This is a genomic window from Pedobacter nanyangensis (assembly GCF_003313505.1).
Classification (GTDB): Bacteria; Bacteroidota; Bacteroidia; order Sphingobacteriales; family Sphingobacteriaceae; genus Pedobacter; species Pedobacter nanyangensis.
This window is the reverse complement of record NZ_QMHO01000006.1, coordinates 115,343-173,013: the sequence shown is the minus strand read 5'-3', so window position 1 is coordinate 173,013 and position 57,671 is coordinate 115,343. Positions and strand designations below refer to the sequence as shown.

The 57,671-nt window shown below is 41.1% G+C and carries 45 protein-coding genes (2 of these 45 running past the window's edge); 16 read left to right on the top strand and 29 right to left on the bottom strand.

Annotated features, from left to right (window positions below):
- Positions 1-209, bottom strand: partial view of an SGNH/GDSL hydrolase family protein gene (locus tag DUT71_RS12350; RefSeq protein ID WP_113662841.1) — the 5' portion only. Its footprint begins 886 nt before the window's first position; the window shows 209 of its 1,095 coding nt (coding positions 1-209); it begins with the start codon at positions 207-209; its stop codon lies off the left edge, out of view.
- 259 nt (positions 210-468) lie between these two features.
- On the bottom strand, positions 469-2,589 hold the full coding sequence (locus DUT71_RS12345; RefSeq protein ID WP_113662840.1) for a prolyl oligopeptidase family serine peptidase: 2,121 nt from the start codon (positions 2,587-2,589) through the stop codon (positions 469-471).
- Between the two features lie 144 nt (positions 2,590-2,733).
- Between DUT71_RS12345 and DUT71_RS12340 the strand changes: the two genes are divergently transcribed.
- Both DUT71_RS12340 and DUT71_RS12335 read left to right on the top strand, forming a co-directional pair.
- The gene (locus DUT71_RS12340) at positions 2,734-3,678 is read left to right on the top strand and encodes an NAD-dependent epimerase/dehydratase family protein (RefSeq protein WP_113662839.1); all 945 of its coding nucleotides are present in this window, start codon (positions 2,734-2,736) and stop codon (positions 3,676-3,678) included.
- Positions 3,679-3,791: 113 nt separating this feature from the next.
- The gene (locus DUT71_RS12335; RefSeq protein WP_113662838.1) at positions 3,792-4,520 is read left to right on the top strand and encodes a YebC/PmpR family DNA-binding transcriptional regulator; all 729 of its coding nucleotides are present in this window, start codon (positions 3,792-3,794) and stop codon (positions 4,518-4,520) included.
- 120 nt (positions 4,521-4,640) lie between these two features.
- Here the strand turns inward: DUT71_RS12335 and DUT71_RS12330 are convergent, their stop codons facing one another.
- From DUT71_RS12330 to DUT71_RS12275, 12 genes are all read right to left on the bottom strand, one after another.
- Positions 4,641-5,099, bottom strand: a complete 459-nt coding sequence (locus DUT71_RS12330) for a DUF1569 domain-containing protein (RefSeq protein WP_113662837.1) — start codon at positions 5,097-5,099, stop codon at positions 4,641-4,643.
- A gap of 25 nt (positions 5,100-5,124) precedes the next feature.
- Positions 5,125-5,901 (bottom strand): carboxylesterase family protein, encoded by a 777-nt coding sequence (locus tag DUT71_RS12325; RefSeq protein ID WP_113662836.1) that lies wholly within the window; start codon positions 5,899-5,901, stop codon positions 5,125-5,127.
- A 189-nt stretch (positions 5,902-6,090) separates the two neighbouring features.
- A complete protein-coding gene (gene bglX / locus DUT71_RS12320; RefSeq protein WP_113662835.1) occupies positions 6,091-8,382 on the bottom strand; it encodes a beta-glucosidase BglX in 2,292 nt (763 codons plus the stop codon).
- Between the two features lie 10 nt (positions 8,383-8,392).
- Complete coding sequence (locus DUT71_RS12315; RefSeq protein ID WP_113662834.1) at positions 8,393-9,718, bottom strand: glucoamylase family protein; 1,326 nt, start codon at positions 9,716-9,718, stop codon at positions 8,393-8,395.
- Positions 9,719-9,730: 12 nt separating this feature from the next.
- On the bottom strand, positions 9,731-11,404 hold the full coding sequence (locus DUT71_RS12310) for a glucoamylase family protein (protein WP_240186919.1): 1,674 nt from the start codon (positions 11,402-11,404) through the stop codon (positions 9,731-9,733).
- Between the two features lie 71 nt (positions 11,405-11,475).
- Positions 11,476-12,363: a LamG-like jellyroll fold domain-containing protein gene (locus tag DUT71_RS12305; RefSeq protein WP_113662833.1), complete on the bottom strand. Its 888-nt coding sequence runs from the start codon at positions 12,361-12,363 to the stop codon at positions 11,476-11,478.
- 11 nt (positions 12,364-12,374) lie between these two features.
- Positions 12,375-13,925, bottom strand: coding sequence for a RagB/SusD family nutrient uptake outer membrane protein (locus DUT71_RS12300; protein WP_113662832.1), 1,551 nt, complete (start codon positions 13,923-13,925; stop codon positions 12,375-12,377).
- 23 nt (positions 13,926-13,948) lie between these two features.
- The gene (locus DUT71_RS12295) at positions 13,949-16,972 is read right to left on the bottom strand and encodes a SusC/RagA family TonB-linked outer membrane protein (RefSeq protein WP_113662831.1); all 3,024 of its coding nucleotides are present in this window, start codon (positions 16,970-16,972) and stop codon (positions 13,949-13,951) included.
- A gap of 304 nt (positions 16,973-17,276) precedes the next feature.
- The gene (locus tag DUT71_RS12290) at positions 17,277-20,171 is read right to left on the bottom strand and encodes a two-component regulator propeller domain-containing protein (protein WP_113662830.1); all 2,895 of its coding nucleotides are present in this window, start codon (positions 20,169-20,171) and stop codon (positions 17,277-17,279) included.
- A 184-nt stretch (positions 20,172-20,355) separates the two neighbouring features.
- On the bottom strand, positions 20,356-21,288 hold the full coding sequence (trhO, locus tag DUT71_RS12285) for an oxygen-dependent tRNA uridine(34) hydroxylase TrhO (RefSeq protein ID WP_113662829.1): 933 nt from the start codon (positions 21,286-21,288) through the stop codon (positions 20,356-20,358).
- 261 nt (positions 21,289-21,549) lie between these two features.
- Positions 21,550-24,009 carry a DUF5686 and carboxypeptidase regulatory-like domain-containing protein gene (locus DUT71_RS12280; protein WP_113662828.1) on the bottom strand — a complete coding sequence of 820 codons (2,460 nt, stop codon included), beginning with the start codon at positions 24,007-24,009 and terminating at the stop codon, positions 21,550-21,552.
- 96 nt (positions 24,010-24,105) lie between these two features.
- On the bottom strand, positions 24,106-26,559 hold the full coding sequence (locus tag DUT71_RS12275) for a DUF5686 and carboxypeptidase regulatory-like domain-containing protein (protein ID WP_113662907.1): 2,454 nt from the start codon (positions 26,557-26,559) through the stop codon (positions 24,106-24,108).
- 97 nt (positions 26,560-26,656) lie between these two features.
- Between DUT71_RS12275 and kbl the strand changes: the two genes are divergently transcribed.
- The 5 genes from kbl (at position 26,657) to DUT71_RS12250 (ending at position 30,899) form a co-directional block, all read left to right on the top strand.
- Positions 26,657-27,850, top strand: a complete 1,194-nt coding sequence (kbl, locus tag DUT71_RS12270) for a glycine C-acetyltransferase (RefSeq protein ID WP_113662827.1) — start codon at positions 26,657-26,659, stop codon at positions 27,848-27,850.
- 8 nt (positions 27,851-27,858) lie between these two features.
- On the top strand, positions 27,859-28,773 hold the full coding sequence (locus tag DUT71_RS12265; protein WP_113662826.1) for an alpha/beta hydrolase: 915 nt from the start codon (positions 27,859-27,861) through the stop codon (positions 28,771-28,773).
- Between the two features lie 104 nt (positions 28,774-28,877).
- The gene (gene pheS, locus DUT71_RS12260; RefSeq protein WP_113662825.1) at positions 28,878-29,918 is read left to right on the top strand and encodes a phenylalanine--tRNA ligase subunit alpha; all 1,041 of its coding nucleotides are present in this window, start codon (positions 28,878-28,880) and stop codon (positions 29,916-29,918) included.
- Position 29,919: 1 nt separating this feature from the next.
- Entirely contained in the window at positions 29,920-30,324 is a 405-nt protein-coding gene (locus DUT71_RS12255; RefSeq protein ID WP_113662824.1) for a Rieske (2Fe-2S) protein, read from the top strand.
- The gene (locus tag DUT71_RS12250) at positions 30,324-30,899 is read left to right on the top strand and encodes a TetR/AcrR family transcriptional regulator (RefSeq protein ID WP_113646812.1); all 576 of its coding nucleotides are present in this window, start codon (positions 30,324-30,326) and stop codon (positions 30,897-30,899) included. Before DUT71_RS12255 ends, DUT71_RS12250 begins: the two co-directional genes overlap by 1 nt.
- Positions 30,900-31,158: 259 nt before the next feature.
- Here DUT71_RS12250 and DUT71_RS12245 read toward each other — a convergent pair whose 3' ends face one another.
- The 6 genes from DUT71_RS12245 to DUT71_RS12220 all read right to left on the bottom strand — a co-directional run bounded on the left by DUT71_RS12245 (position 31,159) and on the right by DUT71_RS12220 (position 36,863).
- Complete coding sequence (locus DUT71_RS12245) at positions 31,159-31,536, bottom strand: DUF423 domain-containing protein (protein ID WP_113662823.1); 378 nt, start codon at positions 31,534-31,536, stop codon at positions 31,159-31,161.
- Between the two features lie 222 nt (positions 31,537-31,758).
- Complete coding sequence (locus DUT71_RS12240) at positions 31,759-32,790, bottom strand: LLM class flavin-dependent oxidoreductase (RefSeq protein WP_113662822.1); 1,032 nt, start codon at positions 32,788-32,790, stop codon at positions 31,759-31,761.
- 211 nt (positions 32,791-33,001) lie between these two features.
- Positions 33,002-33,904, bottom strand: coding sequence for a tRNA (adenosine(37)-N6)-dimethylallyltransferase MiaA (gene miaA / locus DUT71_RS12235; RefSeq protein ID WP_113662821.1), 903 nt, complete (start codon positions 33,902-33,904; stop codon positions 33,002-33,004).
- A 79-nt stretch (positions 33,905-33,983) separates the two neighbouring features.
- Positions 33,984-34,637 carry an IS1096 element passenger TnpR family protein gene (locus DUT71_RS12230; RefSeq protein WP_113662820.1) on the bottom strand — a complete coding sequence of 218 codons (654 nt, stop codon included), beginning with the start codon at positions 34,635-34,637 and terminating at the stop codon, positions 33,984-33,986.
- 128 nt (positions 34,638-34,765) lie between these two features.
- On the bottom strand, positions 34,766-36,154 hold the full coding sequence (locus DUT71_RS12225; protein ID WP_205313929.1) for a CCA tRNA nucleotidyltransferase: 1,389 nt from the start codon (positions 36,152-36,154) through the stop codon (positions 34,766-34,768).
- Between the two features lie 145 nt (positions 36,155-36,299).
- Positions 36,300-36,863 (bottom strand): L-threonylcarbamoyladenylate synthase, encoded by a 564-nt coding sequence (locus DUT71_RS12220; RefSeq protein ID WP_113662906.1) that lies wholly within the window; start codon positions 36,861-36,863, stop codon positions 36,300-36,302.
- Positions 36,864-37,031: 168 nt separating this feature from the next.
- Between DUT71_RS12220 and DUT71_RS12215 the strand changes: the two genes are divergently transcribed.
- Positions 37,032-37,586, top strand: coding sequence for a DUF4136 domain-containing protein (locus DUT71_RS12215; RefSeq protein WP_113662818.1), 555 nt, complete (start codon positions 37,032-37,034; stop codon positions 37,584-37,586).
- Positions 37,587-37,656: 70 nt separating this feature from the next.
- Here the strand turns inward: DUT71_RS12215 and DUT71_RS12210 are convergent, their stop codons facing one another.
- Complete coding sequence (locus DUT71_RS12210) at positions 37,657-38,475, bottom strand: 2,3,4,5-tetrahydropyridine-2,6-dicarboxylate N-succinyltransferase (RefSeq protein WP_113662817.1); 819 nt, start codon at positions 38,473-38,475, stop codon at positions 37,657-37,659.
- A gap of 148 nt (positions 38,476-38,623) precedes the next feature.
- Between DUT71_RS12210 and DUT71_RS12205 the strand changes: the two genes are divergently transcribed.
- On the top strand, positions 38,624-39,022 hold the full coding sequence (locus DUT71_RS12205; protein ID WP_113662816.1) for an RNA-binding S4 domain-containing protein: 399 nt from the start codon (positions 38,624-38,626) through the stop codon (positions 39,020-39,022).
- Positions 39,023-39,109: 87 nt separating this feature from the next.
- Here DUT71_RS12205 and DUT71_RS12200 read toward each other — a convergent pair whose 3' ends face one another.
- Both DUT71_RS12200 and mazG read right to left on the bottom strand, forming a co-directional pair.
- Entirely contained in the window at positions 39,110-39,472 is a 363-nt protein-coding gene (locus DUT71_RS12200) for an iron chaperone (RefSeq protein WP_113662815.1), read from the bottom strand.
- Between the two features lie 280 nt (positions 39,473-39,752).
- Complete coding sequence (mazG, locus tag DUT71_RS12195) at positions 39,753-40,559, bottom strand: nucleoside triphosphate pyrophosphohydrolase (protein ID WP_113662814.1); 807 nt, start codon at positions 40,557-40,559, stop codon at positions 39,753-39,755.
- A 28-nt stretch (positions 40,560-40,587) separates the two neighbouring features.
- On the opposite strand from mazG, the gene DUT71_RS20215 reads away from it, so the two are divergent.
- Positions 40,588-40,857, top strand: a complete 270-nt coding sequence (locus tag DUT71_RS20215) for a hypothetical protein (RefSeq protein ID WP_162796035.1) — start codon at positions 40,588-40,590, stop codon at positions 40,855-40,857.
- A 9-nt stretch (positions 40,858-40,866) separates the two neighbouring features.
- Here the strand turns inward: DUT71_RS20215 and DUT71_RS12185 are convergent, their stop codons facing one another.
- On the bottom strand, positions 40,867-41,979 hold the full coding sequence (locus tag DUT71_RS12185) for an AI-2E family transporter (protein ID WP_113662812.1): 1,113 nt from the start codon (positions 41,977-41,979) through the stop codon (positions 40,867-40,869).
- A 58-nt stretch (positions 41,980-42,037) separates the two neighbouring features.
- Positions 42,038-42,709, bottom strand: coding sequence for a tRNA (5-methylaminomethyl-2-thiouridine)(34)-methyltransferase MnmD (gene mnmD / locus DUT71_RS12180; protein ID WP_113662811.1), 672 nt, complete (start codon positions 42,707-42,709; stop codon positions 42,038-42,040).
- A gap of 360 nt (positions 42,710-43,069) precedes the next feature.
- Between mnmD and DUT71_RS12170 the strand changes: the two genes are divergently transcribed.
- Complete coding sequence (locus DUT71_RS12170; protein WP_113662809.1) at positions 43,070-43,405, top strand: MmcQ/YjbR family DNA-binding protein; 336 nt, start codon at positions 43,070-43,072, stop codon at positions 43,403-43,405.
- A 90-nt stretch (positions 43,406-43,495) separates the two neighbouring features.
- On the opposite strand, the gene DUT71_RS12165 is transcribed toward DUT71_RS12170, so the two are convergent.
- On the bottom strand, positions 43,496-45,532 hold the full coding sequence (locus DUT71_RS12165) for a M13 family metallopeptidase (protein WP_113662905.1): 2,037 nt from the start codon (positions 45,530-45,532) through the stop codon (positions 43,496-43,498).
- Between the two features lie 362 nt (positions 45,533-45,894).
- Here DUT71_RS12165 and DUT71_RS12160 point away from each other — a divergent pair, with 362 nt between their 5' ends.
- The 3 genes from DUT71_RS12160 (at position 45,895) to DUT71_RS12150 (ending at position 51,559) form a co-directional block, all read left to right on the top strand.
- On the top strand, positions 45,895-47,850 hold the full coding sequence (locus tag DUT71_RS12160; protein WP_113662808.1) for a heavy metal translocating P-type ATPase: 1,956 nt from the start codon (positions 45,895-45,897) through the stop codon (positions 47,848-47,850).
- A gap of 29 nt (positions 47,851-47,879) precedes the next feature.
- The gene (locus DUT71_RS12155; RefSeq protein WP_113662807.1) at positions 47,880-48,116 is read left to right on the top strand and encodes a hypothetical protein; all 237 of its coding nucleotides are present in this window, start codon (positions 47,880-47,882) and stop codon (positions 48,114-48,116) included.
- 902 nt (positions 48,117-49,018) lie between these two features.
- Complete coding sequence (locus DUT71_RS12150) at positions 49,019-51,559, top strand: ATP-dependent Clp protease ATP-binding subunit (protein ID WP_113662806.1); 2,541 nt, start codon at positions 49,019-49,021, stop codon at positions 51,557-51,559.
- Positions 51,560-51,667: 108 nt separating this feature from the next.
- Here the strand turns inward: DUT71_RS12150 and DUT71_RS12145 are convergent, their stop codons facing one another.
- From DUT71_RS12145 to recN, 3 genes are all read right to left on the bottom strand, one after another.
- The gene (locus tag DUT71_RS12145) at positions 51,668-52,741 is read right to left on the bottom strand and encodes a PA0069 family radical SAM protein (RefSeq protein ID WP_113662805.1); all 1,074 of its coding nucleotides are present in this window, start codon (positions 52,739-52,741) and stop codon (positions 51,668-51,670) included.
- Positions 52,742-52,796: 55 nt separating this feature from the next.
- Positions 52,797-54,023, bottom strand: a complete 1,227-nt coding sequence (locus DUT71_RS12140; protein WP_113662804.1) for a carboxypeptidase-like regulatory domain-containing protein — start codon at positions 54,021-54,023, stop codon at positions 52,797-52,799.
- Positions 54,024-54,111: 88 nt separating this feature from the next.
- Positions 54,112-55,764 carry a DNA repair protein RecN gene (recN, locus tag DUT71_RS12135; RefSeq protein ID WP_113662803.1) on the bottom strand — a complete coding sequence of 551 codons (1,653 nt, stop codon included), beginning with the start codon at positions 55,762-55,764 and terminating at the stop codon, positions 54,112-54,114.
- Between the two features lie 180 nt (positions 55,765-55,944).
- Between recN and DUT71_RS12130 the strand changes: the two genes are divergently transcribed.
- Together DUT71_RS12130 and DUT71_RS12125 are read left to right on the top strand one after the other, a co-directional pair.
- The gene (locus DUT71_RS12130) at positions 55,945-56,742 is read left to right on the top strand and encodes a carboxypeptidase-like regulatory domain-containing protein (RefSeq protein WP_113662802.1); all 798 of its coding nucleotides are present in this window, start codon (positions 55,945-55,947) and stop codon (positions 56,740-56,742) included.
- 239 nt (positions 56,743-56,981) lie between these two features.
- Positions 56,982-57,671, top strand: the 5' end (the start) of a protein-coding gene (locus DUT71_RS12125) for an outer membrane beta-barrel family protein (RefSeq protein ID WP_162796034.1). The gene runs 705 nt beyond the window's last position; only the first 690 of its 1,395 coding nucleotides appear in the window; the start codon lies at positions 56,982-56,984; its stop codon lies beyond the right edge, outside the window.

The window sequence follows — 57,671 nt, the reverse complement described above, 5'->3', positions numbered from 1 at the left end:
GTGAGCAACTGTTTTACTACTGGCGGAAGATCACTGTATTTAGCGGTGTCAATGCGGTGGTAGGCGTTGGGCGTATTTTCGGCTTTGCCATAAAGGTAAAAATGGCTTGCATCTTGGAAAACCAGTTTTTGAGCTGCAACGGGCTTAAATAGGACTAGGAACAGTAGGAAGAGAAGATAGAATCCGGCTTTTGATTTGCTTTTGTTCATTGTTGGGTTTAGATAATTTTATTTATAGTGGCTTTTAAGTGAAACGAAATAAATCTTACAATATTTAAGAATAAAGATAACTAAAATTAATATTAGGAAAATATATCGAAATGATATGATGGAAAAGGGAATAGACTAATAAAAAATGATTTCGATGTTGATGCTGTGCAAAATGATTTGTAGGCTGCTTGGTGATTATCTTTAAATAAAAAAGGCATAGGAATGAACCTATGCCCTTTGAAGAATTTTGAAAATAAAACTACTTAAGCTCTCTAACTCCCATGTTAAACAATGTAAACGAAAGGATATCCGCAGCTTCCTCTATGGTTTTTGATACTGGTTTTCCGGCACCGTGACCGGCGTTGGTTTCAATGCGGATTAATACCGGATGGTTGCCTTTTTGTTTGGCCTGTAGTTCGGCCGCAAACTTAAAGCTGTGCGCCGGAACTACGCGGTCATCGTGGTCGCCGGTGGTAATCAGGGTAGCGGGATAGCTTGTGCCAGCCTTTACATTATGTACAGGCGAATATTTCATGAGATATTCGAACATTTCCTTCGAATCTTGGGCGGTTCCATAATCGTAGGCCCATCCTGCGCCAGCGGTAAAGGTATGGTAGCGCAGCATGTCCAGCACGCCTACCGCCGGAAGGGCTACCTTCATCAGCGCTGGTCTTTGGGTCATGGCAGCACCAACCAAAAGTCCACCGTTGGAGCCTCCACGAATGGCCAAGTAATCGGATGAAGTATATTTTTGGGCAATCAGATATTCTGCCGCTGCAATAAAATCATCAAATACATTTTGTTTTTTCATTTGGGTGCCATCGTCATGCCACTTTTTGCCGTACTCGCCACCACCACGTAAATTTGGCACGGCATAAACACCACCCTGTTCCAGCCACACCGCATTTGAAATGCTGAACGCTGGCGTAAGGCTTACGTTAAAACCTCCATATCCGTAAAGAATGGTAGGGTTATTCCCATCTAACTTTAAGCCTTTTTTGTAGGTAATGATCATGGGTACTTTGGTGCCATCTTTTGACGTATAGAAAACCTGCTTGCTTTCATAACTGGTGCCATCAAAATCAACTTTAGGTTTCTGGTACTCGACAGATTTTCCGTCCTTTGGCTCAAAAGCGTAAATAGTGCCCGGGGTGATGTAGTTAGTGAAGGAATAATACAGGGTCTTGTCATTTCTTTTGCCACCAAAACCTCCTGCGGTACCCAAGCCGGGCAGTTTAATTTCGCGGAGCATTTTCCCTTCGTAATCGTATTGTTTAACCTGCGAAACGGCATCCTTCATGTAGTTGGCAAAAATATAGCCAGCGCCAGTAGATACCGAAAGTACGTTTTCGGTTTCGGGAATAAAGTCTTTCCAATTGGCCGCTTTTGGACTGGCCGCATCAACGGTAACCAGTTTTTGGTTGGGCGCTTTTAAGTTGGTCACGATATATAGTTTGGTGCCCACATTATCTAGGATATAACTATCGCTGTCAAAATTATCCACGATGTTCACAATTTTGCTATCCGGAATGCTGAGGTCTTTAAAATACAGCTCGTTTCCGGAAGTAGAGTTAGCGGCAGAAATCACCAGGTATCTATCGTCTTCGGTAACGCTTGCACCTACATATCTTCGCTTTTCATTCTGTCCAAAAACCACTTTGTCGTCTTTTTGGTGGGTACCCAATTGGTGGAAATACAATTTATGCTGATCGGTTTTAGCCGAAAGTTGGCTGCCTTTTGGTTTGTCGTAGCTCGAATAATAAAAGCCCTGGTTGCCAATCCAGGCAATGCCGCTAAACTTTACGTCTACCAATTCTGCTTCCAGTTTTTTCTTGCTAAGGGCATCCATAATGATGATTTTGTTCCAATCGCTGCCAGCTTCCGAAATGGAATAGGCTACCAAAGATCCGTCTTTGGAAAACTCGACGGTCGCTAGGGAAGTCGTACCATCTTTCGAGAACGTATTGGGATCAAGAAATACTTCTTCTTTGCCATCTTTGTCTTTTCGGTACATCACCGATTGGTTCTGCAAGCCGTTGTTCTTAAAGTAATAGGTATAGTTTCCCTCTTGTGAAGGGGCCGAAATCTTTTCATAATTCCAGAGTTTTTCCAAGCGGTCCTTCATTTCTTTTCGGAAAGGAATTTTTTCCAGATAGCCAAAAGTCACTTTATTTTCGGCTTTTACCCAAGCGGCTGTTTCGGCAGATTTATCATCTTCCAACCAGCGATAAGGATCATTTACTTCAGTTCCAAAGTAGGTGTCAACAGTGTCTACTTTTTTTGTTTCGGGATATTTTAACACGATGGGTTCTTCTTTTGCTTTTTCTTTACAGGACAACAATACTGATGCCGTAATAATGGTTAATAGTAATTTATTCATAAGGATTATATTTTGGTTATGGCTAAATTAACAAATCGATGGTAATTTATATAGCAGAGACGTGATTGGCAAGGCACAACTCCACTCATTTTTTTGATTTGCTTTTGAGCCATTTTTTTACCTTTGTCAAACTTCAGTTTATTCATGAAAGATAAGATATTAGTTTTAGGCTCAAATGGGCAGATAGGTACCGAGTTGGTTACGGCTTTACGGGCTGGATATGGCAGCAACAATGTCATTGCTTGTGATATCCGACGTCCGGATTATGAAATTAAAAATGCAGGACCGTTCGAGTTTGTGAACGTGTTGGATAAGGATATTTTAAAGGCCATTTTTGAAAAGTACCAACCTACACAGGTTTATTTGTTGGCGGCCCTGCTTTCGGCAACGGGCGAACAAAACCCTAAATTAGCTTGGGACTTGAACATGAACGGTTTGCTAAACGTGTTGGATTTTGCTTTGGCATACAAAACGGCAAAGGTTTATTGGCCAAGCTCCATTGCCGTTTTTGGCCCTAATTCTCCAAAACAGCAAACACCCCAATATTGTACCATGGACCCTAACACCATTTACGGTATCAGTAAACTGGCTGGTGAACGTTGGTGCGAATATTATCACCAAAAGTACGGTTTGGATGTAAGAAGTATCCGTTATCCGGGATTGATCAGCTGGAAGGCTGCACCAGGCGGCGGCACTACCGATTATGCTGTGCACATATTCCACGAGGCCTTAAAAAAGGGAAGCTACGCGTCGTTTTTATCGGCAGAAACCGAATTGCCCATGATGTACATGGACGATGCCATTAGGGGAACCATTGAATTGATGGATGCACCAGCAGATCAATTGAGCATTCGCTCTAGCTATAACTTTGCCGGGGTAAGTTTTACACCCGCAGTATTGGCCACCGAAATTAAAAAGCATATTCCTGGCTTTAACCTAAACTATGCCGAAAATGATCCGAGGCAACAAATAGCGGATAGCTGGCCAAAATCAATTGACGACAGTTATGCGCAAAAAGAATGGGGCTGGAAGCCAGAATTTGATTTGGCAAAAATGACTGCCGATATGTTAACGAACTTGAAAAAATAAACTAAGGTATAGGTTGTAAGGTATAAGATTTAGGGTGTAAGGCATAAGGCTTTTGTCTAACTACTAGTCCCTAAAAACTAACTACTAACCACTAACCACTAAGTACTAAAATAATGGGAAGAGCATTCGAATTTAGAAAAGAAAGAAAATTTAAACGTTGGGCCAAAATGGCGGTTCAGTTTACCCGTATTGGTAAGGATATTGTAATTGCGGTTAAAGAAGGTGGCCCACATCCAGAAACCAACTCCCGTTTACGTACCGCTATCCAAAACGCCAAGGCCGTAAACATGCCCAAAGATAGGGTAGATGCCGCAATTAAGCGTGCTTCTGATAAGTCGATGGCTAATTATGAGGAGATTGTTTACGAAGGTTATGCGCCACATGGTGTTGCCGTATTGATTGAAACGGCAACGGATAACACCAACCGTACGGTAGCCAATGTTCGCAGTTATTTTAATAAAACCAATGGTTCTTTGGGTAAAACCGGTTCTTTAGATTTCGTATTCAACCGAAAATCTATTTTCAGGTTTGTGCCTACTGACGATTTGGATTTGGAAGAGCTAGAGTTTGAATTGATTGATGCTGGTTTGGAAGAACTTTATGTAGAGGCCGACGAAGAAGGAAATGATGTGGTAGTAGCTCAGGGTGCCTTTGAGAACTTTGGCCCGCTGCAAAAAGCATTGGAAGAAAAGGGCATTGAGCTAAAGAGCTCTAAATTGGAGCGAATTGCTTTGTCGCACCACGAAGTAACCGAAGAACAAGCGGCAGATGTATTGAAGCTGATTGATAAACTGGAAGAGGACGATGACGTTCAGGCGGTTTACCATAACATGGCCGAGTAAGCTAAGTTGAAAATTTTTGAGCCTCGCAGGTGTTTAGTTCCTGCGAGGCTTTTTTATTTATAATTTTTACGATCAGCGCTTATAGGTTTTCAACCCATGAGCGTGTGCTTTTCTAGATTTTTACACTCCAAATTGTTTCAGGTGGTGATCTAGATGTTTGTAGAACATATTATTCCATTCATTATCGCTTAAAGGCCCAAATGAATGGGAAACTTTGCCATCAAAAATATAGGCACCCAATATTTGCGTTTCACTAATGTAGTCGATTAAACGTTTTTTTTCCGTTTCAAAATCCTTCTCGCTACTCATGATAAATGCTGGTGCTGTTTTAGAATTTTTAGGATATGGTTTATCCGTAACTACCATTTTCTTTACAAAGGATTTCAAGATGAAACGCATCAAGAAACCTGGTTTTGGATGTTTATCGGTATAAACCATTTCGTAGGCAACGCAGCAATGCGCCAACATTTGGGCCACACTCATTTTGCCCCATAACGGTTGTGAGCTTGGTGTTAACTGGTTAATCCTGTCAATCACGCCTGTGGCTACTTCCTTGGTAAAGATATTAGGTAAATCCATCAGTTAATTTTTTTACGAAACTAGCTTATTTTTTGTGTGAAAGCAACCACGGCAATAATTCGGGTTCGGCAAAGGCATTATCCCAACTATTGTGGTTGGCTTTGAGGTAAACTGTAAATTTTGGGGTGTTTCCCAATTTTTTAAGTTCGCGATAAACGCCAAAGGAAAATTGCGGGGTAACCACATCATCTAAGCCTCCGTGGAAAATCCATAGCGGTACATGCTTATATTTTTTGGCGTTAAGCACATTGTCGCCCCCACAAATGGCAAATGCTGCGGCAAAGGTTTTTGGTTTTCTTCTTAATATTTCAAAAGTGCCCATGCCCCCCATGGATAGGCCGCCTACATAAATTTTACCGGGGTCAACAAAGCTGTTTTTAAAATAGCTATTGGTTAACTGAAGTAATAAGTTCATGGCTTTGGTAGGCTTACCGCCTTTTACAAAGGTGAAGAAACGCTTAGTGTTTACCGTATCAATTGCTACATTGGCCCAATAGCTGTTGGAGGCACATTGTGGAAAAATGGTAATTACTTCGTAGTTATTCCTGAAGTTTTCGTTTAAAAAGAGCTTGCCACCATTGGCCAATTGTTTTTCATTGTCGCTGCCACTTTCTCCTCGGCCGTGCAGGAAAAGGATCACGGGATATTTTTTCTGGCTATCAAAGTTTTTGGGGTAAAGGATTCGATATTTCAGGGTATCACCGTTGGTTACAAATACTTCCTTTTTGTATAAGGAAAGATCTTGCGCAAAGGCGGCGATACTCAGGGAAAATAATAGGAGGACTGTACTTATTCTTTTCATATTATGTTCAATTTACGTCATTATTCCTTTAACGTCATTTCGATAACCTACTCCGTCATTTCGACGAAGAATGAGGAGAAATCTAGCAACTTTATAGCATTTCGTTAGATTCTCTCCGTGTTTGAAATGACAGGATTTGCTTAGACTTACGAAGTTTCAAAAACTTCGTAAGTCTTTAAAACGTTCAAACTACTTCACTAATTTAAAATCAACTTCTTTAACATCCCTGGAATTGGTGCCAATAAAGGCTTTAAAATCTCCTGCTTCTGAAACAAATTTAAGCTCGTTGTTGTAAAATCTCAACATTTCTTCCGAGATGGTGAAGCTCACGTTTTTGGTTTCGCCAGGCTGAAGGCTGATTTTTTGGAATCCTTTCAGTTCTTTTACGGGTCTAGTGCTTGTGCCTACTAAATCGCGAATATACAGCTGAACCACTTCTTCGCCTGCTCGGTTGCCGCTATTGGTTACGGTAGTGCTTACTGTTATTTTTTGTCCAGGTTTAAAGCTGTTGTTGCTGATCTTGATATCGCCATAGGTAAAAGTTGTATAGCTCAAACCATAGCCAAATGGATATAAAGGCTCGTTGCTCACATCTAAATAGTTAGAAAGAAAACGAGTGAACCATTTATTGCTGCCCAGCGGGCGGCCAGTCATTTTATGTGCATAGTACAACGGAATTTGACCAACGTTTTGAGGGAAAGTCATGGTGATTTTTCCCGAAGGATTAGCGTCACCAAACAATACATCGCCAATGGCATGGGCTGCTTCTACACCACCAAACCAAACGTTCAGAATGGCGGGGACATTTTGTTGCTCCCAAGTTAGGGTCATTGGCCGGCCTGCAAACAGCACCAAAACTACTGGCTTGCCAGTTTGTAATAAAGCCGCTAACAATCTTCTTTGGGTATCCGGAATGCCAATATCGGTACGGCTTGAGCTTTCGCCGCTCATTTCAGAAGCTTCGCCTAAAGCAGCAACCACTACATCGGCCTTTTCGGCAACTTTTACGGCTTCAGCGATGATTTCGCTTTCAGGTCGGTTATCTCTTGGGATATCACGTCCGTGGGCAGTGCCCCAAATTTGTTGGTTAGGATCGCCGATAAGGTTAGAACCTAAAGCATGCAATATTTTCACGTCTTTACCCGCTACGGTGGTTAAGCCTTCCAATAGGGTGGGAATACGGGAAAAATCAGCGTTTACGCTCCAGGTACCAGGCATGTTTGATCTGGTATTGGCCAAAGGGCCTATTAGTGCAATGGTGCCTTTTTTCTGTAATGGAAGGGTTTGGTTTTCATTTTTTAACAATACAAATGTTTTGGTAGCTGTTTCACGGGCAAACTTTAAGTTGTCGGCAGTCAAAATTTCTTTGGCAGCCCTTTCTTCACTACAATATTTGAACGGATCGTCAAACAAGCCTAATTTGTATTTTGCTTCCAGAATCAAACGGCAAGCGTTGTTGATTTGGGTAATCGATACTTTACCTTCTTTTAATGATTGGCTAAGTGTGGTTAAAAAACCTTCGCTTACCATATCCATGTCAGTACCGGCTTTTAGGGCCAAGCCCGATACTTGTTTTAAATCGCCTAAACCGTGTGGCACTAGCTCGCTCACGCCAGTATAATCTGAAGCTACAAAGCCTGTAAAGCCCCACTGTTTTCTAAGCAAATCTGTCAATAACCATTTGTTGGCTGTGGCTGGTACACCGTTAATGTCGTTAAAAGAAACCATTACACTTCCGGCACCAGCGTCTATAGCCGCCTTGTATGGCGGGAGGTACTCGTTGTACATCCGGTCTAAGCTCATGTCGGTGGTATTGTAATCTCTACCGCCTTCAGCAGCACCGTATAAGGCCAAGTGTTTTACACAGGCCATCATGGTGTTTACCGCTTTAAGGTCGTTGCCTTGGTAACCTTTCACCATGGCTTTGGCAATGGCCGAACTCAAGAAGGGATCTTCGCCATTTCCTTCGGCTACACGGCCCCAACGTGGGTCACGAGATAAATCTACCATTGGCGAAAAAGTCCAGTTTAAACCATCGGCAGTAGCTTCTGTAGCGGCCACTCTTGCCGTTTTTTCAATTAAGGCCATGTCCCAGCTGGCTGCTAAAGCCAATGGGATAGGGAAGGTTGTTTTATAACCATGGATCACATCTTGTCCAAAAATCAAAGGGATTTTCAGTCGGCTGCGCATGGCAATTTCCTGTGCTTTGCGGATTTTTTGAGGGGTGGTTAAACTAAAAATGCCCCCAACATTTCCTTTGGCAATTTTAGATTCTACGCCAGTACTTACTGCGGCTCCAGTGGTAGCTTCGCCCCCCGTAACCAGGTTCAGTTGTCCAATTTTTTCATCTACCGTCATTTTAGCCATGAGGTTTTTGACAAAAGCATCCATTTTCTGTTTCTCGGTAACAACTGTTTTGGCTTTTTGTGCAAAAGCAGGTAACGTTAAGGCTGCGGCAAATGCTATAATGATTTTCTTCATGCTATAATCTCTATTTTGAATAGGTAAAACCTAGTTTTGTTAATCCGGTTTGTATTTCTGGTGCGCTCATGAAAAGTTTCCATAACAGGCCAGTCCGGCCGTTTTCTATCATCACTACAATAGGCCCCTGGTCAATGCCGATGTATCTTTTTGGGTACCAGTTGGCGGTTTCGCTGTAGGCGTCGTAAAATCCAAATTCGCCCCAAACTTTGTCTTTCATATCTTCATACAAATGTCTGATGACCTGCATACTTTCTTTTGGTGCATAAGGATATGACGATAGCGCTGCCGTTGGGCTGATTACGCCAAAATCTTCATTGGGCATGTGTGCCGCATAACCTTTTACAGAATAGCTGGCCGTTAAGCCCCAGGAGTTTTTACCGTAGCCTTTGAAACCTTTCGGGTTGGCTATAGCGTAATCGTAGTTGATAAGGGTATGACTTCTGTTTTCTTCCCAATAATCAGCGTATTTGTCTTTCAAACCTTTTGGATTTAAGCCCAAATAAGAATAATGTGCCCAAAAAAGAGGTCCAACACTTTCGCCTACTACGTTGTGTTTTAACTTCACGGGATGTCCGTATAGGGAAATATTGGTGTTAATGGCACCGTTTTTTGCCCAACCTTGATGATAAACTTCTGGAGGTACGCCGTGCGTAGGAGAGCAAGCCGCCATAATGTAGGTGATCAAGCACTCGTTATAACCGGTAATGGCAAAGTTCATTTTCCAGCCAGCGTTTGGCGACCAATGCCAGTACAGTACGTTTTCATTATCTTTTCGGTAGAAATTCCAGTCGATGCCTTTCCACAGTTCATCCGCTTTTTGGGCCAAGGCTTTCTCTTGTTCGTTTCCGTTGGCATAGTACTGACGTACACAAACCAGTGCCTGTGCTAAAAATGAGGTTTCTACCAAATCGCCAGCATCATCGTTTTTTCCAAATGCCTTTGGTTTGCCGCTTGGTAACATCCAGTGTGGCCAAACGCCATGAAATCTATCGGCCTTTGCCAAAAAATCAATTCCTTTTTTAAGGTGGGCATAACCTTGTTGGCGGGTAATGAACTTGCGCTCAATGGCCACAATGGTACCCATAATGCCGAAACCACTGGCACCCGTGGCAATTACATCTTTATCGTTTTGTGGGTAGATGTTATCAGTGTGATAACGTTCCCTGGAAAGGCCCGAAACAGGTTCGGCCCCTTCGTAAAAATACTTGTATGTTTGTTTTTGTACCAAGGTGAGTAATTCGTCGTCGGTAAGTTTCTTGGTTTGATTGCTGGTTTTACTGACCGAGCAGCTACCTAAAAGGGCAATGATGGGAATAAAGTACTTTAATTTCATTTGTGTGTGTATTTATAGGTTTGGGCTCGAAAAACCGAGCGATTTCATTCCTGTTTTAATTTCTGGAGCGCTCATGAAAAGGTTCCATAATAATTTGCTTCGATGGTTTTCAATCATGATGATGATTGGGCCTTGATCGATGGCCAAAAATGAGCTGGCAAACCAAGGATCGTTGAGGCTAAAGGCATCGATAAAGCCGTATTCTTTCCAGAGCTTATCGCCCAATTTATAATAAAAGAACTTAAGGGCAGCCATAGACTGCGTTGGCGTATATGGAAACGAAGCTAATGCAGCGGTAGGTGCAATAACACCACGGTCATTGGTGGGCGAACTAGCCGTGTATCCTCCGGGAATATCGCTGGCGGTTAGTCCCCAACAATTTGCGCCATAGCCGTTGTGGTTTGCTGGGTTGGCTACGCAGTAATTGTAATTGATCATGGCGTGCGCCTTATTCTGGGTTTCGTAATTGGCATAAACATCACTTAATCCGTTGGGGTTAATGCCTAAGAAGGAATATTGTGAAAGGAACAAAGGCCCACCGTTTGCACTGCCCAGTGGGAGTTGTACACCGTAATAGGTGTTGCCATTTTTCATGGCACCATTTCTGGCCCAGCCTTCATCGTAAACATTTTTGGGAATGCTGTGGGTAGGGGAAGAAGCCGCAAGCACATAGGTGATTAAACATTCATTCCAGCCCTGTATTTTAAGGTTCATGTCCCAGCCGTAATTAGGGCTCCAATGCCAAAATAACGAGTTGGTACCATTACGGTACCAATCCCATTCTACCTGGTTGTATATGTTGGTAATGTCATTTCTTAGGTTGGTTTCGGCAGCGGAACTGCCGTCGAAATATTGGCGAGCGGTTAAAAGGCCTGCCATCAGCAGGGAAGTTTCTACTAAATCGCCCCCGTTGTCTTTGGTACTAAAGGCGATGGCTTTTCCGGTGTTGCCATCTATCCAATGTGAGTAAACACCATGGAAACGATCGGCTGTTTTGAGGAAGTTTACGATTTGTTGGGTTCTGGCCAGTCCATCGGCTCTGCTGATAAAATTACGGTGAATGCCCGTAATTAAGGCCATTACGCCAAAACCGGATCCTCCGGAGGTAACGGTGTTGCCGGAAGTGTTTCTTTCTCTGGCCATGCCACTAGCGGGGTGGGCAAAATCCCAGAAGTATTTAAAGGTTTGTTTTTGAACAAGGGTAAGGAGCTCGTCGTCACTTACTCTTGGAAATTTATCGGTATCATCTAAGCCAGAGACGAGGGTGATGTTCACAGGGTTGATCAGTCGGCCACCGCCAGCTGATTTGAGCTGATCGTTTACGGCAAGTTCGTAACTGCTAAACGAAGAGAGGTTGTTTTGAGGGGTAATGCTGACAATTTTATTGCCGTTTTCATAGGTAACGGCTAGGGGCAAATTTGCTCCAGAGGCATCTTTTAATAAAATGCCACCGTTTACCGTAGTGGTATTGATGGCTTCGGTAAAGGTAAATTTAATTACCGGTTTGAGAGGAAGATTGGTGTATTTAAGGCTGCCGTTGTTTGCTCCATTTACCGTAAAATGTAAAGAAGTATCGGTATTGGTAGGTTTATTGGTATTGCTTTTTTTGCAGGAAAATAGAACGATGATGCCTAAACAAAAACATAAAAATTGATGGATAAAGGGTAACGTTCTAAGGTGGTTCACAACAAAAAGGTTTATAAAGGGTTTCAAGAAAAAGGCACAGCGTAGCACTGTGCCTTGATGTGTTTTAATGGTTATTTACCTGCTTTGCCTAAGTTGTAAAGTGCTTTTGCAATGGCATCTGGCATAAATCTGTTGTAGATTCTTACCTCGTCAATTACACCAGTCATTGGGGCATAAGCTACATCGGCATTCACCGTTTTTCCTGGGATAAGGTTATAGTTAGCGCCAAAAATTAGCTCGTTAGGCTCGTAAGACTTGAAAAGATTGTTTCCTACGCCTCTATCAGAGAAACTACCCACATTCACACCGTTTGCTACAATGTTAAATCTTCCTGTTAAACCATTGTAGGCAATCACCAGGTGAACCCAATTATCATTACCAATTTTAGGAGAAGTGGTATTGTTCAAGTTGTCTTGAGTACCTCCACCTACAGTTGCAAAAATAGGTTGAATACCAATAAAATCTAAATTGCTCGCTGGCCTTGCTTGCGTATTTAGGTTAATGTTCAAGTTCCCTTGAAGCAGGCCTGGTCTGGCAATAGTCAATAACATGGTACGTTTGGTACCATTGTTTAATATTTTGATCCATTGACTGATGGTGAAGCTTTTGAAGGCATCTGTTTTAAAGGCATTAAATTGTGTGCCGTAGTAAACATATCCCGAATTTAAATTCAAGGCTTTCCCTTTGAAACCAGCCACAAAGGTATCACCACTTTTTAAGGTTGGTGCTGTATTAGAAAGCTTTTCATTATAGGTGTCGTCAAAAGTAAAATAGGCAACCATATTTTCTTTGAAAACATCTTCGGTAGTTCTAAAACCGTCGATGGTGCCTTCGTAATCTGCTGGACTAACTTCAGGCAGATTGTTTGGGTTTCCATCTTTTTTACAAGCAGAAAAAACTGTGCTTGCTAGCGCTAAAGCTATAAAGCAACCCTTTGTATATATATTTGAAAATTTCATATGCGTAATGATTAATAGCCCGCGTTTTGGGTTAACTTATTAGGTTCTTTACTTAGATCTATCTGCACAATAGGAATTGGCATTAACACGTCGCGGAATTCAGCAAAATTAGGTCTGTTTGCGGCAGCCATTGCTGTTCCAGAAATTCCCCATCTTACCAAGTCAAAGAAACGCTCGTGTTCCATTGCCAGCTCTACTCTTCTTTCTTGACGGATGGCTTGTCTCAATTGTGCTTGATCTACAAAAACAATGTCGGCTAATGTTCCCGCTGGGGCGCCTTGTCTTGCTCTTGCCCTCACACTATTTAAGGCGTTTGTTGCTGCGGTAAAATTTGCTGTGCCACCTACTTCATTAGCTGCTTCTGCGTACATTAATACCACATCGGCATAGCGTAAAATCCTAATGTTCATCCACCATCCAAATCTGTTGCCTATTGAGGCTCTTCTGGCTGGATTAGTATATACTTTATGGTTGTAAATAGGGTTTTGCCAAGTGGTGGCTGTAGCATCGCCATATACTGTTCTGTAAGTGGTAGTGGCTGTACTTCTGTATAGGAAAGTTCTGGCTTTACGAGGATCGTTAGGCTCGTAGGCGAGGTCTAATGTAGTGTTTGGTACGTTGAAGCCATCTCCAAGGTTCCAATCGCCAGTAGCTCTAACTCCTTGATTTGCGGTGTACTGCACACCGTTAGCCGTTGGAATAGCAGCGGTTGCTGTTGCTTGTACTTCAAAAACGCTTTCTTTGCTGTTTTCCCCTTCTTCCTTAAAAATTTCACTGTAAGGAGTATTTAGGTTGTATTGGCCGCTGGTCATTACTAAGTTAGCTGCAGCCATTGCTGCGCCCCATTTTTGTTGGGTTAAATAAACTTTAGCCAATAAACCATTAGCTGCACCGCTGGTCGCACGTCCAACAAAGCGAGGGTCCCAAGTAGGAGGGAGATTAGCTGCTGCAAATTGCAAGTCACTTTCAATTAAAGCATACACTTGGGCCGGAGTACTCTGCGGTACGCCTGCTTGCCCAGGAGATTGTGGTTTGGTAATGAGAGGGATTCTACCAAAAAACCTTACCATGTTAAAGTAAGCATATGCCCTTAAAAATCTTGCTTCTGCCTGAGATTGGAGTTTGTTTGCATCAGTTGCAATAATCTCTTTATTATTCTCTACTTGATTTAGTACAATATTACATTTGTCTATCATGCCATAATATTCCACCCACATTCCATTGATGATGCCATTAGCAGGTGAAAGCGGAAAAGTCTCAAAGGTTTGTACGTTTGCACCGCCATCGCCAGGAGAACTACCAATATCAGCGTCATCACTTCTTACTGAAGTAGAAAGAATGAAGCCAAACGAATGCACTCCGTATGCTCTTAAGCTTTTATAGGCCGCAAAAATATATTGGTCATAGGGACCAGAACCTCCCGGGTAAGGATAGTCTTCATCGGTATACTGTCCTTGTCTTTGTGTATCTAGAAATTTTTTACAGCTAGAGATTGATGCCATAAGCGCTATCGCTAGACAGGCTACACCAATATTCTTTGTTGTTTTATATAATGTTTTCATTTTTCAAAAATTAATTACGGTGGTTAAAAAGTTACATTTAATCCAAAAGAGTAAACGGCTGGCACTGGATAAATCCCATTATCGGCACCGCTTTGAAGAATGTCATTTATTTGAGCTTCAGGCGTATATCCTGTTGCTTTTGTCCATGTTTTAATATTTTGTCCACTGATGAAAAGGCGTAATTTCTGTACGCCAATGCTCTTCATGGCCGCATTGGCAAACGCATAACCTAATTGTACGTTACGGATACGGAAATAATCACCAGGTTCTAAAAAGTAGCTACTAAATAAATAGTTGTTTGCACGGTTTCTGTTGATAATTGGTTCAACATTGCTAGTGCCTGGAGCAGTCCAAGCGTTTAATCTGTTGGTTTCATAATTTAACACGGCGAAACTTCCTGTGCGGCGCTGGGTATAAATGTGGTTTCCTGCCACACCTTGGCCTTCAATCGCTAGATCGAAGCCTTTGTAGCTCATGGAAAGGTTAAGGCCGTAGCTATACGGTGGAAAAGGCGTGCCTAAGTAGGTTCTGTCTGCTGCGGTAATAACCCCATCACCATTGGTGTCCTGAAAAGCAATATCACCAGGGGCAGAGTCGGGGAAGCCGGCCATTCTTGCCACATCGGCAGAACTTTGGTAAATACCGATTTGCTTATAGCCATAAAAGTAACCAACAGATTTTCCTGATTCCGTAACGTTGGTCCCACCCCTAACAATTTGGAAGTTCGACGTGTTACCGATGGAGTTAACCACATTTTTATTGTAGCTGAAATTACCAGTAACATTGTATCTGAAGTCGGACCCAATTACATCATTCCATCCTAAACTGATCTCTACACCTTTATTGGTAAGCTTACCTAAATTGGTAAAATAGTTATCAGCTACGCTTGGTAAGATTATTTGACTAAGAATTCCGTCAGTAGTTTTGTTATAGTAAGTTAGTTCTGCACTTAGTCTGTTGCTAAGCGCTCTTAATTCCAAACCTACATCAATGCCCTGTACAATTTCAAAGCGTAAATTTGGATCTGGAAGGTAAGCGTTTACGATAGAAGGATATACGTTATTTCCGAAAATCGCCGACTCGCCTGTACTTAATGCTAGTTGGTAAAGATTTGGATCTATCCCATTAGAGTTGCCTAATCTGCCCCAAGCGGCACGGAATTTTAAGAAATCAATGCCTTTGATATTGTCTTTGAAGAAACTTTCTTCACTAGCAACCCATCCCAAACCAACGCTACCAAAGGTTCCCCACCTGTTTTTTGGCGCAAACCTAGAGCTTCCGTCTCTTCTAATCGTTGCATTTAATAAATATTTGTTGTTATAGGCATAGCTTATTCTGGCAAAACCACCAGCGTTGGATTCTTCATTTCCTCCACCACCATTGAAAGTTGGATTATTTTCATTGATGATGTTGTTGGATAGATACCAAAATTTAGGATCAAATGGTACATTTAAAGTAGTATCTCTGCGAGACCCATTTAATGAAGTGCTTGACATAAAGACCGTGGTGAAACCAACTACTGCATCAATTCTATGCCCACCTTTAAGTTCTTTGCTGTAGCTTAAAGTATGGTCTTGTTGGTACTTTCTGCTTTCGAAAGTGTTTTGAGCGATTTCAGTTCTTGCAAATTTATCATATTGTGTTTCTGTCGCATTGGTACCTTCTCCAAGGCGAATGAAACTGAAAGGTAGTGGCTTATAGCTACGAGCATTGTTGAAGCCCAAATCGGTATATACCGTAGATTTCCAAGTGAAATCTTTTAGAAATTTAACCTCTGCATATAAACTTCCGTTAAATCTGTAGCCTCTGTTTATTGACGTATTTCTGTTACGGTTCATTTCTGCCACAGGATTAAGTACTTGTGTTTGAAATGAAGGCATTAGGTAATAGGTATTGTCGTCGGCCTGTATAGGAGCTATTGGTGCTGCCCAAATTGCACGGTTTAATGTAACTGAGGTAGGCTGGTTTCTCCAATGGAAACCTGTAATGTTTCCGCCAACTTTAATGTTATTGTTTATTCTGATTTCTTCGTTTAAGCGGGCAACAAACTTTTTATAGTTGTTGTATCTAACTACTCCATCTTGATTGTTGTAGCCAATATTCAATAGGGTAGTCGATTTTTCTCCACTGTTTGAAATCGTTAACGAATTGGTATTAATGGTTGCATTGCGAAGTATTTGATCTTGCCAATCTGTATTTGCGGTGAAATTGGTATAGTCAAAAGGAGGTAGGCTCGCGTTTGCCAGTTGCGCAGAATATAGTTTCTTAAATCCGTCTGCATCTACAACGTCTATACGGTTAGCCACATGCTGTACACCCACTGTGCTTTGAAAGTTTACTGTAGTTTTTCCTTTGGCTGCTCTTTTGGTAGTAATGGCAATTACCCCATTTGCTCCCCTTAATCCGTAAATAGCTGTTGACGATGCATCCCTTAATAGGTCAATACTTTCAATGTCATTTGGATTTAAAAAGTCGATGTTGTCTTGTAGCAAACCATCTACTACATATAAAGGATCGGCATATTTGGTACTTGAAACACCTCTTAAGCGCACTATTGGACTGGCGCCTGGTGCACCAGAATTGGCTACGGTCATTCCCGGAACCTTACCTTGCAAAGCAGCAATTGGATTGGTTACCGTAAATTTCTCAATATCCTCTCCCTTAACACTCGAAATAGAGCCTGTTACATCTGCTTTTTTCTGAGTTCCGTAACCTACCACTACCACTTGCTGCAAATCGTTAGCTGCAGGTAATAAAGTTACGTTAATGTTGGGCCTGTTGTTCACAGGGATTTCTTGATTGGCAAAGCCAATAAATGAAAACACCAAGGTAGCGTTTGCTGGTGCGCTAATGGTGTAACTTCCGTCTGCATTAGTTTGTACGCCGTTTGTAGTGCCTTTGATCATGATGCTTACCGAGGGGATCGGGAGGTTTTGGTCATCTTTTACCACACCCTTAACTGTAACGTTTTGGGCAAAGGCAACGTCTGATAATAAAAGCAAACAAAAACAAGCTAAAACAGAGAGTTCTGTAAAGATTTTTTTCATACCGTTGATTTAATATTTGATTATTTGAACACACAGTCAGTGGGAGACATTTTGCGGTGCTACTCCCAGAATTGACTACACGAATGTTGAACTTTTGTTTGGTATGAACAACAAAAAGTACTTGCACATTACTACATCAAGTGTGGTGTTGTGGTTATCTCAGGCTTGGCTTTTACCGCTGTTTTTATTGCTTAAACAGCGGTTTTTGTTTGCTTATTTGGGAAAATGGCACTACTACATGGACAAGGTTTTTGGCATTTTTTAGGCCAAACAAAAAAGTGGTGTGAGAGGTAATGATGTAGTGCTAAATCTCGATGAGAAACTCGGTGAGGTTCTTATCGTGAGGTACCGCCAATTTTTTACGCAAACGATACCGGCGTATTTCTACGCCCCTTACGGAGATATTTAACAGCGAAGCCATCTCCTTACTGCTCATGTTCATGCGTAGGTAAGCGCAAAGTTTGAGATCATTTGGAACCAGGTCAGGATGATTGGCTTTTAACTTTTTAAAGAAACTTTCATGCGCCTCGTTAAAACTATTTTCGAACAGGTTCCAATCTCGTTCGTCGTTCATGCCGTCATCAATAATTTTTTGGATTTTGCGCAATTGGTCGTCCTGTGGTTTTTGATCTTTATTGTCTTTAAGTTTATATAGCTCTTGGCTTATTTTTTGCAGTAGCTCGTTTTTGTAAACCAGGCTCATGGCTGAGTTGGCCAGTTCTCGGCTTTTTCCGGCCAGTTCGGCATGCAGCTGGTCTGTTTGCAATTTGGCAATTTGCTTTTCGGTAGCTTCGGCTTCTTTTTTTAGATATTCCTCTTTTTCCTTTTGCAGTTTGTCGGCTATTTTTTGCCGGTCTTTTTTAAGTTTTGCCTCGTATATTTTTTTACCTACAATAAGCCCGATAATGACACAGATAAAATAGAAAGCCCAGGCCCAATTACTGGCGTACCAAGGTGCCAGGATAACAATTTTTACCAAACTGATTTCGCTAATGGCACGGTCGTCAATTTTAGCACGTACTTTGAAAACATAAGTGCCGTTGCTTAAATTGGTAAAATCTTTTTGCGTAGCCGGGCTCCATTCCGACCATTGTTTGGAAAATCCTTCTAAATAGTATTGAAATTTGATTTTAGACAGGCGGTAATAAGGCAGCGCAAATGAAATCCTGATACTGTTTCTTGAAAATGGGATTTCTATTTCCTCCTGGCTATCTACGTTTTCTGTGATAAGACTGTACCTATCGGTAATATCTTCAATTTTACCAATCAATACGTTGGGCAATTTTGCCGAAGATTTCATGGATGTAGCTAATGCATCGTTATAAATGGCGAAACCATCATCAACACTTATCAGGTAAAGGTTATTGCTGATTTGGCTGATGTTCTCATAGTATTGAACCATACGGCCATCTAAAATGTTAAAACGGTTTGAGTCGATCGATATTTTTCCAGGTTCGCTAAAGCTGGCCAAGCTCATGCGGCCGTGGTTAATGAACCAATATTTGGCGTTTCCCGCTTTGATAATCTTATTGGAGGTGCTAAAATTTCCCAGTTTATTGTTTAATGCGTAGTATTTGCTAAAGCGGTCGTTGATATCGTCATATACGTAAAAGCCAGAATCGGAAGAAAAAACTACGTTGTTTTCAAGATTAAAGGCATTGATGTTAAAACTACTGGGCAGCCCATTTTTTTCATCGTAGTATTTTATTTTTACTGCTTTTTTGAGGTCGTTGCTTACATTAATACGATAAAGCCCTTGGTAGGCGTGGCTTACCCAGATATTTCCTTTATGGTCCTGCTCTACATAACGAGAGGGTTCGCCAAAACCTTCAATGCGGTGGCTAAAGCCCCAATGGTTGTTAGCATCTTTAAGGTAAATGCTTAGCCCTGTATAGGTTCCCTGAATCAAACCGTTGGGATTGCTTTTCAGTTTTTTGAGGGTCCAACCTCCATTGATATTTGATATTTTTTCAATTCTGTCGCCAACTATCGAAAAGGTTCCGTTATTGTGTCCGCAAATGAGCTGGTTATCTATCCTGCTTAAATCCCATACCTGCCCCTGTGAATTGGGAATTAACTTAAAATCAAAGTTTCCTGCGGCGTTATTGCTCCAGTTACCGTAAAATAAACCCTGGTTGGTACCCAGGTAGATTTTGTTTCCAAATATCAGGCTTGAATAAACCGTGCCAAATTTTCCGGTCTTATCAAAATAAAACGATAGGGGCGAGTTGAGCTCAATGCGGTCGATGCCATTGTCGAGGCCAGCCCAAAGATTGTCCTCGTTATCGTTATAAATGCTAAGTACGGTATTGTTTTGTAGGCCACTCGTTTTGTTAATGGTTTGGATAACGTTTCCGTTTTCGTCAATAATGACAATGCCATTTAAAATGGTACCAAAAGCATAATAGTTTTTTAGTAGCCTGGCACCATTGTTCAATTGGTATGTTTTCAGATAGGAGTTGGCTCCATTGGCAAATGGGCTGAACGTTTTTCCGTCATATAGAAACAAACCGTTTTTACTGGTGCCAATTAAAAATTGATTGTTTTTGAATGGCAAAATGCAAAGTACGCCTGTTTTGTCTAATATTTCGCTGCCTTCTAACTTTACAAGCTGTTTGTCCTTTAGTTCAAATAGCCCTTTTTCAATCACTTCGGCAAACAATCTGTTGCCCACCTTATGCAGGAATAGCAGGTTATTAGCAGGCTTTATCACGGTTATTTTTTTGTTCTCATAAACAAAAATGTGTGAAAACGTTTGAAAGTAAATTTTTTTGCCGAGGGTGTATATTTTCCAAACTTCGCCAGTAAGTTGTGCCGTTTTGGGAAGCAATTTAATTAAGGAAGTATAGCTGAGTTTTTTGTTTCGATAGTCCCAATAACCAAATTCGCCAAAGCCGCCGGTATAGATAAGGCCGTCGCTGTTTACCGCTACCGATCTTACGATTTGCTTGTTGGGTAGTTCGTGTTTTTCCCAGTAGCGGCCATTGAAGCTTAATAAACCGCTGGAATTTCCAAAATACATAACTCCTTTTTGATCTTTGGCAATAGACCAGTTTTGGTTGCCTGCGGCATACGACGATTTATGGAAATTTTGAACATAGGGAACCCCGATTCTGGGAATATCGTTGGCCGCTAAATCTTTAAGGCAAAAAAAATAGAGGGTTAAAAGAAAGGAAATTGTAGACAGGTTAAGCTTCATGCAGAAGGTGTTGAATATTGCAATAATGACAAAATAAAAAAATAAAAGGAAACATCGCTGCTTGAAGCTAAGATAGGCTTGTGAAATCTCTGAAATTTGGTAAGTCTCGCTTAAAAACGGCAAGGTTTATATGAGTAAATCATAAAAAAAGCTACCCTAATTTGGATAGCTTTCGATTTATCATTTAGTCTTTTATCGCTACATGCTGCGGCACTTTCACGTAATAGCCTGTACCATCATAAGGGCGCTTGCGTGGGTGTTCGCTACAAGCTACGGAGCAGCATCCCTGTAGTTCTTCGCCACAAGTATCGCATTGCGTAAAGTGCTCGTTGCATTCAGGGTTGGCACAATTAATCATTTTAGAGGTAGTAGTCCCGCAGTTTAAACATTTACTTACCACGGTAGGGTTTACCGAGTTCACATCTACGGCAATACGGTTATCAAACACATAACATTTGCCTTCAAAATCTTTACCGCCAGCTTCTTTACCATATTTGATAATTCCGCCATGCAGTTGGTAAACGTCATTAAAGCCGTGGTGTAGCAATAATGCCGAAGCTTTTTCGCATTTGATGCCACCAGTGCAATAGGTGAGTACCTTTTTGTCTTTATATTGGGCCAGGGCTTCAATTTGCTCAGGAAAATCCCTAAAATTATCGATATCTAGAGTGATCGCATTTTTAAATTTTCCTAGGTTATGTTCGTAATTTGACCTTACATCTAACACTACCACATCCTCATTGTGCATCATCTCGCTAAATTCTTTAGGTTCCAGATGCTTGCCGGTTTTCTTGTTAGGGTCGATAATGCTGGCATCGCGAAGGCCTGAGTGTACAATTTCGGCTTTGTAGCGGCAGTGCATCTTGATAAACGAAGGTTGGTCTACCTCGTCTATCTTAAATTCGGTTTTGGCAAAACGCTCATCAGCGTGTACGTGCTCCATGTAGGCTTTGCAGGCCTCTACAGTGCCGGATACGGTTCCGTTCAAGCCTTCGTCGGCCACAATGATACGGCCAACCAAGCCCAGTGATTTACAAAATTGAAGATGATCGGCCGCAAATTGCTCAGCCTCTGCTATTGGCGAATAGCAATAGTAAAGTAGGGTGTTATATTTCATATTTCCGTTGATACCGCTGCAAACGGCGTTTAAGGCAATGCAAAGATAAGCCTAATTTAGGTTTTGGCAAAGATGATTTTCGTCATAAAATGATGATTAGCTATAGGCGCACAGCACTGGATGAAGATGGCTTTACGTTCTTGGCCTAGCTTTTCCTTTCTTAAGGCGTGTTTTTTGCCGCAAAGGGTTTAGCTTTACGCAAAGGGGACACAAGGTTGTTGCATCCCGTTAGCCAGTAAATCTGCGCATTTATGGCTCACCCTACAAATTAAACCCATAAGAAAACTTAAATTTTTTCTTGATCAGTACATCTCTGTCATAGGCATAGCCATAATGTATCCTAAAGTTTAAGCGTTTTATACCAAAATAAAATTCATTATAATTTCTTTTTTCGGGAGAAGAAAGGTAGGCGCCTCCAATAATTTCCTCTAGCTTTAATTTTTTAAGCAAAGGGATTTTACTAAAGAAAAAGGAACCAAAGTTATGCTGGAAATGCGCCTCGAAATACTGCTTGGTTGTATTGAAGATATAGAAATCCAAAAATTGGAAATTTCGTTCATCGGGATCAAATACCATAGATTGGTTGGCTCTGAAGTGCTTCCAATCGGGGTAGTTTAGGTTTTTGGTTGTTAAAAACTTTCCGGCACCTAATAATATTGATGATTTTCCAAGCATGCCAAAATGGAGCTTTTTCTGATAAATCTCCAAGGAAATGAAATCGTAATCGACACTTGAACCAAATATGCCCCTAATCCCCCGTTTATAATTGAATTCTATCCGCGGATAATTGCTTTCCATGTAAAAGCGTCCATCAGGGCGGGTGATGTATTTTTGGGCAACCGTATAGGCTAAGGTACCGCTAACCACCAGGGCCTTATGATCGGGAAATAGCAGGCTGTTCTCGTCATTTGGCGCAAAGGGATTATTGGAAGTAAATTTAGGTTGCCCCCTAAAACTTTCGAAATTGCTGTTTAAAAGTGCCGAGCGGTTGGCGTAGTCGGCGGTTAGCTTAAGCTCAAAGCTTGGCGCAAATTCCCTGGAGGCTTCCACATTGAGAAACCTACGTTCATAAAACTTTGCTACGTTTTTCCCAAAAACCAGTGCATTAATGGTGTTGCGGAGCAAATTGGTTTGTACCAGCGAATTTAAATTGGCTACCTCTGAACCAAAACCGATGGACACGGTGGCGTTCCGGATGGGGTCATACAAGTATTTGGCTTTGATATTGGCGTTGAAATGTTGGTTGGCAAAACCATAGCGGGCCTCGGGCCTAATGGAATAGAAGCGCCCGTCATCAAATCCCTGTCGCCAGTTTACCGCATACTTTAATCCCAAACCCTCTACGGTGTTGTAAAAAACACTGGTAGCAATGGGATCGTAAGTGATGCTTTTTTTATTGTAACTGCGGTAGTACACATAGGGTGTAACCAATATTTGCGCCACGTTAAAGCGGTTTTTGATTCGGTCAACCGAATCGAGGTATTTTTGCGAAGCTTTTAGTGCGCTGATACTGTCTTTCCGCAGATAGTTATTCTGCTCTTCGGGAGTAAGTGGTACTGAGCGATGTTTTTCCCAGTAAAAGGGGTCTTTCCTGTTCGAATTATTCTCTACCTTTAAAATTTCCTTGGTGAAAAAGTTTTTATTGAAATGGGGCTGGATATTGTAATTCTTAAAAACCCCCATCACATACCCCGTAAACTTAAATCCTAATATTTTCCCTGCAATGCTAAATTGTAGCGACTGGGGAACGTAAACGTTGCCAATTTCTATGAGCTGTTGCTTTACGGTAAGCGTGTCAATGAGTTCAATGCCATTGTCTTTGGTGACAAACAGGTTTACGGCATTTATGCGCCAACTTTTATTTACGATATAGATCACACCCGAAAAAGCGGGTAAATTGCCTCTTTTGGGAATAACCTCTATTTTGCTGATGGTTTTGCCATCTTCTTCGCTGTTGCCCAAAAATTTGTACTTATAATAGGAGAAGGCATTGTCGGCCACGGGCGATACAAAACCTCTTACAGAAAGTTTGTCTTCGAACAGCACATTGTTGTAAAAGTTGACCATCAAGTCAGAAGCTTTGTTGAAACTGAACCCGTTATTGTCGCCCGCAATTTTCGACGACACCATAACTTCCTTTACCTTATCTCTTTGTTTGAAATCCAGTTTCGATTCGGTTTCCGAAAGATAAATAATGCCTTGCCGATTACTGTCCAAGTCTAAAATGGTAGCTACATCTCGGCCAAAAAACCGCTTGGGGGCACTTACCAGTTTTTGCATGGCTTTGGTGTAAACCTCTGCCGAAAAAGCATCCACTTCGTTCAGATGTGTTTTACGGTTGGCAATCACCTTTTTCATGATGTCGTTGGCCAAATCTTCTGTTTTTGATCTGATGACTACATCATTCAGCATGAATATTTTTGGTGCAAGTACAATATCCAAAGTGGTATTCTCTTTCATTGCTACCGTTACTTTGCGGTCTTCATAGCCCACTGCGGTAAATAGTATTTCTATTTTTCCGGCGGGCAAGGTGAGCTTATACTGCCCATCAATATTAGATGAGGTGCCTTGCGTTGTACTACCTACATATACCGAAACAAACGGCACATTCGAACCTTTAATTTCAGTTACTTTTCCGGAAAGCACAAAATGTTGTGCAAAGGCGCTAAACATCCCAAAATTGAGCAAACAGAAAATACAACACCGCAGGTAGCCTATCATTTAAAAAAAAACTCTCTTTGAGATTAAGTTGATAACGTCAAATTAACGAAAAGCTTTTGTTAACCTTACGTTTGATGATGAAAAAACTCATTTCATTTAAAAATCGTACGAAAATCTAAAGCCTTGGTCAACTCTGCGGCCGTTATCAAAGGCAAAACCGTAGCTAATCCCGAATAACAGGCGCTGTATGCCAAAATAATACTCCGTATAATTTTTCTTTTTGGGCTGGGTTAGGTAGTTGATGCCTACTACTTCTTCTAGCTTCAGCTTTCTCAATAATGGAATTTTGTTGAGGATAAAACCTGAAAAATTATGTTCAAGATGAGCCTCAAAATAGTGCTCGTTGGTACTATATTGATAAAAGTCCAAAAATCTGAATTTTCTGAGATTAGGAGGGAAGAACGTTGCATTGTTACCTCTAAAGTGTTTAAAATCCGGATAAAAGAGCTTGTTGTTGTTTAAAAATTTCCCTGCGCCTACTACAAAAGAGGTATAGCCAAATAGCCCTAGGCCAATACGCTCCTGATAAGCTTCAAAGGTAATGAGGTCATAATCGGTTTCGCTACCAAATACACCATCAAGCCCTTTTTTGTAGCGTAAGCTTAGTTTAGGATATTTTGCTTCGGTATATATTTTTGCATCAGGACGGGTAATGTATTTTTGGCCTATGATATAAGTTAAGCTTGCAGTAACAGCGGTAGATTTGTAATCGGGAAAAAATGGTGCGTCATCGGTAGGGTTTAATGGATTGTTCGAGGTGAACTCGCGGTCCTCATAGTCTCTAAATTTGTACAATGTACTGTTGCTAAGCGCATGGTTGTTGGCGTAATCAAGAGAAATGGCCGCTTGCAGGCCGGTGGCTAGCTCCCTTTGTGTGCCAATGGTTACAAAATCTCTTTTATAAAGTTTGGGATAGTTTCTTTCAAAAAACAAAGTGTTCAGCGTGTTGGATAGTGGCGACATGGTGCCGTAGTTGTTCAAATCGGCAATTTCACTGCCGAAACCTAAATTAATGCCCGCCCGCTTGGTAGGATCGTAATAGTAATAAGCATTCACATTGGCCGTAAAACGTTTATTGGCAAAACCATATCTGGCTTGAGGCCTAATGGAAAGATATTTGTTTTGCTCATATTGTTTACGATAGGTGACGCCATATTTAATCGCAAAACCTTCTATAGTATTATAAAACAACGACTGTATCAAGGGGTCTAAAGTGTAGGAACGTTTGTTGTACCTATCGTTAATTTGGTAACTGGTAACCAATATTTTTCCTGGCGTAAAATTGTTGTTGGCCTTTTCTACCGAATCCAGGTAAGCTTTACTTTGCATACGCAGCGCTATACTATCCTTTTTGATATAGTCTTTGCGTTCTTCCTCGGTAAGCGGGATAGGCCTGTTGTTGGCCCAATAGGCCGAGTCTTTTTTGTTTACCGCTTTGGTGATTTTTAAAATTTCGGCGGTAAAATAGCCCTTCTCAAATTTAGGATTGATATTGTAGTTGCTATAGAAACTAATAAAATATCCCTGGAACTTGAAGCCAAAAACATTACCGTTAAATTGAAATTTCAAATTGCCGGGCATGTAGTATTTGTCTACCTTAATGAAATGTTGCGCAATGTTCAGCGTATCTATCAAATTAACGCCAGCATCTTTGGTCAGGTTTAAATCCGTGCCCATCAAGCGCCAAGTTTCATCGGCAATGTAAATTACCCCCCTAAAAACCGGGTCGTTCTTGCGGCGGGGGCTTACTTCAATTTTATTGATGGTTAGTCCATTTTCCTCGGTTTTGCCCAAAAGCTTATATTTATAGTAGAACATTGCATTGTCGGCAATTGGGGAAACAAAACTTCTGGCACTTAACCCACTATTTTCAAGGAGCAGGTTTTCGTAAAAGTTGATTCTCATGTCAGATGCCTTGTTGAAGCTAAAAGCATTATTTCGTCCCGAGATTTTTGAAGAAATCATTTCTTCCTTAATCCTGTCGGGCTTCATGTACGAAAACTTCGATTGGGATTCAGAGAGGTACAAAATACCATTGCGGTTAGTATCCAAGTTCAGCGTTTTTTGGATATCCCTGCCAAAAAATTTCTTTGGAGCGCCAACCAGTTTCTGCATGCCCTTAATGTAAACATCGCTGCTATAGGCAAAAATTTCTTCCAGATAGCTTTTCCTGTTTTTAATGGCATTTCTTACAATTCGATAGGCTGGGTCTTCGCCATTGGCTTTAATAACCACGCTGTTCAAGGTGTATTGCTCTGTCTGCAGGGTCTGGTTTAAGGTGGTGTTGTTAAAAACGTCAACACTTTGCGTAGCGGTTTTAAAACCTACCACGGTAAAGGTTAGGGTGACTAAGCCCCTTTCTACGTTAATACTGTAAACTCCCTCTGCGTTTGCAGAAACTCCTTTGGTAGTTCCTTTGATGAAAACGGAAACGAACGGGATAGGTTCACCGTCGCTATCGGTTATTTTGCCTCTGATTTCAAATTGCTGGGCCAAGGCCGCTATGGATAAAGTAATTAGATAAAAAAGGAGTAGAAGTTTTTTATTCATGTGGTTATCTTTTAAATCAAAGACGATGTAATGTTTCTTAAGGTTGCACAACAACCAAAATACTATATTTGTGTTAAAATCTATTAAAAATAAAACCATGTATAAAACCCTACAACCCGTTTTACAAAAGGAACTTGCGGAAATTGAGCAAGCCGGGCTATATAAAAAAGAAAGAATCATCGTTACCCCGCAAGGTGCAGATATTAAGGTAAGCACTGGTGATGAGGTGATTAACTTCTGCGCAAATAACTATCTAGGGCTGTCGTCTCACCCAAAAGTGATTGAAGCGGCTAAAGATGCCATCGATAAATACGGTTATGGAATGTCGTCTGTTAGATTTATTTGTGGTACCCAGGATATCCACAAAGAGTTAGAAAAAAAGATTTCAGAATTTTTAGGAACAGAAGATACCATTCTTTATGCGGCTGCTTTTGATGCCAATGGTGGCGTTTTTGAACCATTGTTAGGCCCTGAAGATGCGATCATTTCCGACGAGTTGAACCATGCTTCTATCATCGATGGGGTACGTTTGTGTAAGGCGCAACGTTTCCGTTATAAAAACTGCGATATGGACGACCTGGAGCAGCAATTGATCGCCGCAAAGGATTGCCGCCACCGAATGATTGTGACCGACGGGGCTTTTTCTATGGACGGTTCTGTTGCACCTTTGGATAAAATTTGTGATTTGGCAGATAAATACGAGGCCCTGGTGATGATTGACGAATCACACTGCTCTGGTTTTATTGGTAAAACTGGAAGGGGTACGCACGAGCATTTTAATGTAATGGGCCGTATCGACATCATTACTGGTACCTTGGGCAAGGCCTTGGGCGGTGCTTCTGGCGGATTTACGTCGGGACGCAAAGAAATTGTAGATATGTTGCGTCAACGGTCACGCCCATATTTGTTTTCCAATACACTGGCGCCTTCTATTGCTGGGGCATCGGTAGCGGTATTGGATATGTTAAGCGAAACTACCGCACTGCGTGATAAGTTGGAATATAACACCAAATATTTTAGAGAGAAAATGACCCAAGCAGGCTTTGATATCAAGCCTGGGTTTCATCCTATTGTTCCGGTAATGCTGTACGATGCCAAAGTAGCACAAGAATTTGCCGCTAAAATGCTAGAAGAAGGAATTTATGTAATTGGTTTCTTTTATCCTGTGGTGCCACAAGGTAAAGCTCGTATCAGGGTACAGCTTTCGGCTGCGCATGAGCAACATCATTTAGACAAGGCCATTGCTGCATTTACCAAAGTAGGCAGGGAGCTGGGTGTCATTAAAAATTAGAATAACGCATGAAAATTTTCCTGAAAAGCTTTTGCTTCCTGGTATTATCCATATCCATTGTTGCCTGTAAAAAATCAAGCAGCCAATCGTTAAAAGCCGAAACAAAACTGAATGTGAGTTATGGCAGTAACGCTTTGCAAAATATGGATGTTTATTTGCCCGCTAACAGAAATTCAGAAACCAAAATGGTGGTATTTGTACATGGAGGTAGCTTTATTGGCGGCGATAAAAGTGAATATACTTCGATAGCAGAAGAATTGGCCAGGAGAAATTTTGCCGTAGTTAATATCAACTATCGTTTGGTAGATGGCAGTGGCTTGCAAACTAATCCCGTAACTCATAAGCAAAGTGCGGTACTCATTCAACACCAGGTTGATGATGTAAGTGCGGCCGTTGATTACGCTATTGCCCATGCAGATGAATGGCAAGTGAGTAAAAACAGAATTGCCGTTGCGGGGCACAGTGCTGGGGCAACCTTAGGTTTGCTGTACAGCTACGGCAACAAAAACACCAATAAAGTAAAAGTGGCAGTAAATTTGGCGGGAGCGTTGGACCAAACCTTTACCGATATTCCTTCCTATAACTTGCTGCCACCTTACATCTTAGAAATGGGCTATAGATATACCGGTTTTGAAGTAAGCGTGGCCAATGAACAATCCTACAGGGCCATTAGCCCCCTATATGTGGCCAATGCAAATCAGAAAATACCAACCTTAACCATTTTCCCTGAAAACAATGCCGTTGGAGATTTGCCAAAGCAGGGTAGGGCAACTTTTGATGCTTTTACTACAAAATTAAATCAGCTTAACGTGCCCAATAAATTTGTACAAATTGCCGGGGCCGACCACAATTTTACCAAAACAGGAAACATTCAATTGGTGTTTGTGGAGCTATTGGCTTATCTAAACGCTAATTTGCAATAGATATCTTAAAGATTGGGTTCATTTTATGGCTGTAATAGTCATTTAACTTTGTTTTTGAACTCACCTTGACAAATATATAGGAGAAAATCCTGTATATTTGGCCCATGTTACAAGACCAAATAACGCAATACACTAACGAAATCAATGCGTTTTCTACCGCTAATGCAGCAGCGCTGGAACAGTTCAGAATACGTTTTCTGGGAACTAAGGGGATCATCAAAGATTTGTTTGATGAATTTAAAGCCGTTTCTCCCGAAGAGAAGAGAACCTTGGGAAAGGTACTGAACGAGTTTAAGCAATTGGCAGAGGCCAAGTTCCAAACGTTAAACGAAACGATTTCGGCATCAAAGGATACTTCGGAAAGTAATCAGCTTGATTTGACTTTGCCTGGAGAAGGTTTTGAGTTAGGTACGCGTCATCCGTTGGCTATTGTACGTAGGGAAATCATCGAAATCTTCAATAAATTGGGTTTCAGCGTTGCCGAAGGGCCAGAAATTGAAGATGATTGGCATAACTTTTCTGCCTTGAACTTCCCTGAGGAACACCCCGCCAGAGATATGCAAGATACCTTCTTCATCAAAAAAGGCGGTGAAAATGGCGATATTGCACTCCGTACGCACACCTCATCGGTGCAGGTAAGGATGATGGAGGCAGGCCAGCCTCCGTTCAGAGCACTAATGCCGGGACGTGTTTACCGTAACGAAGCTATTTCAGCTAGGGCGCATTGTTTTTTCCACCAGGTAGAAGGTTTATACGTGGATGAAAAAGTTTCATTCGCCGATTTAAAGCAAACCCTTTTCTATTTTGTACAGGAATTATATGGCGAAGGTACCAAAGTACGTTTCCGCCCTTCATATTTCCCGTTTACCGAGCCTTCGGCCGAAATGGATATTTCTTGTACCATTTGTAAAGGCGCAGGCTGCCAAATGTGCAAAGGCAGCGGCTGGGTAGAAATTTTGGGCTGTGGCATGGTAGATCCAAATGTTTTGGAAAACTGCCGCATTGATAGCAAGAAATATAGCGGTTTTGCATTTGGTATGGGTATCGAGCGAATTGCAAACCTCAAGTTCGAAATCAAAGACTTGCGTTTGTTTTCGGAAAACGATGTTCGTTTCCTGAAACAATATCAGTCGGCCATTATATAACATGAAAAAATTAGCGGCTATAGCAATGGTCTTTCTACTTTTCGCATCCTGCGGAAAGGAAGAAAACTACATTCCAGATTATCCCGTAAATTACACAATTACCATTGCCGAATTTGGAATTAGGGCTACCAACGGAATTTTACTGGTGCCAAACCACGGAGTAGCTGGCCTGGTTATCGTAAAAACACCTACTAATGAGTATGTTGCTTTTGACAGATGCAGCACCGTTAACCCCGAAAAGGCCTGTGCCGTTACCCCTGAAAATGGGTTGTTCCTAGCCGTAGATCCATGCTCGGGAGGTAAGTTTTCATTGCTTGATGGTAGTCCGCAAAAAGCACCCGCAAAAAGAGCTTTAAAAAGATATGCTTTGAACATAGCGGGGCAACAAATATTAGTAAGAAATTAATGGAGCCAGAAAAAATAAAAGAAAGTATACTTAGGGCCGCAAAGGAGCTATTTAGAAAATACGGATATCACAAAACCAGTGTAAACGAAATTGCTAAAAAAGCCCGTATTGCCAAGGCTACCATCTATAAGTATTTCGAAAGCAAGGAGCAAATCCTCGATTTTATTTTGATGGACTACCTGGATGTTAATTTGCATGGTATTTTGTCCAATAAGGCACAATTTGCAAGCGAAGAAGAACATTTAAAAGCTTTGGTGATGAAAACCTGCCGACTTTCCTTTACTGCCTGCAACGAATTTATTGGCTGGGACTTTGTTCGCGAAAATGCCAACTCCCAAGAGTTTTTGAAACATCTTTCTGATCAATTGGAGGCACTATTGCTATCTGCCTATTTAGAGCTCGATCACTTTAAAAATAATCCAGCTCGTCGTGGCGGACTGGCATTTTTGTTGAAAGCCAGTAAAAGCATCGTGTTTTCGTTTGCCTTTACCTCGGTAAGTGATTCAGATGTCCGCAAAAACTTTGTAACCTTCCAAAAAGAGATATTGCCGTATTTGGTAAAAGCCGCATTGTAGGTCTTCTTATTTGGTTTGAAAAGCAAGTTGTTGCTACTATTATCGATAGTCCCGCTATACGCTTCAATCTTTTTGTGGCCCTTGCCCGCAAACCTCATCGGTTGCCCCTTGCACCATGCTTATCAAACCTATGAGGTTTTTCCCTGTAACAAAAAGGATTTCCGCTACTATCGGGTTTAGGAACTTAAAGTAGTGCTCAAACGTAACAAACCTCGCAGGTTTTCAAAACCTGCGAGGTTTTTATTATACAAAGAAACAACTAAAGAGCAGAGCATAGCAAACAGCCCCAGCCAATAATCATCAATAAACCACCTAGCGGTGTAATTGGACCTAAAAATTTAAAGCTCTTTTTAAGGTATTCCGACAAGGACAAAAGATAAATGCTAAAAGAAAAAAGGATGGTGCCAATCGTTACCAAATAAAAGGCCCACCTAATGGCACCCAATGCTAAATTAGCATGGTAGCCCAGCACCAGCAGAAATAGGGCGCTGTAGGTTTGATACCTCACACCCACTTCAAAAGAGGCCAACTTCTCGGCAGATAAAACTTTCTTTAAAGCATGAGCCCCGAAAGCGCCAAGAATAATCGCTAAAATTCCAAAAGCTGCTCCAACAGCAATAACTAAGTGGTTATCCATATAGCCGTAAAGGTAGCGAATTATGGCCTAAAGATAAGTTAGGGAATTGTCTAAAAATATCATACCGTCATTTCGAGCGAAACGTAGTCTCGGCACTTCGGGAGAGAAATCTTTAGATTAAGTAATTACTTAATTGTAAAATAATGCTGTTAGGTGTCTATGTGGTTATATAACCTCTCCCTCGCCTCTCCTTTAAAAAGAGAGGGGGGAAATGGTCGGTAATTATTTTCCCAAAGCTTTTCTTATTTGTGGTGCTATCTTATCGCCAAAAATCTCGATAGATTTCATCATGTATTCGTGTGATGGTGCGCCTACATCCATGTGTGCCGAAAAGCGGGTTAAGCCAAATAGCTCTTGCATTTGCAGTATTTTATCGGCGGTTTCATTAGCGTCCCCAATAATTAAAGCGCCATGTTTCGAACGTCCAAAATCAAACTGCCCGCGTTGGAATGGCGGCCAACCTCTTGATTTGCCAATTCTGTCCATCTGTGCCGCATAAATAGGGTAATAGTAATCGGCGGTAGCTTGGCTTTCTTCTCCAAAAAACGAATGCATGTGTACGCCCACCTTGAATTGGCTCATGTCGTGGCCGCTATCTTCGTAGGCCTGTTTATAATACTCAAACAGGGGCTTAAACTGTTCCGGATTGCCGCCAATAATGGCAAACATTACGGGTAAGCCCAACTTTCCTGCACGTACCACAGAGTTTGGCGTGCCACCAACAGCTACCCAAATATTTAAATGGTTATTTACCGCACGAGGTAAAACCTGTTGTTCTTTTAGTTCTGGTCTGAATTTTCCTTTCCATGAAATGGTTTGCTGTTGGTTGATTTTCACCAAGAGGTTCAATTTCTCTTCAAAAAGTTCGTCATAATCGGCAAGGTTGTAGCCAAACAATGGAAACGATTCGATAAAGCTACCGCGGCCAGCCATTAACTCGGCCCGGCCATTTGAAATTAAATCTACTGTTGCAAAGCTTTGGTAAAGTTTTACCGGATCTGATGAGCTTAATACCGAAACTGCGCTGCCCAACTTGATGTTTTTGGTTACCGTGGCAGCTGCCGCTAGAATGATTTCTGGAGTGGATACGGCATAATCTGGCCGATGATGCTCTCCAATTCCATAAAAATCTAAACCCACTTGGTCCATGAGTTTAATTTCCGCTATAATTTCTTGCAAACGTTGTTGTGCGGGTTGCGGCTCACCATTGGCGTCAATTCTTAAATCGCCAAACATTCCAATCCCTAATTCCATAAATTTCCTTTCTTTGTTACAAAGATAACTTCAATATAGGGGTAAAGTTTTTGATGTATGTTAAGAAATGTATGAAGCATTAGCGTTACAACTTTATTTCCTGAAAGATTGATTAGTTATGCTGTTTGCAGTAGCGAAAATAGGTACGTCATTGCGAGTTTACCAAGCAATCCTAAAGCGTTAATTAATGCCATGAGCTAAGCGACGTTAACTATAAACTTCGATTCACAAAATCAAGCACCTCGTCACCCTCTCCAGGTTCAAACCAAGTGATCTCCGTATCTTTTTTAAACCAGGTTAATTGCCTTTTGGCAAAGCGACGAGTATTTTGCTTAATTTTATCGACAGCGGTAGCCAAGTCAATTTTTCCATCTAAATGGTCAAAAATCTCCGTATAGCCAACGGTTTTCAGTGCATTCAGCTCTTTATAAGCCGCAAGAGATTTTACTTCTTCGAGTAAGCCTTCTTGCATCATTGCGTTTACTCGATGGTTAATTTGGCTGTAAAGTTTTTCCCGTTCTGTATTTAACCCTATCTTGACGATGTTAAATGGTCGCTCTTTTTTGCTGGATGTAAGGAATGAGCTTAGTTTTTGTCCCGTAGATAGCACTACTTCCAAGCCACGGATCATGCGTTGGGGGTTACTTTGGTCAACTTTCGCAAAATATTCAGGGTCAAGTGTTGCCAATTGTTTCCTGATCGTTTCAATGCCCTCATTTGCAAATTGCTGGTTAAGTTTTTCGCGGATATTAAGGTTGATTTCGGGCATATCGTCTAAGCCATTGCAAAGGGCATTAATGTATAGGCCAGAACCCCCAACCAGTATGAGTACGTCATGCTTGTTAAAAAGGTTTTCAATTAAAGCTAACGCTTGCACTTCAAAATCACCGGTGCTAAAAAGCTGGTTAATGCTATGCGAATTAATGAAATGATGCGGTACTGCCGCCAATTCTTCTTCCGAAGGTTTGGCGGTTCCAATGCTCATTTCCCTAAAAAACTGCCTGGAATCGGCAGAAATAATTTCGGTTTGGTAATGCTTGGCCAGTTCAATTGCCAAGGAGGTTTTACCAATTGCCGTTGGCCCCACAATAACGATCAATGTTTTTTGTGCCATTTTGTGCCTAGGGGGTATGTGTTGAAAGTTTAGGGGGTTGATCACAGGCTCCCGACTTTCGGTCTGTTAAGCTTTCGGATTAATAGTCGTCTTTATCGTTACCATAATCGTCGTTACTGTAATCTTCTTCACCGTCGCCAAACTCATCCTCTTGGTCTTCCTCTTCTTCATCGTGGTCATCTTCCTGTGCGTTGATTCCCCGGCCGCCCATAGCTTCCAGCTCATCGGTATCTTCTGGAACAAAATCCATTTCGTTTAGGAAATCAAAGTCGTTGTCAATAGCGGAGCTGCTGGCAACAATGCTATCCACATTGGTTTTATCGATAATTTTTGGGGCTTCACCAATACTTTTTACCAAATATGGGTATTCAATTTTAGGATCGTTGTCGAGTATGATCTTGATCAGCTCCACATGGAAATCGTATGGCCTCTCAAAATTGTAGATATAGTAGAATTTCTGATGTGGGTCTTCAATAAAACTGCTCAGCTTTGATTTTTCCATCAAAGTCACTCCGTTATCCATTTTACGTTGCGTAGGGTGGATGGCAATTTCTTCGCCTTTGATCCAGTTATCGGTACTTACATAAAATGACGAAGATTTCTCGGCATTATATCCGGTACTGCGGTGTATAGCTCTATGTAAATCTTCGAAAGTTTGATTGCTTTTGATGTCAATCTCACGGGTGATATCGTCGTAATCTTCGAAAGAAACTCTAAATCTATAAATGGCCATATCCTATAATCCTGCTTTATTGTGGGGTAAAAATATAAAAAAACTTCGAAGTGCGGAAGTCTGAAAACGGGTTCTCCGATGTATAACGCTAATCTTTAAATGGTGTTTTAGAAAACTGAAAATGTAAATCAAACCGGGCTCAATCCTAACTCTTTGGCTTTTTGGAGCATAAAGTTAAAAGCTTCTTGATAACTGTTGGTAATATCGCCTTCTAAAATAGCCTCGCGGATGGCATTTTTTAAAACGCCCACTTCCTTGCCTGCCGGTAGACCAAACGTTTCCATGATGTCATTTCCCGAAATGGGGGGCTGCCAATTACGTAGCTGGTCTCTTTCTTCCACATCTTTGAGTTTTTGTTTTACCAGTTCAAAGTTGTTTCGGTATTTTTTAATTTTATACTCGTTTTTAGTGGTTACATCGGCATTGCAAAGCAACATCAGGCTGTCGATATCTTCGCCGGCTTCAAATAGCAAACGTCTTACCGCCGAGTCGGTCACAATATCTTGGGCCAATACTATGGGGCGCAGATGCAGCAGGACCAATTTCTGCACAAATTTCATTTTTTCGTTCAAGGGAAGTTTGAGCTGGGCAAAAATCTGTGGAACCATCCGGGCCCCTCTGTCCTCATGTCCGTGGAAAGTCCAGCCATGGCCTTCTTCAAAGCGTTTGGTAGCTGGCTTGGCTATATCATGAAGAATGGCCGCCCAGCGCAGCCAAAGGTCATCGGTGGTTTGGCAAATATTATCTAATACCTCTAAGGTATGGTAGAAATTGTCTTTATGTGCACGGCCTTTGATGATATCAACTCCATATAATTTGGCCATTTGAGGGAAAATCAGTTCCAAAAGCCCGGTATCAAACAGGTAGTTGAAACCAATAGAAGGCTTTTTTGCAAGAATGATCTTGTTCAGCTCGTCGGTGATACGTTCTTTCGATACAATTTTTATCCGCTCTTTTTGTGATTTGATGGCATCAACCGCAGTTTGTTCTATCTGAAAATCGAGTTGCGTTGCAAAACGGATGGCACGCATCATGCGCAAAGGATCATCAGAGAAGGTGATCACCGGATCTAGCGGAGTGCGGATAAGTTTATTCTGAAGGTCTTCCAAACCGTTAAATGGGTCAACTACCGCTCCAAAATCTGTTTGGTTTAATGAAATTGCCAACGCATTGATAGTAAAATCTCTGCGAAGTTGGTCATCCTCCAAAGTACCGTCTTCTACAATTGGCTTACGTGAATTTGCTCTGTAGCTCTCTTTGCGGGCGCCTACAAACTCTACCTCCAAATCTGCATGTTTTAGCATTGCAGTACCAAAATTCTTGAAAACTGCGACATTGGTTTTCAGCTTTTGGCCTACCTTTTCGGCAAAGGAAATTCCATTGCCAAGTACTACTACATCAATGTCCTTGGAAGGGCGATCTAGGTAAAGATCACGCACAAATCCTCCTATAACGTAAATTTCTGTTGCTGTTTTTGCCGCAGTTTCGGCTAATACGTTAAAGATGAGGGCCTCCATCTTGTTTAGTGGAAAGTTGGTGTCGCCAGTCTGTGGATTGGTTTGCATATTGATAGCAAAGGTAATAAAAACCCCTAAATCCCCTAAAGAGGAGTTTTAGAGCGGTGATGGAAATGATTGAGGTGGATAATCGGTGCGCTTGGACTTATTTCCTGATAAATTCAAACTGGCCACCGGGTCCCAGCTTTACAATGGTAGAAGGCTGTTTGGGAGTTCGGTTTTCCTGTTCCAAATCCACCACATAATCTACGGCCTCCTTAATTTCATCACTTATTTCATCGAAAAATTTTGGAGTGGGTTGGCCGCTGATGTTTGCCGAAGTAGATACAATGGGTTTGCGGAAGCGTTGGATCAATTGCTGGCAGAAATCATGTTTGGGTATCCTAATTCCCACGCTACCATCCGTATTGATCACATTGGGCGCTAAATTTTTGGCATTGGAAAAAACCACCGTTAAGGGCTTTTCGGCATATTCTATTAAGTCGTAGGCAACTTCTGGAAGATCATTAACGTAGCTCTGCAATTTATGGTCGGTGTCCAACAACACAATAAGGCTTTTTTCCGTTGGCCTGCCTTTAATTTCGTTGATTTTAGCAGCAGCTTCTTGATTGGTTGCGTCACAGCCTAAACCCCAAACCGTATCAGTAGGATATAGAATCACGCCTCCGCTTTTTAAAATTTCCAGTGCTTTGTTGATTTCTTCTTTCATCGCCATGCAACAAAGGTAGTCATTACCGCCGAAGCTTATCTACCTAATTTATTACATTTTTTACACTAACATTTGACTTACAGATGTGTTAATGCTGATAATGAAGCCAATTTTTATTGGTAAATTTAGGTTAACTAATTGAATTTAATAACGAAACACACAAATGTTATGAAATCAACAAAGAAATTGGGCGGTTTTTTGGCAGTCGTTATACTGCTGTCTGCCTGTACAAGTTTACGCGTTGCATCAGATTTTGATAAAGATGCCGATTTTAAAAGCTATAAAACCTATAATTTTTATGAAAAGGGATTGGAAAAATTAGAAGTAAATGGCCTGGATAAGAAAAGAATGATGGCTGCTGTAGATGCAGAAATGCAAGCTAAAGGTTTTACAAAAGCAGCTAATCCTGATTTGTTTGTTAACCTGATTGTGGCCAAACGCGAACGTACAGATGTGTACGACAATGGTTTTTATAGCCCTTGGGGATGGCGTGGTGGCTGGGGCTGGGGCTGGGGCCCTTTTTGGGGCGGCGGCATGCGTACCGTTGACCGTTACCAGGAAGGTTTGTTCGTGATTGATTTTTTAGATCCAAAAACCAAAATGCACGTTTGGCATGGCCGCGGAGATGGCTTTAATTTGGATAGCTTTAAAAACAGGGAAGAAAGAATCAACGAAGGTGTAAAGGAAATTTTGGCCCAATATCCTCCGCATTCTTCAAATTAGTTACGGGTTACAGGTTGGGAGTTATGAGTTTTTCGCCTATAACTCACAACCTGTAACTCACAACTGAAAATTAAACAGCTACGTTATTTTCTCTCAATGCATCGTTAAGGGAAGTCTTTTTATCGGTAGATTCCTTACGTTTTCCAATAATAATGGCGCAAGGTACTTGATATTCGCCAGCGGGGAATTTTTTGGTGTATGAACCAGGAATTACCACTGAACGAGCTGGAACAACACCTTTGTACTCCACAGGTTCTGGGCCAGTAACATCAATAATTTTGGTAGAGGCAGTTAGCACTACGTTAGCACCCAACACCGCTTCTTTTTCTACGCGTACGCCTTCAACCACAATAGCTCTTGAACCTAAGAAACAGTCATCTTCAATAATTACAGGAGCAGCCTGTACCGGTTCTAAAACACCACCAATACCCACGCCGCCGCTTAAGTGTACACGCTTGCCAATTTGAGCGCAGGAGCCTACAGTTGCCCAAGTATCTACCATGGTACCTTCGTCAACATAGGCACCAATATTAACGTAAGAAGGCATCATGATTACGCCTGGCGCCAAAAAAGCACCATAGCGGGCACTGGCCATAGGTACTACACGTACACCTTTTTCTTTATAATCGGTTTTAAGGTCCATTTTATCGTGGAAAACAAAAGGGCCAGCCTTGGTTTCGCCCATTTGTTTGATAGGGAAATAAAGGATTACTGCTTTTTTTACCCATTCGTTAATGCCCCAACCATTTAAAACTGGTTCGGCCACCCTGATTTCGCCACGATTAAGCTGTTGGATAACCGTTTCAATCGCTTCAGAGTATTCCTTGTATTGTAATAAGCTTCTATCTTCCCAAGCTTCTTCTATTTGTTTTTTTAGTTCAGCAATCATCGTATTTTAAAAATTTATGCAAAATAAGTCTTTATAAGTTAAAAGTTAAAGCTTTAAAAGTTAAAAGTTGGATTTTGCCAGTCTGGTTTGTTCGTGTAATTGCTAAATACTGGCTGCGAACTGTTCAATATTGTTTAATTTTGAACTCATGGGAGAAACAGAGAAACTACGTGTAGATAAGTACCTTTGGGCCATTCGCATTTTTAAAACCAGAAGTTTGGCTACCGATGCCTGTAAAGCTGGCCGCGTAAAACTTAACGGGCAAAATATCAAGCCCTCGGCAATAGTAAAGATTGGAGATGTGTACCAAATTAGCAAGGGTGTTGAACGAAAAGTAATTGAGGTGGTAGATTTTTCTTACAACCGCACAGATGCAAAAATTGCCGTAACAAAATATAAGGATTTAACTCCTGTGGAAGAAACCCATGCCTTTAAATCGGTGTTTCATGCACCTGCCTTAAAAAGGGACAGAGGTACCGGACGACCAACGAAAAAAGACCGCCGTGAAACGGATGATTTGTTAGATACTTTCTTTGAGGACGATTAGCTTTTAAACCATTTTGCTTGTTTAAGTAAAGTGCTCTTGGGTGTGTAAGGTGGTAAAAAGATCATAGTTAAAAACATCTAAGGAAACCTATTTCTGCTTAACCTTCGCTAAATTCTGCATTACACAGAAATCCACTAATTCTTTAATTAATATCATTGGGAGCGGTTGGTCAATAGGGAATTGTATGGTTCCTTTTGAAGTATGGTAATCTTTCAACCGATCTGCAAACACTTCAATGGCCTTGCTCCCAGGGTAAAGGCCAATGTGATTTTTGTAGCCAGCAAAATGGATAAGATTCCCATTTAGGGTAAAAGTTGGAATGCCATAACCTATTTTCTGTTTGGCATTGGGTACCATTTGCTGCAAATCGTCCCTCAATTGCTGCAATATCTTTTGGGTTTCCGAAGGGAAAGAGGAAATGTACTCGTCAACGCTGGTATGTTTTTCCATATTTGATTATTTAGGAAACATTAAGGTATGAAGAAAAATTAAGATGGTCAGTTGATTTAGTGATTCGTGTTCTTAAGGATTGAAAAAACTAAAACTCTATTAGATGGTTAAAAGAATAAACCATTAAGAAGTTAAAATAACTAAGACTACACGCCAAAAAATTTAATGTTCCTTAATGGCTCAAATTAAATTAACACCTTGTACACCTTAGCTCATCTAAGTTTGTTTATGTGCCACTATGTTCTTAACTGTCTTAGGTGGTTAAACATAATAAAACATCCTATAACTTCTTCGCTTCATTCCAATACACATCCATTTCTGCCAAGGTCATATCCTGTAAAGCCTTTCCACTTTCTTTGGCCCTTTCTTCGAGGTATTGAAAACGCTTGATAAACTTCTTATTGGTTTTTTCCAGTGCATTTTCAGGATTGATATCGATAAAACGAGCGTAGTTAACCAACGAGAAAAGAAGGTCGCCAAATTCACCTTCCGCTTTTTCAGTGTCTATTTCCTTTCCATCAACAATGTTGAACTCATTTTTAAATTCCTGTAGTTCTTCTTCAACCTTTTCCCAAACCTGTTGCTTTTCTTCCCAATCAAAACCAACGCCTCTGGCTTTTTCTTGGATACGGCTGGCTTTCACCAAAGCTGGCAGCGAGGTCGGCACTCCGGCCAACACCGATTTGTTGCCTTCTTTTAACTTCAGCTTTTCCCAGTTTTGTTTTACTTGTTCTTCGGTGTCAGCCTCAACATCTCCGTAAATATGTGGGTGCCTGTTAATCAATTTATCACAAACGCCATTAAGCACATCGGTAATATTAAATTCATTTTGCTCACTGCCAATTCTGGCATAAAAAACCAGGTGCATCATCACATCGCCCAGTTCCTTTTTAATTTCCTGCATGTCGCCTTCTAAAATGGCATCAGAAAGTTCATAGGTTTCTTCAATGGTTAAGTGCCTTAAGGTTTCCATGGTTTGCTTTTTATCCCATGGACATTGCGTACGCAGGGTATCCAGTACATTAAGCAATCTTAAAAAAGCCCCTTCAGGAGTTGGCGAATTTAAAGGCGGGATATTTGCGGACATATTTTAAATAATATTGAATGTAATTAAAATGGTAGTTAACGAAAGGGTAATCAAGCCGCAAAGAAATAAAACATCGGCCAGTTTTTCCAATTTAACGGAACGTATTTCCATTTTACTCCTGATAGATAGGAAAGAAAGCAAGCAGCTGCTCATGAAACACATTATGGCCAAAGCGGCACCTTCGTCAATAAAACTGGCTTCGTTGAGCTTGTTTATTTTGGACGAGGTGAGTACCACAAAGCAGAAACCGAGTAAATTGGCCGAAGTACTTAGGATATGTGTTGATTTGGAAGACTGATCGTTGGCTTTATTCATCTGTTTCAACTTTCTTTTTTTTGGCAAAAACAGCGGCTCTCTTTTTTCGTGAGGCTACTTTTTGTTCTTCGCCCAACAAAATGGCCCAAGGCTGTAAATGGTCAACTTTTTGGAAAATAATCTTGAGCATGGCCAAATAAGGCATACACAGAAACATGCCAGAAATTCCCCAAAGCATTTCGCCAATTACAATTCCTATAAAGGCAATTAAAGCATTGATTTTTACTTTTGAACCCACAATTAACGGCATTAAAATGTTGCCATCTATAGCGTGTACGCCAACATAGGCCAATAAAACAAAAAAGGCCTTGGCAGCGCCTGCTGTAGCAAAAGTAATGAGTACGCTAATGATCAGGGCAATGGAAATACCCAAATAGGGGATGATATTGAAAATGCCGGCAACCAAACCTAGCAATATTGCGTATTTTATATCTAAAATGGAAAGGGTGAGCACCATAAGTATGCTCACAATAATCATCTGAATAAATAAGCCTGTAATGTATTTTTTAATGATAAACTGGATCTCGTTAACGGTTTCGGTTACCTTTATCCGGTAATCTTCAATAAAAACGGAAGTTAAAAACTTGTACAGTAAACGCCTGTAGTTAAGCAAAAAGAAGGTGAACAATAAAGTGAAAGCCACAAACAGCAGGCTCGACGATAAAGTGATCAAGGTGGTGCCAACTACTGCCGCACTGGTGGCAAGCGCTTTTTCGGCACTGTCGGCTAAATAGGTTTCCTGTTTGCTAATATTAACGTGGAATGTTTTAGAAATCCAATGCTGTAGTTCGTGGAAAGAATTGGTAACCTGCTTTTCCAGCAGCGGCCAGTCGCTCCACAGTTCGCTCAATTGCATGGCAAAAAAATGGCCGATACCATAAAGCACGCCCAACATAATAATTACCGTGAGCAAAGTGGCCAGGCTTCTTTTCAAACGTACTTTGGTTTCCAAAAAATTGGCCAGCGGCAACATCAGGAAGGCCAATAACAGTGCAAATAAAAGCGGCGAGAGTAAGCTTTTCCCTAAAATGGCCAGGTAGCCCAACATCAAAATGGAAAGCAGGGCGAGCGTTAGCCTAACGATAAATGGTAGTTGTATTTGCATGCGGTTGATTTAACAGGAATAAATTACAAAAAAATCTACAACTTATACAGTTATTTGCCTAAATGGTTTTACATGCCCTCAGCATTTCTCTTTTTCCAGGTGCGCCAGGGAGCTTTTCAAGGTCAAAACCGCAACTTTTAACCGCTCTTTTAAGGTTGCCGGTAATGGCGTAGGTTACAAAAATACCCCCGGTTTTCAGGAAACTGCAGGCATGGGCAATCACTTCGTTGGTCCACAATTCGGGCTGGTGCCTTACGGAAAAAGCATCATAATAAAGTACGTCAAACTGCATATCGGTACAGAAGTTCTGCAAACTGTTATGGCTAATAGCTAAACTACAGTTTTCAGAAACTGCCATCTCATTGTCAACCGAATCGTCATATTTTGCGATAAACGAATCCCAAATGTTTTGGGGCACATATTGTTGGTAGGCGGTTGAGGCAATTACTTCTTGAGCTAGTGGAAACGCTTCAATACCATGATATCTAAGCTTTTTATTCAAACTTTCGCAATGCGCATAGCTCAACAGAAAATTCAATCCAGTACCGAAACCCACTTCTAAAACACTGATTTCGCCGCTGCCTGATTTTTGAAGGCCATGCTTTAGGCCAGCTTCAATAAATACATGCTTGCTTTCTTGCAGTGCGCCATGTGCCGAGTGGTAATGTTCGCCAATTTCCTCGTTAAATAGCGTATTTGAGCCGTCGGCGGTTTGGGTAAGGATATTCATGCAGCAAAATTAAGCTTAAATTGCCGTATTGCTACACGGTTTATGGTTGGATTTTTGGAAAGGTGTTTCCCTGCTTTTGGCTTATGCAGTCCCGCTTTGCGCTGTATCTTTCCACTGCGTTCCAAGGATGCCGCTTCAATCGGGTTTAAATTACTTCAACCTGTGCAATGCACTTGCTTCGTAAACCCGATTGCAGCGGAAATACTTTTTGTTTGGACGGTAAGGTTTAGCATTAACGTGGACAAAAAGATTGTAGCGGAAAGCGGGAGTACCGATGATCGTAAGGTTGTTTTTGCTTTTCGAAAACTATAGTGCGCTAAAGTCTTTGTTCTTTTATCCTTGTTCCTTTATCTTTAGCCCATGGATATCGAAAGTTTTAGAGCGTACTGCCTGAGTTTGCCAGGAACCACCGAAGGCATGAAATGGGACCACCTTTGTTTTATGATTGAAGAGAAAATATTTGTGCTGGTAGATTTGGATACCCACGGGTTTTGCATGAAATGCACGCCCGAGGAATTTGAAGAATTGGCGGCCAGGGACGGCGTGAAACAGGCACCACATTTTGCTAAAAGGCAATGGGTTTTTGTAGATAAGTTAGATGTTTTTGGGGTACAGGAATTGAAGCAGAAAATTGAGCGGTCGAGAGAGTTGGTGTTGAGCAAACTGCCTAAGAAAACACAGGCTAAATACGTGTAATAACGTCATTGCGAGGTGCGAAGCAATCCTAAAGCGAATAATTCACTATGTTGTAAGATTGCTTCGTGCCTCGCAATGACGAAGTGTTTTTTACCAAAGTTTAATTCTGTCCTCTGGCTTTTTGTAAAGTTTATCGCCAGGCTGTACATCAAACGCTTTGTACCAGGCATCCATGTTTACCGGTGCTCCAATGGTTCTGTAAGGGCCCGGAGAGTGCGTGTCGGTTTTAATTAGCTGCGCTGCTGTTTCTGGCAACACATTGCCTCTCCAAACCTGTGCCCAGGCCAAAAAGAAACGTTGGTCAGGCGTAAAACCATCAATTTTTTCGTTGCTTTGGCCTTGCTTGGTCATTTTAAAAGCAGTATAAGCTGCATTTAAACCACCCAAGTCGCCAATGTTTTCGCCCATGGTGAATTTGCCGTTTACATGTAAGGTATCTAAAACGGTGTATTTGTCAAATTGCTCACCTAACAATTTTGTTCTGGCATTAAATTTAGCTCTGTCTTCGTCAGTCCACCAGTTTTTCAAGTTGCCGTCTTTGTCGTACTGGCTACCAGTATCGTCAAAACCGTGGCTCATTTCGTGACCAATAACGGCACCAATACCACCATAATTAATCGCATCATCAGCATCTGGGTGGAAGAAAGGGAACTGCAAAATGCCTGCAGGGAACACAATTTCATTCAAGGTTGGGCTGTAGTACGCATTTACCGTTGGCGGAGTCATGCCAAAACGCTCTCTATCTACAGGTTTACCTAATTGGCCAATGTTTTCGCTGTAAGCCCATTTGCTGGCGTTGCGTAAGTTTTGGAAGTAGGTAGTTCTGCTAATCACCAAGCCATCGTAGTTTCTCCATTTGGTGGTGTAACCCACTTTCGGTCTGAAAGCGTGAAGTTTAGCCAAAGCTTTTTGCTTGGTTTCATCGCTCATCCATTCCAACCCTTTAATACGGATCTCGAAGGCTTTACGAAGATTAGCAATCATTTCGTCCATACGAGCCTTTGCGGCTGGTTTGAAATATTTAGCGACATATAACTGACCTAATAAATCACCCAAAACGCCATCAGTTAACGATGACATGCGCTGCCAACGAGGCGTTTGAACCTTTTGTCCGGTTTGCGCTTGTGTAAAGGCAAAGTTTGCTTTCACAAAAGGAGAACTTAAACTGCCTGCAGAACCTTTTAAAATGTTCCACTCCAAATAGGTTTTCCAATCAGCCACCGGAGTAGCGGTTAACAAATTGTTTAATGATTTGAAAAACGCTGGCGAGTTTACCAAAACAGTATCTTGGCCGGTTACCTTTAATTGGGTTAAGGTATTGGTCCAGTTAATATTGGGGATAACTTTGCTGAAATCTGCAACCGTTAGCTTGTTGTAGGTTTTATAAGGGTCACGCATTTCCAAGCGGCTCATTTGTGCCTCTGCCAATGCTTTCTCAATGGTGAAAACCGTTTTTGCTTTTTGTTGTGCAACCGCATCGGTGTAGCCAATCAATTTAAAAAGGGCAGTCATGTAAGTATCGTATGCCTCCCTGATTTTCACGCTACGGCTGTCGTCTTTCAAATAATAGTCTCTGTCGCCAAGGGTAGTTCCTCCCTGCGAAATGTTAACCATGTATTTGTTTACGTTTTTTCTGTCTTGGCCAACACCAAAACCGTAAAGCGCACCACCAAGTCCGTTAGTACGCATATAAGTGGTGAAGTTCAATACCTCTTGAAGGGTGTTGATTTGCTTTACTTTTTCTAAATCGGCTTTAATTGGCGTGTAGCCTAGTTTTTCGATGGTTACGCTGTCCATGGCCGCCGCATAAAAATCACCTACGCGTTTCGTAACTGATCCGGCAGGTGCTGATTTGTCCGCCGCCGCGGCTTCTACCAAGCTTCTAACAGCATTTACGTTAAAATCACGCAGCTCGTTAAATGATCCCCAACGTGTTTCTTTAGCTGGAACAGGATTATTTTTTACCCAGGTGCCACTGGCATACTGATAAAAGTCGTCGCCAGGTTTCACATTTAAATCCATGTTTGCTGGGTCGATAAACTTTTTGATAGGGGTTTGGGCATTTGCAACGCCTACGGTAACAACACCAAGGGCCGCAAAAAAAGTTTTAAACTGGTTAATATTCATTGCTTTTTGTGATAAGTTAGTCATAAATGCCGCTGCCGGTTTCAGCAAAAACGCTGTAAAATGGCACGGCCTTCATTATTTTTCAATTTAACGGATGAAAATTAACGAAAATGGAACTGTATTGGATATTGTTAATAGAAATATTACTTATTGAACCAGTAATAAAGCTTTGTTAGCCCTATTCTGCGTAGCAACTCATTCGCGATGTAGAATAATCTGAAAGATTTCATATTGGAATACTTATCTATTACATTTAACATACTTTAACATTTTTTATTGTATTTGTTCGAAAAATAATGTGACATAAATAAGATTGATTAGTCGGCAAAAAGTGTAGTTTTGAAACATTCTAAATAATAAGCATGGCACCACATCAAAATCATAGCGAGGATGGTTGCTGCGGACATCAGCACCACGAAAAGCATTCGGCAGACCACGACCACGATCATAACCACGGCGATCCTTCTTCTTTTAAGACCTATTTGCCCGTTATAATCAGCTTAGTGCTATTGTTGGCTGCTATAGCATTTGACCAATTTTCCCTTCCCTTTTTTTCGGGCTATTTAAAGTTGTCGTGGTATCTGCTAGCTTATTTCCTGGTGGCCTGGCCAGTAATTAAAGAGGCATTTGCCACCATTAGTAAGGGCGAAATTTTTACAGAATTTCTTTTAATGGCATTGGCAACTATAGGAGCCTTGGCCTTGGGCGAGTACCCAGAGGCGGTAGCGGTAATGTTGTTTTATAGCATAGGAGAACTTTTCCAGGCAGCGGCGGTTAATAAGGCCAAAAACAATATTAAATCGTTGCTGGACGTGCGGCCGGATACGGCTGTGGTGTACCGAAATGCAGAATATAGGACCGTAAAACCTCAGGAGGTTGAAATAGGAGAAACTTTGCAACTGAAAGCCGGAGAAAAAGCAGCTTTGGACGGCAAGTTGATAAGTGATAGCGCCAGTTTTAATACTGCAGCATTAACAGGAGAGAGTACGCCCAAAACCATAAGAAAGGGCGAAACGGTGTTAGCAGGGATGCTCAATTTAGATGGGGTGGTGAGTTTGACGGTGACCAAACGTTTTGAAGATAGTGCGCTCTCCCGAATTTTGGACTTGGTACAGCATGCAAGTGCCAGAAAAGCCAAAACAGAATTACTCATTCGCCGATTTGCCAAAGTGTATACCCCAATTGTGTTTTTCTTGGCGGTAGCATTGGTAATAGTGCCTTATTTTTTTGTATCCAATTACCAATTTAATGATTGGCTGTACAGGGCACTGGTGTTTTTGGTGATCTCTTGCCCTTGTGCGTTGGTAATTTCTATTCCATTGGGCTATTTTGGTGGTATCGGGGCGGCGTCGGCTAATGGTATCTTGTTCAAGGGCTCAAACTATTTGGATTTGATTACCAAGGTAAATACCGTGGTATTGGACAAAACCGGAACTTTAACCCAAGGTGTTTTTAAGGTGAATGAAATACAGGCTGAAATACCAGAGCAGGATTTTCTGGCTTATCTGGCCAGTCTTGAAAGTCAATCAACGCACCCTATTGCAAAAGCGGTAGTGGCTCATGCCAATCTCAAGGAGTTATTACCTGTGGAAGAGGTAAAGGAAATTGCGGGTCATGGACTAAAAGCTACGGTAAATGGCGCTACGGTTATGGCGGGTAATGGTAAATTGCTAAAGCAGTTTGAAATAGCTTATCCTGAGGCTTTAGATCAAAAAGTTGAAACCACCGTTTTACTTGCCGTAAATGGAAGATATGCAGGGTTTGTGAGCATAGCGGATGAAATTAAACCCGACGCTAAACAGGCAATAACAGCTTTGCATGCTGCGGGGGTAAACAAAATTGTCATGCTAAGCGGGGATAAAGCTGCAATTACCGAAAAAGTGGCAGACGATTTGGGAGTAGACCAAGCGCACGGTGATTTATTGCCAGAAGGTAAAGTGGAAAAATTAGAATCTATTAAAAAAGATACCAACAGGATAGTGGCCTTTGTTGGCGATGGGATTAATGATGCACCAGTGTTGGCGCTAAGCGACGTGGGCATAGCTATGGGCGCTTTGGGAAGCGACGTAGCCATAGAAACTGCTGATGTGGTGATCCAAAATGACATGCCAAGTAAAATAGCCACAGCTATTCAAATTGGTCGTGCTACAAAGAAGATTGTATACCAAAATATAGGTTTGGCGTTTGGGGTAAAAGCCGTGGTGCTTATTTTAGGTGCCGGTGGTTTGGCAACCATGTGGGAAGCCGTTTTTGCTGATGTTGGCGTTGCTTTCTTGGCTATTTTAAATGCGGTTCGTATCCAGCGGATGAAATTTTAGCTACGCTGGCTAATTTCTTATATTTGGGTATGCCCAATGTAAAAACATATCCAGAACCTGATAAAAAGGTTTATTCGCTTAACGAATTAGATGAATCGCTAACCTATAGCTATGCACACTATTTAAAAAATCAAACCATTTTAGTGTATACTTTGAATGAGATGGGCCGATATGAACCTTCTAAGGTATTTGCATTAGGTGAAGAAATGGGTTCCTCGGTTTTGCTAGGATTTATACTTAATGTTGATGCTGCTTTTGAAGATTAGGTTTTGCAAATTATGCAATCATTTAATTGCTATGTATTGAGAATTTAACCGCAAAGAAAAACATAAGTTCCGCTAAGAACGCAAAGAGTAGTTTTAATATGGGTTGTTTTTTGGAGATTAGTCTTTGCGTTCCTTTGCGAGTTCTTTTTCAATCTTTGCGGTAAAAGATGTTTTTTTAAAAAAGCAATCGTCAATAAAAAATAGTTTTTAATTTTTGGTGTGAGTGAAGAAAATTTAAGCGCAAAGAAAAAGTGGGAGTTCCGCTAAGAACGCAAAGAGATATTGGTTTTATCTAATTTTAAAACATTAGGCTTTTAGAGAATATTATTGTTTACAGAGGTGTTTTGGATTGGCGTAGCCTTAGCGTTCCTTTGCGAATTCTTTTTTAACGTTTGCGTTGATTTAATTTCTGAATGAAGAAAAATTTAACCACGAAGAAAAGTAGGAGTTGTGGTAAGAAAACGAAAATAGAAATACAGGTTTTGGTAATCTAAACCCGATAGTATGGAAAGCCCGCAGCGAAATGTAATGAGCGAGGACTTGGAAGGATAGCGGGGCTTGCCTTGATAGAAAATCTTGGATTGCTTTGCGAATAAAACTGCCAAAAATTCTACTTGTCAACTAGATTTTGTAACTTTTGTCAGTAAATAATGCTGTTTAAAAGCTTACACAAAACCGACAATTACCTCGTTTTCGTATATGTTATTGTAAAAATCTTATTTGAAAGAGGTAACAAAGGCGCCAATTGAAACATTTTTATAGTAAAAGGTTGTTATAAGATAAAGCGGTATGATGGCTTAATTCACCAATATGGCGTAATTGTTGATAAAATATAAAAATCGAGGCGCCGTATTTATAAAACAAATTTATAGTTTAGTGTCGTCCCCGATAACATACAGATTATGGAAGCTAAATTTTCACCACAAGTAAAAGATGTGATTTCTTTCAGCAGGGAGGAAGCCCTGAGGTTAGGACACGATTATATAGGCGCAGAGCACTTGTTGTTGGGCCTCATTCGCGAAGGAGATGGTATGGCCATAAAGATCTTAAAATCTTTAGGGGTGGATACTTTGAAACTTCGCCGATCTATTGAAGAAGCCGTTAGAGGAACCTCAAGCGTTACAGTTAATTTGGGCAACATTCCTTTAACCAAGCAAGCTGAAAAGGTTTTGAAGATTACCTATCTGGAGGCTAAGATATTTAAAAGCGATTTAATTGGAACAGAGCATTTGCTATTATCCATTTTAAGGGACGATGATAATATTGCTTCGCAGATTTTGCTGCAATATGGTATCAACTACGAAATATTCAAGCAGGAAGTAGAGGTTAATAAAAACGGATTTAAAGACGAAGCGCAAGGTGGCGGCACCGCTGGCGGAGATGATGATTATCAGGAAGAAGAAAGCTTCACCGCTCCTAAAAAGGTGTCGGATATCAAGTCGAAAACTCCAGTTTTAGATAATTTTGGAAGAGATTTGACCCGTGCTGCGGAAGAAGGACGCCTAGACCCCATTGTGGGCCGCGAAAAAGAGATTGAACGTGTTTCGCAGATTTTGTCGCGCAGAAAGAAAAACAACCCCATTTTAATTGGTGAGCCTGGCGTTGGTAAAAGTGCCATTGCCGAAGGCTTGGCGTTGCGTATCGTACAGCGCAAGGTTTCGAGGGTGTTGTTTGGCAAGCGTGTAGTGACCTTGGATTTGGCATCGCTGGTTGCAGGTACAAAATACCGTGGCCAGTTCGAAGAACGCATGAAAGCGGTGATGAACGAATTGGAGAAATCTACGGATGTGATTTTGTTCATTGATGAGATCCACACGATTGTAGGTGCTGGTGGTGCTTCGGGCTCTTTGGATGCTTCGAACATGTTTAAGCCCGCTTTAGCCAGAGGCGAAATCCAATGTATTGGCGCAACTACTTTAGATGAATATCGTCAGTACATTGAGAAAGATGGCGCTTTAGATCGTCGTTTTCAAAAAGTAATGATCGAACCGGCTTCTCCTGACGAAACGATAGAAATCTTAAACCGCATCAAAGAGAAATATGAGGAACATCACGGAGTAACCTATACTGATGAAGCCATTAACGCCTGTGTTGCTTTAACCTCCAGATATATTACCGACAGGTTTTTACCAGACAAGGCTATTGATGCTTTGGATGAGGCTGGTTCTCGTGTTCACCTGACCAATATTCATGTTCCTGATAATATTATTGCCATTGAAAGCAAAATAGAGGATATTAAGTTAGAGAAAAATCGAGTAGTGAAAAGCCAAAAATACGAAGAGGCTGCTAAGCTACGTGATACAGAAAAGAACTTACTGGAAGAATTGGACAAAGCTAAAGCTGAATGGGAAGCAGAAACTAAAACAAAACGTTATGAAGTTTCTGAAGATAACGTGGCTGAGGTGGTTTCGATGATGACCGGTATTCCATTGCAACGTGTTGGACAGACCGATAGCAATAAGCTATTGAACATGTACGACACCATTGCGGATAAAATTATTGGCCAGGACGATGCCATTAAGAAGTTAACCAAAGCGATACAACGTACCAGAGCAGGGCTGAAAGATCCTAAAAAACCAATTGGCTCGTTCATTTTCTTAGGTCCAACAGGTGTAGGTAAAACCGAATTAGCTAAAGAATTGGCTCGTTTCATGTTTGATGCTGAAGATTCACTAATTCAAATAGACATGAGCGAATACATGGAGAAATTTGCAGTATCTCGTTTGGTGGGAGCGCCTCCAGGATATGTGGGTTACGAAGAAGGTGGCCAACTGACCGAAAAAGTTCGCCGTAAACCTTACTCGGTAGTATTGTTGGATGAAATTGAGAAAGCACACCCAGATGTATTTAATATCTTGCTACAAGTATTGGATGAAGGTCAATTGACTGATAGTTTGGGGAGAAAGGTTGATTTCAGAAATACGATCATCATCATGACCTCGAACATTGGCGCACGTCAATTGAAAGATTTTGGAGCTGGTGTGGGCTTTTCTACTTCGGCAAAAATCAACCAAAGTGATGCACACAGTCGTGGAGTAATTGAAAATGCGCTTAAACGTGCTTTTGCTCCTGAGTTTTTGAATAGGATTGATGATGTAGTAGTGTTTAACTCGCTTGGTAAGGAAGAAATCTTTAAAATTATTGATATTGAATTGAGAGCCTTATTTGGAAGGGTAGAAACTTTGGGCTATAAAATAAAGCTTACAGATGAAGCGAAAGATTTTATTGCGGACAAAGGTTTTGACAGTAATTTTGGAGCCCGTCCGTTGAAACGTGCCATCCAAAAATACCTGGAAGATCCAATTGCGGAGGAAATCCTAAAAGGGGATGTTCATGAAGGAGACACCTTGGAGGTAAACTATAATAAAGAAAAAGAGGAAATTGTAGTAGCACCTAAAGGCCCTAGCAAAAAGAAAAAGAAAGAAGAAGGAAGTGTAGAGTAGGATAAGAAAAGCCCCGTAAGTATAACGGGGCTTTTTTTGTATTGTGCCCATCCTGAAAAAAGTTGACTATTTCAGGCGTCACATGTTTGAAAAATTAAACTTATATCCCTAAAACAAGCTCATCTGTGCTTTTGGTACTTTAAACTGTGAGCTATCAAGTTCAATTCTTTGCAGGTTCAGTTTGTTGATTTTGCAATGAAGTTTAAAGGTATTGCTCATAAGCTCTGCAAAATTCCCTTCTCCACGCATCCTGGTGCCAAAGCGGCTATCGTTTACATTTCCGTCGTGGCAATCTTGGATTTGATGCCAAACTTTTTCAAACCTATCGGGGAAATTTTTGGCAAGCCAATCCTCAAATATCTTGCTGATAGAGCCATTTAGCCTTACTACGGTGTAGCCCGCAGATATGGCGCCTGCATTGGCACTGGCTTTTAAAATGGCCGGGATCTCATGGTTGTTTAAACCGGGAATCATAGGGGCAGCCATTACGCCCATGGGTAAATTGGCCAAGCTTAACTGCTCAATTACTTTTAGGCGTTGTTTGGCGGTGGTGGTTCTAGGTTCCAATTTTTGGCGTAGGTTTTCATCTAAGCTGGTAATGGAAACAAATACGCTTACCAATTGATGTTTGGCCAATTCCTGTAAGATATCCAAATCACGTAGAATGAGCGCATTTTTGGTGATCATGAAAATAGGCTGTTTATATTCCAACGCTATTTGTAGCAATTGCCGGGTCAACTTATATTTTCTTTCACAGGGTTGATAACAATCAGTATTACCAGAAATCGTAATGGGGAAAGCCTGCCAGTTTTTCTTTTCCAAAAACTTTTTGAATAGCTCTGGAGCATCTTGCTTGACAATAATTTTTCGCTCGAAATCCAATCCCGCACTAAAGCCCCAATATTCATGCGAGTTTCTAGCGTAGCAATAAATACAGCCATGCTCACAACCTTGGTAGGGGTTTAGCGAATACATCATATTCACATCTGGACTTTCTACCTTATTTACGATGCTTTTTGAATTTCCAAGGATGAATGAGGTCTTTTCATTCGTAATCTCCCAATCGTCAATTCCTTCAACATGCTCTTTGCTGATGCTGTTTTTGAGATACTTATTGTCTGTATTAAGTTGCGCCCCTCTGCCGTTAAGGTATTCGTTAGTATTTTCCTGCTGCTTTTTCACTACATAAAATTACTAAAAATATTAGTAATTTTACCTGCTTATGCTAAAATTTTAATTATTTTATTTCGATGGGCTTAAATTCAATAGGTACCGCATCAGCCATTTTTTCATAAGCCCAAAAGCCTTTCAGTAAACAAGCCCTAGGATTGCCGATACTGCCATTTTTATAAAATAAAATGTGCGAATCGATGAGGTTGATCAGTGATACTTGGTAATTGCCCATTTCAGGGGCCCTAACGGCAAAAAAACCAGAACTACGATATTCTTCTGTTTCTCGCTCTTTGGTGTACATCACAAAAAGCTCGTCGGTAAAGCTGATGTATTTAACATCTTGGTTGTAAGTTTTTACCAAGGTGTCAATGCCTACCGGCGCTTTATTCAGCACCGACATGCTTTTGGGTTTGCTCCGTTCCTTCAACCAGAAATTCAGCGAATCGTCTTGATTGAAAGTAAGCATATTAATGGCTTTGGACCCGGCGGTGAGTCTTTTGATATTAGCATTGATCACACTGTCAGGTTGACGGTGTTTATTTGCTATCGTTGCCATCTTATATATGGCAAAACCTTCATTTAAGGTAGTTCCCTCATAAAGCGATTTAAAAAAATGCTGATTGGAGCCGTAGTATGCAGTATTACGTTTCTTGTTCCATTTATTGACCTTGGATTTAGAACCTTTCATTTCTTCAAAAAACGGAAACCCAGCAAAATAAACGATGCGAGTTCTGTAATCATATTCAAATGTTTGAAGCATATATTTAATTCGGTAGCCCAAAGCTTTATTCTCGATGATTAGAAAATCGTTGCTACTTACGGAAAGCACTCTTCGTTGCTTGTCATAATCAATAATCAATACTTCGCTATTTAAAATCTTACAGTCTTGTGCGTTTGGCGATTTGCCAATAAAAAACTCCTTAAATAAACTGAGGTAAGCTAAACGGTTGGGATCAGGTTTAATCACTACTTCATTTAGCATTACAGGGTTAGAAGTCAACAATATCTCCATGTTCACCGATTTATCAGAGATGATCACACTTTTTGAATAGGGGAGGTAGCCCACTACTTGTACCAGTACATCATAATTCCCGGCAGGCAATTTGGAAATCGTAAATTTTCCTTCAACATTGGTGATAGTGGATATTTTTGTGCCGCTTAGATAGATCGCGGCTCCTGGAATAGTTTCTTTTTCGTCTCGTACCGTACCAGTGATGCTGAAGTTACCTTGGGCAAAAGCTGCCAGGTTGAAAAGCATCAACAAAAGAATAAACAAAGATTTTAAGCTCATACGACTAAGTTAACTAAAAAATTAGTTTTATAATCGATTTTTTACGAAAAATTCGTAGTTTATTTGAGGCTGATGAGAAAAACGTAGTTTAACCAAGCAACTCCTTGGCGTTTTGCAATGCCGAAGCGCCAGGGTTTTTGCCGCTCAACATCTCAGCAATAGCATTCACACGTTCATCGATGCCAAGTTTTTTGATGCCTGTGGTCGTTTTATCAGCCTTCTCATGCTTATACACAAAGTAGTGCGAATGACCTTTTGATGCAATTTGAGGGAGGTGTGTAATGGCCAATATCTGCATGTGCCGTGCCAAGGCATCAATCACCTCGCCAACACGTAAAGCCGTCTCACCAGAAATCCCTGTATCAATTTCATCAAAAATGAGGGTAGGGAGGGCCGTATGTTTTGCCAACAAAGCCTTTACCGAAAGCATCAACCTAGAAAGCTCGCCCCCAGAGGCCACTTTACCCACAGGCGACAATTGTTGTCCAGCATTGGCATTAAACAGCAATTGCACTTCATTAATCCCATTGCTGTTTAGCTGCGGTTGTTCGCTAAGGCTAAAACTGATTGAAGCATTTGGCATATTCATCTGTTTAAGGGCTGTGCCAATTTCTTTTTCCGCAACAGTAATAGCCTTCCTTCGGTTACGGTCCAATTCTTTGGCTTGTGCTAACAGGTTTTTATTCAGTGCATCAATATCCTTTTGCAGTTTTTCCAATTGTTCGTCACTATTCAGGATATCGTTTAGGTTTGCCGAAAGTTGTCCCTGTATTGCCAGCAATTCTGCATTGCTCGCAACCCTATGTTTTTGCTGTAAGGTGTAAAATAAATCTAGTCGCTCCTGAATGTCCTCCATTCTCGAGGCATTATGCTCGGTATCTTCTTCAATACCAATAATTTCGCTGGCAATATCTCGTAACTCAATCAAGGCAGATTTTAGTCTCTCGTTGATTTCCGCAATCGCTGGATCAAATTTTTCGATATTATTTAGTTGTAAGCTGGCTTCTTTCACTAAGTTAATTGCCGCAGTTTCGCTTTCGCTGATCAAGCCAGCACTGGCAATTAAAGAGCGTTTAATACTCTCTGCATGCATAAGTTTTTCCAGTTCCTGCTCCAAATGTTCCTGTTCACCTTCCTTTAAAGCGGCCTCTTCCAGTTCGTTAAATAAAAACTGTTCATAATCCTGCTTCTTTTTAGCTTCCTCTGTTTGCTGAGCCAGCAGGGTAAGTTGTTTTTCGGTTTGCTTGAGTTGTTTAAAACCTTCGCTATAACTTTTAAGCAGGGGCTGATGGTTGGCCAATGCATCCAAAATCAACAACTGGAAATCGGGACTGCTAATTTCTTGCGTAGCATGCTGGGAGTGGATTGCAATCAGGTTTTCGCCTATAAGTTTTAAGGTGGCTAGGTTTACTGGAGTGTCGTTTATAAAAGATCTTGATTTGCCATCAATGGCAATTTCCCTCCGTAAAATAGCGTCTTGCTGAAAATCCACATCGTTATTTTCAAATAACGGCTTCAGTTGTTCATCGGCCAGAAAAAAAACGCCTTCAATGACACACTTTTTATCTTGGTTAAAAAAGTATCTGCTTTCTGCCCTTTGGCCCAAAATGAGTGATAAAGCTCCCAAGATAATGGATTTTCCCGCTCCTGTTTCGCCGGTAATAATATTCAATCCGCTGTCGAAATCAATTTCTAGGGTATCAATTAAAGCATAGTTGCGTATAGAAAGTCTTTGTAGCATATCTCCCGCTAAATTAAGAAAACAACAGGCTTAAAAAAATTAATGCTGGCAGATAATTTATTGGACTGAATGTGAATGGGTTTCGGTTTTCTTTTCAAAATGGTGCAACGTTACAAAATGTTTTACGTCTGATGGGTAAATAATGCAAAACTTTTTTGCGTACCAAACAAAAACACACCAATGAGCAGATCCCTTTTATTTTTATGTAGTTTGATGCTTTGCATCTTTTTTACCGCCACTAACCTGAAAGCACAAGAAAAAGCCGTACAGGTAAAAGGTGTGGTTATTGATAGCCTTACCCAAAAACCTGGAGAATATTTTACCATCGCCCTCAAAAAAGATTCGATAGTTGTTAAAAGTGTCATTTCCGACGAGCAGGGGAAATTTTCTTTTGCGGCGGTAAATCCTGGCCCATATACGTTAATTGTAGGTTCATTGGGATATAAATCTAAGCAGATTGCCGTAAAAGTTGCTAATGAAACTGATTTGGGTAAAATTCTCATGAAACCTCAAGGAAACGACCTCAGTGAGGTTTCTATTGTAGGAAGCAAACCCATTATTAAGCAAGAACCTGATCGTATTGTGTACGATACCCAGGCCGATCCCGAAAGCAAGGTGCTTACCGTGTTGGATATGATGCGTAAGGTGCCCCTTTTATCTGTAGATGCCGATGATAACGTAAAACTGAAAGGAACAGGTAACTACCGTATCCTGATCAACGGCAAACCATCGGGGATACTAACCAGAGATCCAAAGGAATATTTAAGAAGTATGCCAGCAAATGGTGTGCAAAAAATTGAGGTGATCACTACGCCGCCTTCTAAATATGAGAGTGAAGGTTTGGCTGGTTTAATTAACATCATTACCTCCAAAAAAACAGATAATGGCTATAATGGAAATTTAAATGTGCGTAACCAATTTCCAGGTGGCCCTAGTGGCAATGCAAACTTTACCCTAAGCAAGGAAACTTTGGTTTAAATGCCTACGGAGGTACAGGGGTATGGCAGGTAAATGGTATTAGAAACATTGACCGTAGAACGGGCATAGGCGCCGCCGCAGGTACCAGTCTTTATTCCGAGGGTCTTCAAAAGATAGATAATTTTTGGGCCTGGGGCGGTGGTGAGCTGAGCTATGAAATCGACTCATTAAACTTAATTACTGCAGAGATTAATCCTTACGGAGGTTACAACCAACAAGATTTAAACCAAATATTTGATGTGAAGGATTTTGACGGTAAGGATATTAAAGCAAGGGCCTATAATATGGATAGTAGAACCAGATATGAGTGGGGCGGTACCGATTATACTTTCAACTATCAACGTGGTTTTAAAGATAAAAAAGAACACCTATTAACCTTTTCGTACAAGCTTTTCGATAGTTCTGAGCCTCAACTTAACGATGTGCGTTTCTCAAATGGCGGTGATTTTAAGGGAACTGACTATAAGCAGGACAATACCAGCAAGTCAACGGAGCAAACCGCACAGTTAGATTATATTAACCCATTTAAAGTAGTGACAGTAGAAGCAGGGGTGAAAGCAATTTTGAGAAGTGGCAAAAGTAATTTCCAGTTTTTTAATTTTAATGCTGCCCAAAATGGGTATGTAATTGATCCAGAACAAACGAATAAATACGACAACGATCAAGACATTTACGGTGTTTACAATACCTACACTTTGAAGGTGAAAGACTGGACATTTAAAGCCGGTGCTCGTTTAGAAGGGACTTATGTAACGGGTAATTTCGAGAGCAAAGGTTCAAAAGTAAAAACAGATTATTTTAACCTTATTCCATCTGTTTCCTTTAACAAAAGTTTAAAAAATAGCCAGAGCTTTAGCGTTGGTTATACCCAACGTATCCAACGCCCCGGTATTTGGGACCTTACTCCTTTCGTAGACAAATCAAGACCA

Excerpts from the sequence above, each read along its gene's own strand:
- DUT71_RS12345 (WP_113662840.1), bottom strand. The coding sequence starts at position 2,589 with ATGAATAAATTACTATTAACCATTATTACGGCATCAGTATTGTTGTCC.
- DUT71_RS12340 (WP_113662839.1), top strand. The coding sequence starts at position 2,734 with ATGAAAGATAAGATATTAGTTTTAGGCTCAAATGGGCAGATAGGTACC.
- DUT71_RS12335 (WP_113662838.1), top strand. The coding sequence starts at position 3,792 with ATGGGAAGAGCATTCGAATTTAGAAAAGAAAGAAAATTTAAACGTTGG.
- DUT71_RS12330 (WP_113662837.1), bottom strand. The coding sequence starts at position 5,099 with ATGGATTTACCTAATATCTTTACCAAGGAAGTAGCCACAGGCGTGATT.
- DUT71_RS12325 (WP_113662836.1), bottom strand. The coding sequence starts at position 5,901 with ATGAAAAGAATAAGTACAGTCCTCCTATTATTTTCCCTGAGTATCGCC.
- bglX (WP_113662835.1), bottom strand. The coding sequence starts at position 8,382 with ATGAAGAAAATCATTATAGCATTTGCCGCAGCCTTAACGTTACCTGCT.
- DUT71_RS12315 (WP_113662834.1), bottom strand. The coding sequence starts at position 9,718 with ATGAAATTAAAGTACTTTATTCCCATCATTGCCCTTTTAGGTAGCTGC.
- DUT71_RS12305 (WP_113662833.1), bottom strand. The coding sequence starts at position 12,363 with ATGAAATTTTCAAATATATATACAAAGGGTTGCTTTATAGCTTTAGCG.
- DUT71_RS12300 (WP_113662832.1), bottom strand. The coding sequence starts at position 13,925 with ATGAAAACATTATATAAAACAACAAAGAATATTGGTGTAGCCTGTCTA.
- DUT71_RS12295 (WP_113662831.1), bottom strand. The coding sequence starts at position 16,972 with ATGAAAAAAATCTTTACAGAACTCTCTGTTTTAGCTTGTTTTTGTTTG.
- DUT71_RS12290 (WP_113662830.1), bottom strand. The coding sequence starts at position 20,171 with ATGAAGCTTAACCTGTCTACAATTTCCTTTCTTTTAACCCTCTATTTT.
- trhO (WP_113662829.1), bottom strand. The coding sequence starts at position 21,288 with ATGAAATATAACACCCTACTTTACTATTGCTATTCGCCAATAGCAGAG.
- DUT71_RS12280 (WP_113662828.1), bottom strand. The coding sequence starts at position 24,009 with ATGATAGGCTACCTGCGGTGTTGTATTTTCTGTTTGCTCAATTTTGGG.
- DUT71_RS12275 (WP_113662907.1), bottom strand. The coding sequence starts at position 26,559 with ATGAATAAAAAACTTCTACTCCTTTTTTATCTAATTACTTTATCCATA.
- kbl (WP_113662827.1), top strand. The coding sequence starts at position 26,657 with ATGTATAAAACCCTACAACCCGTTTTACAAAAGGAACTTGCGGAAATT.
- DUT71_RS12265 (WP_113662826.1), top strand. The coding sequence starts at position 27,859 with ATGAAAATTTTCCTGAAAAGCTTTTGCTTCCTGGTATTATCCATATCC.
- pheS (WP_113662825.1), top strand. The coding sequence starts at position 28,878 with ATGTTACAAGACCAAATAACGCAATACACTAACGAAATCAATGCGTTT.
- DUT71_RS12255 (WP_113662824.1), top strand. The coding sequence starts at position 29,920 with ATGAAAAAATTAGCGGCTATAGCAATGGTCTTTCTACTTTTCGCATCC.
- DUT71_RS12250 (WP_113646812.1), top strand. The coding sequence starts at position 30,324 with ATGGAGCCAGAAAAAATAAAAGAAAGTATACTTAGGGCCGCAAAGGAG.
- DUT71_RS12245 (WP_113662823.1), bottom strand. The coding sequence starts at position 31,536 with ATGGATAACCACTTAGTTATTGCTGTTGGAGCAGCTTTTGGAATTTTA.
- DUT71_RS12240 (WP_113662822.1), bottom strand. The coding sequence starts at position 32,790 with ATGGAATTAGGGATTGGAATGTTTGGCGATTTAAGAATTGACGCCAAT.
- miaA (WP_113662821.1), bottom strand. The coding sequence starts at position 33,904 with ATGGCACAAAAAACATTGATCGTTATTGTGGGGCCAACGGCAATTGGT.
- DUT71_RS12230 (WP_113662820.1), bottom strand. The coding sequence starts at position 34,637 with ATGGCCATTTATAGATTTAGAGTTTCTTTCGAAGATTACGACGATATC.
- DUT71_RS12225 (WP_205313929.1), bottom strand. The coding sequence starts at position 36,154 with ATGGAGGCCCTCATCTTTAACGTATTAGCCGAAACTGCGGCAAAAACA.
- DUT71_RS12220 (WP_113662906.1), bottom strand. The coding sequence starts at position 36,863 with ATGAAAGAAGAAATCAACAAAGCACTGGAAATTTTAAAAAGCGGAGGC.
- DUT71_RS12215 (WP_113662818.1), top strand. The coding sequence starts at position 37,032 with ATGAAATCAACAAAGAAATTGGGCGGTTTTTTGGCAGTCGTTATACTG.
- DUT71_RS12210 (WP_113662817.1), bottom strand. The coding sequence starts at position 38,475 with ATGATTGCTGAACTAAAAAAACAAATAGAAGAAGCTTGGGAAGATAGA.
- DUT71_RS12205 (WP_113662816.1), top strand. The coding sequence starts at position 38,624 with ATGGGAGAAACAGAGAAACTACGTGTAGATAAGTACCTTTGGGCCATT.
- DUT71_RS12200 (WP_113662815.1), bottom strand. The coding sequence starts at position 39,472 with ATGGAAAAACATACCAGCGTTGACGAGTACATTTCCTCTTTCCCTTCG.
- mazG (WP_113662814.1), bottom strand. The coding sequence starts at position 40,559 with ATGTCCGCAAATATCCCGCCTTTAAATTCGCCAACTCCTGAAGGGGCT.
- DUT71_RS20215 (WP_162796035.1), top strand. The coding sequence starts at position 40,588 with ATGGTAGTTAACGAAAGGGTAATCAAGCCGCAAAGAAATAAAACATCG.
- DUT71_RS12185 (WP_113662812.1), bottom strand. The coding sequence starts at position 41,979 with ATGCAAATACAACTACCATTTATCGTTAGGCTAACGCTCGCCCTGCTT.
- mnmD (WP_113662811.1), bottom strand. The coding sequence starts at position 42,709 with ATGAATATCCTTACCCAAACCGCCGACGGCTCAAATACGCTATTTAAC.
- DUT71_RS12170 (WP_113662809.1), top strand. The coding sequence starts at position 43,070 with ATGGATATCGAAAGTTTTAGAGCGTACTGCCTGAGTTTGCCAGGAACC.
- DUT71_RS12165 (WP_113662905.1), bottom strand. The coding sequence starts at position 45,532 with ATGAATATTAACCAGTTTAAAACTTTTTTTGCGGCCCTTGGTGTTGTT.
- DUT71_RS12160 (WP_113662808.1), top strand. The coding sequence starts at position 45,895 with ATGGCACCACATCAAAATCATAGCGAGGATGGTTGCTGCGGACATCAG.
- DUT71_RS12155 (WP_113662807.1), top strand. The coding sequence starts at position 47,880 with ATGCCCAATGTAAAAACATATCCAGAACCTGATAAAAAGGTTTATTCG.
- DUT71_RS12150 (WP_113662806.1), top strand. The coding sequence starts at position 49,019 with ATGGAAGCTAAATTTTCACCACAAGTAAAAGATGTGATTTCTTTCAGC.
- DUT71_RS12140 (WP_113662804.1), bottom strand. The coding sequence starts at position 54,023 with ATGAGCTTAAAATCTTTGTTTATTCTTTTGTTGATGCTTTTCAACCTG.
- recN (WP_113662803.1), bottom strand. The coding sequence starts at position 55,764 with ATGCTACAAAGACTTTCTATACGCAACTATGCTTTAATTGATACCCTA.
- DUT71_RS12130 (WP_113662802.1), top strand. The coding sequence starts at position 55,945 with ATGAGCAGATCCCTTTTATTTTTATGTAGTTTGATGCTTTGCATCTTT.